This window comes from Sphingopyxis sp. H115, from assembly GCF_001468465.1.
In the GTDB taxonomy this organism is placed as follows: Bacteria; Pseudomonadota; Alphaproteobacteria; order Sphingomonadales; family Sphingomonadaceae; genus Sphingopyxis.
Genome location: NZ_LNSA01000006.1, coordinates 113,375 through 162,451, shown reverse-complemented (window position 1 = coordinate 162,451; position 49,077 = coordinate 113,375). Strand labels below are relative to the sequence as shown.

Genomic DNA, 49,077 nt, shown 5'->3' with positions numbered 1-49,077 from the left:
GCCCGCCACCGCCTATTTCGATCGGCCCGATCCCGCGCCCGCACCGCGAAGCTTTGCTACCGAACCCGCGCCGCGCGTCGTTCCGGCGGACGACGAAGCGCCGCTGCCGTTCCGCCGCCCGCGCCGCAATCCGGCGAAGCGCTGGACGGCGATCGCCGCGGCGGCCGCGGTGTTGATGCTCGGCGCGACCGCGGGCCTCGTCTATTTCGGGCTTCCCGGTTGGGCGCAGGGGCTGGGCCTGCCCGGCACGACCGCCGAACCCGACCTTGTCATTGAACTGCCGCCCAATCAGGATCATCGCGAGCTGGCCGACGGCACCATCTATTTCGCCGCGTCGGGGGTGATCATCAACCCGACCGACCGCGAACAGCGCGTTCCGCCGATCCTTGCCGAATTGCGCGATGCGCAGGGCACGATCGTCTATAGCTGGACGATCAAGCCGCCGGTGCGGATGCTGCCGCCCAATGAAAAGGTCAATTTCAGCGAGGCGAAGCTCGACATCCCCCGCCGGGCGACGCAGCTGACCGTTAGCTGGGCACTCCCTAAAGGGTGATATTCCAGATCTTTAGCTTGGCGTCACGGCGTCACAGGCTGAGTGCGGCGGCGAAGGAAAGCAGAAAGCTGGTCAGCGTCGCGACGATAATCGGCGCGAAACTCCGCCATCCCTGATCGAGCAGCAGGTGCAGCCGTGCCTTCATCGCCGTCGCGACGATCGCGAGCAGCAGCAGCGCCTGCGCGCCGCCGGCGGCGGCGTCCTGCGCTTGCCGGGGGATCGCGACCAGCGAATTCGCCGCGGCAACGGCGAGAAAGCCGAGGATGAACCAGGGCAGGCGCAGCGGGATGCGCGTCTTGCCGTCACGCTCGCCGCTCCGTCCGAGCCAGAGCGCGACGAGCATCAGCATCGGCGCGAGCAGCGCGACGCGCGTCAGCTTGACGATCGTCGCGACCTCGCCCGCTTGCGGCGAGAAGGAAAAGCCGCCGCCGATCGCTTGTGCGACATCGTGGATCGACGCGCCGATCAGGAAGCCCGCCTGTGCATCGGTCAGCCCGAACTGCGCCGCGAGGACCGGATAGAGCGTCATCGCGAGCGCGCTGGCAACGGTGATGCCGACGAGCGTCAGCGTGAAGCGCGCCTGGTCGACACGCTTGTCGCCGATCAGCGAATAGAGCGCGAGCGCCGCAGACGCGCCGCAGATCGCGGTCGCGCCGCCGGCGAGCAGCGCGGCGTGGCGGTCCTGCGCGAACAGGCGCGCGCTGGCGACGGTCACGACGATCACCACGAGCATGATGAGGACGAGCAGCGCAAAGGGCAGCGGTCCCAATTCGGCCAACTGTTCGGCGGTGATCCGCGCGCCTACGAGCACGATGCCGATGCGCAGCGCGGTTTGCGACATCAGATCGAGCCCGGCATGGGTGCGCCGGTCCTGCGACAGGAACGACAGGGCGAGGCCGATCAGCAAGCCCATCAGGACGATCGGCGCCGCATAATGATCGGCGAGCCACGCCGCAGCGAGCGCGGCGATGGCGGTGACGAGCGCGCCGGGCAGATAGTCGCGCGCGCGCCGCCGCGCGGGCGGATGCACTTCGAGCTGCATCTCGCCGTACAGGTCGGCGGCCATCGGCCAGCTTTGTTCGGTCGGCTTCACATCATTCCCTCGGCCCGCGCGTCGGCACCGCTTCGCATATCCGCGCGCGACGGTCGATAGCCCATTGCTGGCGGGGCAAGGGCTTGCTAGAGGCCCCCCTCTATCAGCACCCGTAGCTCAGCTGGATAGAGCGCTGCCCTCCGAAGGCAGAGGCCAGGGGTTCGAATCCCTTCGGGTGCGCCAATCCCCCATGAAAGTACGAACTTTGTCGTCGGCTGGCATTTCGCCTGCCGCGGCGAGCTCGAGTGCGCGATTGGGGCCGCGGATGATGATCTGTTCGCGGCTCATCACCACCTCGCCGACGAACGCCCGGACATAACGGCGGCGGACCTGCGGCTCACCGCCATCGCGGAGCTTGGCCCGCATGGCGGCGGCGAACCGCTCAACCTTTTCCGGTGTGATCCGGCTGCTCTTGGCGCCGATCTGACGTTCGAGCGCGACAATCTCCTCGGCGACCGAGGTGAGCCGCAGTTTGAGCGTTGCCAGCCGTTCCTTGAGGAACGGGTCGTCGGGTGCGGTCGCGCCACTCTCCACCATCATAAACAGTGCGCGGATTGAATTGGTCACCTCGGTTTCCTCGGTGCGGAGCACGGCGACCTGCTTTCGGCGGCCAGCGTCCGCTGCGGAGGACGCGTCGAGCATGTCGCCCAGCAGAGCCGTCAGCCGCTCGGGCTGGAACAGGCGCGTCTCCAACGCGGAAACGACGGCTTCATCGACTTTGTCCATCGGCACATTATTACCGCCGCAGGAGAGATCCCCTTTCTTGCGGCGGTTGGAACACGCATAATAGCGGTAGCGCCCACCCTTGCCAGTCATCAGCATCATCGTTGATGTACAACCATTGCACCCACAGCGACCAATGCCAGATAGCAGCACCGGTGACGTATGCGACCGCGGTGCCGAGATGCGCGGGTTCCGTGCCTTCAGGCGCGTCTGAACTGCCTGGAACCGCTCCTCGTTCAGGATCGCCGGCACTTTGACCTCTATCCACTCCTCACGCGGTCGCATTTCTCCAGTGCGGCTGTTGCGGCATCCGTAATAGTGGCGACCTGCATAGGTTTCGCGGGTCAGAATCGCATAGATCAGACCCGTATGAAAATGCTGATTGCGGTGCATGTAGCCCCGCTCGCGCAGCCAATTCACGATCGCGTTGATGCCAAGTGGCTCGGTCTTGCCATCACCTTCGAGATAGAGCCGAAAGATTAACTCGACTAGGGGGCGTTCAGCCGAGTCGATCTCAAGCTTCTTCTTGTCCTTCTTGTCGCGCCGTTCCGCGACATATGTGCGGTAGCCAAGTGGCGGTGCCGAGCCGTTATGAAATCCAGCTTCTGCATTGGCGGACATCACCACCTTGACCTGTTCGGCGTTGATCTCGCTCGAAGCAGCATCGAGCGAGGTAAAGATGGATCGCATGAGCCGCGCATGCGGGCCATCGCCAACGTCCTGCGTCGCCGAGATCAGTTTGACGCCGGCCTTCTCGAGCTTCCGGCGGTATCCCTCGCATTCATACTCGTCGCGAAAGAATCTACTGAAATTGTAGACGAATACGGCGTCATAGCGTTTCGGCCGCGCGCAGGCGTCGGCGATCATCCGCTGGAGTGCCGGACGGCGGTCGGTCATGCCGGACTTGCCCGCCTCGACATAGGTTTCGACGATCTCGTAGCCACGCTCCACGGCGGCGCGGGCGATACCCCTCTCCTGCTCGTTGAGCGAGGTCTCGTGCTCGGCCTGACGTTTGGTGCTGACCCGCACATAGGCGCAGGCGCGCAAGGTCATCGGATCAGTCGTCATCGGCAAGTATCCTCGCAAGGTCGTCGGCCAACAGGGCCATCAGCCACTGTGACTCGCCAGGCAGAAGAGGGAAAGAGTCCGCGAGCCGATCGACCACCTCCAAGGAGAGTTTAGCCGTCCCAGCGCGGGACGACCGATGCCGACGATTTTCGCCGCCATCGGCCGTCCCACGCCGGCTGTCAGAGGTGGGCGCTCCCACGGTTAATGCCTCCGCCGACCCTCGTTCAGTCCTGCTGATCCAGACCGAAATGGTGGCGGATCACAGCGATGCAGGCTTCGGCTGCGGCTTGGCGTTCCTCGATCGACATATCCGAGACGTCAGGCAGGCTGATGCGGTCGATGTCGTCGGAGAAGCGTTGATAGGCTGCCACCGGCTGGTCGTCGTGGCCGAAGATATCTTCGCTCTTCAGCGGAACGACTGGCTTCGGTTTGACCGTCTTGTTGTCACTCGACGCCTGTGCATCGCCGTCCGGATAAAGCGCAGCGAGCGCCTGGCTGGGCTTGAACCTCTCGCCGTTGGCGGCGAAACCCTCGGCGAGTTCTAACATCGCTTGGAACGCCTCGGGAGGCAATTCCTTCTGCCGCGTCAGGATAGTGGTCCCATAAGAGATCGGAGCCATGTCCGGCTCTTCCAGGATATCGAACAGCATCGGATAGGCCTGCCGCATTCGAGCGGCGATCAGCATGTTGCTGACCTTGTCCTTGGTCAGCCGCGGATAGCGTTCGGCGATCGCGCGCTGACTGATCCCGTTGACCTGCTGGAGGTTGAGCAGCGCCTGAGCCTTCTCCATGGGGCTGGCTTCAATCGTTCCGAGCGCGGTGTCGCACACTACTGCCACCGCATCCGCTTCGGTACCGACAAAGCGCACGCAGCGAACCTCGACGTCCTCGTTACCGGCATGCGTTTCTTTCAGCGCGTGCCAGAGAAAGCGGCCATCAACGATCGGATAGACACCATCGATCTCATCGAGAACGACAAGCGGGCGAAGGTCATCCGGTTCGGCGGCGGTTAGCGCGAGCGCGTGGAAATGTTCTCCCTTCTCGCGCGATCCGGCGCGCGGGTGGTAGACCCACTCGGCCAGCTTTGAGAGTGGGAGGCGGAATTCTCCGGGGATCAGCGGCGCGCCGGCGAATGTGCTCGTGAAGTCCTCATCGCCATTCCCGTCGGCCATGCTTTCGCTTGCGACAACCGTCTCTGCCTGGCGCAGCGCAAAAGCGTGCTGGCGCGGGGCAAGCTGGTTTGCAGCAGTCTCAGTGGCGGGCGGCGGCGTGCCGATGCTTGCTGCCGTCGGTTCGATGGCCGGCTCAAGCAGGGCGGGGTCGGCATCGAAGGCTTTTTCGGTATTCTCGTTGATCCTGTTCATGACTGGTCTCCTGCAAGACGCGGCGCACCATGCGCCGCGTCATCGCAGGCAAACCGATCAACCGATTCGCGGCTTGAACCCTCCCGGACAGGATCGGCATTCCGACTGCTCGCTCAGGTGTTCCACGCTCCTTCGCTTGCAATAGCGACCAATTTGTCATCACGATCGCGCCACCAGCGTTCGGCATGTTGTGGATCGAGAGTGATAGGGCTGACTGCGGGTAGCAGCGCGGCGACCTGAGTGAGGACGGACTCGCGCCAGGCGCGTTTCTCGGACGCTGACGGGGAGCCGTCGCTGGACCCGTCTTCAACCTGCAGACGATCGAACATATCGCGGAACAGGTCTTGGATGCGTTCGAGTGGATGTTGGCGTGGCAGCCCCCTCGCAATGTCGGTCACTGCGACCGGTCGGCCGTCGACGGGTGTCTCCTGCGCTAATGTTGCGTTCCAAGCATCGCGTTTATTGGCCTTAGCGGGGTCATAGCGGACATACCGACAACAGTTGCGCAGAAACGCGACCTCGGCTTTGGGGCGCAGCCACGCTTCGAAGAGGAATCCCTGAGTCCAACCAGGCTGATGGCGCGCTTTCAGTGCACGCGCACGCTGCATGGCACGGTCATAGGGACTGGATCGCCGAGGTCGATCGCAGTCGGCATTTCCGGGGATGGGCCATGCTATGCCAGCCTCGTGGGCCGATACCTCAACTTGATCCGCCAATGAGGGATTGCGGATCAGGGTCGGCACCACCGCATCGCGCCAATCAGAATCGCTGCGGCGTATGCCGATTGCGGTGAGTCCGTCGCCCAGCTTGTCGCACGGCAGCATTGATCTAGCAGTGGCAGGACAGATGTTGCTGGTGATTACCACCGCCAGTTCGACTACCAGCGCGCGTCGCTCATCACTAAGATCGCGAGCGCCACCGCGCTTGTTCCGGAGCCAGAAGCCATTCTCCCACCACTCCATGTTCGAGATCATCTGGATCAGGGCGACCTGAGCGAGCAGCGCGGGTTCGACCCCAAGGAACCACTGTCCCGGCATCTCCCCTTCAATCCATTCGATACGCCCTGTTTTCTCCCAAAATCCGCGCGCGTTGAAGAACGCGGTGCGTGCGCCTTCAAGGATCAGGTCTGCTGTCTTGGGCTTCACGTGCTTCGAGTTCATCGTCGGGTGAAGGCTGCGAAGATGTGCAACCGAACCGTAGATGAACGTCCCAGTTGGGTCCTTGTGCGTGTGCATCGCCGCCATCGACGTGGACGACTTCAACGTTGTCTGGATTGAGTTGCGAGTGACGCCGCCCGCGAACTTTAGCGTATCGATGATCTCGAACAGCCGTTCGAACTCGTTCATCAGCGCCGCGCCGTTAAGCAGATGAATCGCAAATTTGCGAACGCTCTTGGGATGGGCAGGCGGCAGCGACCCACGACGGCGGGCGTTGTGCACTTGCTCCTTGGCCGACCTCATGTCCCGGCGCCAGATTGCGACGTAGAGTGCCGTATGATCGCGCTGGAGCGCGACCAGGTTGTCGCGGTGGATCGCGGCACTGTACGAAAGTAGCGCTTCCTGCATCTCATCCGTCACGTTGGCCGCGTCATATGCGAGCAAATGAATGAGGGCGGGGGCGACACCATCGGGGACGCCCAGCGCCCTGCGATCGGCATCGATGATGTTCTCGGGATCGCGGCGATAGATGAGATGCGGCAGCACTCGCGAAGAATAGAGCGGGCGATAGCGCTGGACGATGAACCAATCGGTCTGCGCTTTGCCAGCCGGCAGTGGCACGCCGTCGATTGTGACGACCAACCCATCGAATTTAAAGCCGTTCAGCTTACTGAGCGCGGCCACGATCGCTTTGTCAGGTGCAGGGATTTGTGCGTGCTCAATCACCAGCTTCTCGCGGAGGGCAATGACCACGGGGTGGTCAAAACACAAGATGTCGCGCACACCGACCATGCGCCGACCCGCTCTGGCCGCGAGCGTCATTGCTGTCTGTGATACCAACCCGGCGTCGGGATCCTCTTCAAGCCATTCGTCCGACTGTTTTTTGAGTCGATCGGCAATCGACCATATGCCCGGGAACGCCAGAACTTGAGCGCGGGCATGGCGCTTATCGAGGCGGTCGCCATGCATGGCTCCAAAATGCGCGGTCACAAATTACTCCTCTTTGATCGCCAGTCGGCGGCATATGCGGCCCAAGCGGCTTCTTCGCGAACCTCCGCCTCGCGATCGAACCTCTCGAGGTCTCCTTGTAGGAGCGAGAGTCGCTCCCAAGAAGCGATCGCTGAACTGACCGCCTCGTAGAGCCTGCCAGCGGCGGTTGTGCTTGCCAGTGCGGGACGCAGTCGGATGAGTTCCTCCGCGATGCAAACCACCTCCCTTTCGATGGCCAGCGGATCGACCAAGCGGTGGGCGTGTCCATTGCGATCGACCCAAGCGAACCAGCCATCCCCGGTTTGCACACCGCGAGCAAAGCGCGGCTGGGCGTCAAGCCATGCCTTTGCCTCCCCTCGCGTTGCCGCATCGATAGGCGCGGCGCGCGATGCGCACGCCGCGATCGCACGCCGCTGGATCGCGGTCATTGGCTCGGCGAACATCCGTGCTGGCGTGTCGGAAGTATCGTCCACGGTGTTCATGAGTTGAGCTTGGTCGCTGTGCAGTTCAACCACGAGCAGCACGTCGGCAATCATTGTCGGCAACCGGTCGATCCGTTCGGCCAGCGTCGCGGCCTCAGCCCGCGTGGCGGCGATCGCGTGCTCGTTCCAACTGCGTACGTCGGCGCGCAGCTGCTCCAGTCTTGGCTGGAGTTTGCCGATAGCGGCGCGCGCCGCAGTGCGCAGCGGACGATCGCCAGATTCTAGGAAATCGAAGTATTGTTCCATCTCTAGCGCGACGTCCGCCGCTTCGGCCTCTATGGGAGCCGGGCTTTCGAGTTCGTGCCGCCGTCCGTCGCGATCGACCCAAACGAACGCGCTCACGCAGTAAACTCCCGATAATTCAAGTTGGCGCCGTGAGTTTCCAGCCAGTCGGCGGCGTCGCCGCGCGAAATATGTCCCGGCAAGTCGATTCCGCGCAACCGACAGGTCACGCGCATGAGCCAGCGTTGGCCGCGCGTCATGCCCTCCGTGCGCCACGCGCCATCAAGTTGAAACTCCTCGTCCCGTGCGAGCCATTCGTTGCGATCCTCATCGTAGGCGGCAAGACGGCGCATCCAGGTCTCATATTGACCTCGCGCAGACATATCCCGATGATTGCCATCAATCATCGTCACGATCGCTTGTCCGAATGACAACGACGGATCGGCATCGATCAGTTCGTCAATGACACCACAGACCTGATCAGCCCGAAAGGCCAGCATCCCTGCCAACGCATCGGCGTCGATCGCCGATAGGCCATGGTTCGCCAATACGCCGCCCAGAGCGATCTTGTGGTGCACCTCGCTGGGCTCGGCAACCACGGTCTTGTAGCGAGGCGCAATGAGTGCTCGGCGGCGCTCTGTGATTGCCTTGCGGTCCTCGCCTAACCGCGCGATATCGGCATCGGCCTGGGCCAAAATTCTGCCGATGTCCGGCTGGCCATCGGCGTTATCGTCAATATTCATCGTCGCTTCTCCTTCTTGGTGGAAGCGACACCATCGCTCGAGTCGAGCGTTGAACCTTCCCGGAGACGTGTCCGGGAGGGTTCGCCGATTCGAAGAGGATAGAGTGGGGGGGCATAAGATTGGCGCAAGAAATGTTTCACCGATGGCGAAACCCTCGACACCCTCCCGGGCACTTCGGAATGCCCCCCAACGCAAGGAGCATCGCTATATCGATGCTCTCATCAGCGACGATTTCGGTCGCCCTTCGAAGCTGACTATCCAAAGCGCCAACAGCTTCGCGAAGAAAAAGTTGGATGCCGCTTCACAGTCGCTACAACTCAGGAACGAACAACAGCAAAAGAAGGCCCGCCGGATCGAGGTCCGAGACTGGCGCAATGCGGAGCGCTACATCGCCGCTGAGCTTCGGGACAGCGATCGTCGCTCCCGTGCGCTATGGCGTTCGCTGAATACCAAGGTACGGCCAGACCAAAAAGTCCGTCATACGCCGCCGAGAGAGCGGAAACGCGCGTGGCCGTTCGCATCTGTCGCTTTGCCGAGATATGATGGCCCAGTGATCGACCGGAACCGCCAAAGAGGCGTGTTCATGCGTATGCGCTATTATTCGCGCAAAACCGCCAAGGCGGGCGTGTCGCAGCGGGTCGCCCTATACTGCTACCATGGAGCCGAACTCGACGAGGACGGCGATCCATATGTTGCGACAAATGTCGGCTATAGCATTGAGGAGGCGCTGTGCGGCTTTGACCATCTCGAGCAGATCAACTGGTCGGCGCAGAAGAATGCGAAGCTGCTGATGCACGGCATCCTTGCCGTGGACCATCGACAGTCACCGGACGAGATGATGGCCTGTGGAGTTCGCTGGGCCGAGGGCGCGCTCGGTCGGTTTGATCTGCCGTACCTGGTCACGCTGCATGCGCCGCCGCCAGACGGCGACCAGCGCAACTGGCACCTGCATATCCTCTGGTCATATCGGCCAATGGTTCGCACTGGAGACCATGAATGGGACGTCGGCGCAATGCTGCGCACTGACCTCGACAACCCCAAGGCAATGAAGGCCTTCCGTGAAATGTTCGCCGCCGTTATGACCGAGATGTCTTATGAGGCCGGACAAAACCAGGTCTGGACCGCCAAGAGCAATGCCGACCGCGGACTGCCGCACGAGCCGCAGGTTCATCTCGGCGGTGCAAAGACCAATATGGCGCGTGATGGCGAATATGTTGCCGAGAACGAAGATAACCACGAACGCGTCTTGCGCTCGAAGGCGGCAGCCATCGACGACGCGCTGCGCCATGCAGATGCGGTACTGACCAACGCCCAGATAGTAGCGCGCGCCCTAACCAGGCGTTTCGCTCGGTTACCGATGCTATCGATGCCAGTTCCGCAGCGGGCAGCCTCGGCATTGACGTCGGTGAATACAGAAATCTACAGCGTCGCGCCGCCTCTCTCGATGAAGACGATCGATGTGCCGGCAGTCCCACCGATCAGGCCTGAGGCGACCCGCCTCGTCGGTTCTATGCCGGTGCGTGAGCGAAATATTGCCCGCCGTTCAACGGCGGCGGTCTCGCTATCAGGATGCCCGGCGGCAACTCCGCGTCCGGCGCGGATCGAAATCGCAAATTTGCGAAATTGGCGGCTTCCACCGCTGGCATCGAACCGCGAGCCGAACGTAAAGCTGCCAGCGATCGCGAAGTCGGCAACGATGTCAAAGGTACCGTTTCCGACGCAAGCGCTCCTGCTCCGATCGGTCTACAAGCGTGATCAGAGCATTGAACCGCCGCGCCCTGTCCGGCCGATTGTCCCGCAACTGTCGGAATTCGCAAAATCTTGGACCCGGCCAGATTTTGCCGACCCGGATATTCTTGAACGCGTCCTCGCTCGTAACGAAGCTGAGCGGAAGCGTGACGAGAAACGCCGCAATCGCGAGGAAGAGACATCCGTGCGCGCGGCCCAGTCTGCCGAAGCAGCCGCCAGCCAACAAGCCACTACACAGCCTCAACCAACGAAGCCGCGCGCGGGAACATCAAGTTCCCGTAAGAATGCTTGGCACCTTGCACGTGCAAAGCGGCTCAAGGCGATGATTGAATCGGATGAAGCTGAGCGGCCTGTCGATGGTGCACTGCGCCAACCGGGACGCGCGATCGAACGGCCAGGCGAGAAGCGAGAGGACAAAAATCCGTCCAGTCAATCCCCATTCCCGCGTTGGCCGGGGCAGGGCGTCTCCGAATGACCGCAGCTACTCCGGATCGCCGCTTTCCGACTTGAGCGCATCAATTCGCGCATCGCACGCCGTCACCACACGTCGCCCGTCATACATTACACCGCGATATGCAGTGCAAAAACATTCCAGCGTCGCCTGACGTGGCTCTTCGCTTGGTTTGGAGGGCGGGTGCTCCAATTTATACCACTGCGCCATCGGACAGGCGACGCAAACCGGCACGCGCGCCATACCAGTCACGAGTTCATAGTTTTCGTCGAGCGTGGGGCTCAATTCATCACCCCATCCTTGCAGGAACCGACGGTCATTTTCGTTCATGTCCGGTTGAGTGGACGAAGTTGGATTAAGATCGGGCTAAATTGTGGTCTGTTTCTACATATTTGTCCGGGTCTGACGTGCCAGGCACGCGATAAGCGGACGGGTCGAGTCCATACTACTGCGGGCGGCGGATCGAGATGCGACTGCGGCACTGAAAAGCGTTGGTTCCGCCAGGCCGCGCTGTCCGAGACGGTGCTGAGGGTTTCCATCTGACGGCCTACGCATGTGACCGGTATGGAAAAGCTGCCGCGACCGCGTCTGCTGCAGCCGGGTGAAGAGGGGAGGAAAAGCCTCGCCTCCGCTGGGCGGTAAGCAAACAGGAGCAAACCCATGACCATTCATAACGACGCCGCCTCATTCGAGGCGGCGCTGCGGCTCTGCGCGTCACGCGAGGATGTCCGCATCCTCCGCCGTGTGCGGCCGATTTCCGAACTTGTGACCGAGGGACCGCCAATCGGGCCGACACGGCGCATCGCGATCGTCGATACGGAAACAACTTCGGTCGATGTCCAAACTGCCGAGATCATCGAAATCGCCGCCGCGGTCGTGCTGGTCGACGACGCTGGAGAAATCCGTGCTGTCGAAGAAACCCGGCGCGGCTTGCGCGATCCCGGCATTCCGATCCCGGCCGAGGTGCAGCTGCTGACCGGAATATCGGACGACGACGTGGCGGGGAGGGGCCTGAACGTGCCGCGCTGGGAAGCGCTGCTCGGCGGCTCTGACCTGATTGTCGCGCACAACGCGGGCTATGACGCCCCAATTGTCGAACGCCTGTTGCCCGCGATCAAGGGGCAAGCCTGGGCCTGTTCGATGCGCGAGATTGATTGGGCGGCGCATGGGTTCGATGGCGCCAAACTCGGTCACCTCCTGATGCAGATAGGCTACTTCACCACGGGGCATCGGGCGGACGCCGATGTGATCAGTCTCGCGCATCTGCTGACCCATCGTCCGGACGGCGTGCGGCCGCTGATGGCGGAGCTGGTTGCGCGGGCCGCGCAGCCGTCGCTGCGGATCGAGGCGACGGGCGCGCTGTTCGACAAACGCCATCTCCTCAAGGCGCGCGGCTATCGCTGGGATGCGCGCGAGAAGGTGTGGTGGCGCGAGATCGCCGAAGCGGCGCATGAGACGGAAATCCTGTGGCTCGCGCGCGATGCCGAGCTTCGCGCCACACCGCGCGTGATCCAGTTCAGCTGGCACACCCGTTATCGATAATGGGGGAGGGCCTCGCTGCTCAGGTCCCCCAGCAGCGAGGCCAGCGAGCGTGCCTTACCCCCACAACGCTTCGCATTAAGGGGAGGTCGCAATCTCGTCCTTCAGGGAGCCAGCTTAGCCGCAAATTTTGAACATCCGGTAAATCGACGGCCTGCGGCCATTGCATGGCGCCTTCAGGCGTAAGCCACCGCCAATGCGGGGGAATTGAGCACCGTGAGAGAGCGGAAAAAGGCTCCGGCCAAAGCGGCCGTCACCCAAGAGTAAGGAAGATAGCATGAACGACACCACGATACAGGCGCTGCGGCAACAGAAACACGCCTGGGCTCTGCGCCACGAAATGGGCTTTCCGGCAGACCACAAGCTTACCCCGTCAATCGAATTCGGCACCGGTGGCGCGATCGACGGCGGCATCGTGCGCGAACTGGTTCTCCGCGCGATGGAGCGGGACCAGGACATCATTTATGCAGGTCAGGCCCACACCGGCAAGTCCGGGCCGCGTGAGTATCTGGCAGTTATGCGCAATCAACATTTGATCCACGTCTTTCGCTGCCGACCCTGGGCGGACGACAGCAACGCGCCGGTCATATTGGTGTCGGAATGTGGAAAAGTTACGATCCGGCTCGGCAGCGATGGCGCGTTCGAGTGTCTGGCGGGAGCGTCCTCCGACATCGCGAGCGGACATTGTCGAGCCTTGGCTCGCATCGAACGCGTCGCCGCCGAGACGCGCACGCGTATCAAGACGCACACGTCCCAGCCGCGCTCCGGCGACGATTAGTCTCGGTCGGTTCCGGCACCCATCATTATCAAAACCACTGCACACCGCGGCAGGCCGGGCCTGCCACGCATTCCAAGGAAATATCTATGAAATACGAACCCCGTATCGGCGTTGAACGCCGACCGCGCTCCTATATTGTGCTCGACGTCGAGTCCGCCGTCATCGATGAAAGCGGCCATCGCCGTTACCAGGCCACGGAGCGGTATAGCCCCGGTAACGATAACAACCAGCCCGCGCGTCGCGGTTATACGCGAAGCGAAGATCCGCTGACCTGTCCGCGCTGGGTGTTTCAGACCATCGTCACCGCGTCTATCATGGTGCTGACCGAGCATGCCGACGGCAATCTTGATATCGCGCAGTTCGTGACGTTGAGCCAGCCTGACCATGACGAGCGGGCAATCGTGGCGGGTCTGTTCCAGCTGCTGCAGACCTGGCCAGATGCCGAACTCGTGACGTGGGCAGGGATGGTGCACGACATTCCGCTGATCATGATGGCCGCCTACAAGCACGGCCTGACCCTTCCCCGCGGCTGGCGCTGGCTGTCGTTCGGCGGCAACGATCCGGCTCGCCACCTCGACTTTGCTCGCATCGTTACCGGGGGGTTCAAGATGAAGCCGATCCATCTCGCCGAGGTGTTGGCTGCGCTCGATATCCCGGCGAAGATGACGGCGCCTGCGTTCGCGGTCACGGGGTTCATTTACGCGGGCGAGTGGGACTCCGTGCAGGAAGCGTGTGAATGCGACACCATTGGCGTCGCATGGCTGCTTGCACGCTGGCGGCGGTGCCATGACGGGCGCGCCGATATCGACGTCGCGACGGATCGTCTCCTTCGCCGGATCATCGAGCTACGCGAGGGGCGCGGCTACGTCGCCGAACTGCAAGCGCGGCGACGACGATTTCTTGTGGAGGCAGGTCGCCGGGCGATGGCGGCCTGAAAAGTAACTTGCTTCCGGAGCGAACACGACTTGTGAACGAGTGGTCAAATTTCGCTCGAGCAACGAGCCTTTGACCCACTAATGCAATGGGCTGGGCCGTGCAGTTGATCAGCACGGCCGGAGCCTTCATGCGTTAAGCTTCAGCGCGGTACCACTGCGCTATAGACGACGATGCCCAAATAAACGAAGCGGGGCGCGCAATAGACTGTCCGCCCCCTCCTCCATCGCTATCGGCTTAGAAAGGTCGGAAAGGCTATACCGCATTTCCCTCAACCATTCTTCGAAACCTTCTTCGCCCGCAATATCAATGCCTTCCAGAAACTCTCCCGTTGACTGCCGGACGACCTCTTCATCACGTATATCGGCTTCTACGAAATGAAGGTTGAGCCTAACTGTTCTGGAGGTAGTTTCTACCAGCGGAATAGGCAGGCTTTCAGTCAGCTTGCGCAAGCCATGGAGCTCGCGGCGCAGGCTGGTCTGCGCTTGCCGTAACTCGCGTGATCCCCAAAGTTTGTCTTGAATCCAAGCTCGCCAGCGCTCGCCAGAATTTGCGCTTGCGAGTAGTCCGAGCAGCGCAATCGCTTTTTTGCTCGTGACGTCGAGCCGATGGCCGTTCGGAGCGATCAAATGAAAGGCACCCAGAAATTGCATTTTATAGCGGACGCCTTCCGTCACCTGCTTTTCTTTACCGTCTCGCACGTTCCGCCCACCCCCACGTCGTTGCGCCTTCCCCAAATTGTTGCAGTGACGTCGGAATTAGGGCGCACGTGGGGGGGCGAGCAACGCTGAAAATGGTGCCGGACGAATTAATCACGCTCAGAAAACGATCTGCTGACGCGTCGATCACGACGCGCGAACGTATCAATCGGCATCTGCACAACTGATCAGCCGCGCAAGCCGGTTTGAATCAGGGGGAAAGTTCAACGTCAGAAAATTTCGGTGTCAGCGATCACGCGCACGGATCCGCGCGCCACTATCCGTATCACTTAATTTTTGCATGCAGAGGAATAACTATGTCGATTAACTCCGCTTCTCGTTTCCGTCGCCTTGCTAAGGGCGCTCTACTCGTATCTGCCGCTTTTCCGGTTTCGGCGCTGATCGTTGCGGATAGCGCGAATGCAGAGCAAACTGTGGAGGTTAGCGGACCGGAATCCGCCGCGAGCGTTCAAGCAAAAGTCGACGCTGCTAAAGCAACGCCCGATCGCGACATTGCAATTACGGTGACGTCGAAAGGTGCAATTTCGGGACCTGGAACCATCGGCATTGCACCTCTGGGGGGGCAAGGCGACGGCGTCATTAACTTCGGCAATGTCGGTAGTATCGGAGCGGTCGACAAGGCCGGTGCGGTGACCGATTCGGTCGGCGTTGCGCTAAACGGGTCGTCGGCAAAGGCGGATAATACGCTGACCGCCACCAATAGCGGGCTAATTACAGGCGGTTTTTCGGCGACCGGCTTTGGCGGCACCGTGTCGCTCGACAACAGCGGGACGATCTACAACGGCGTTACGCTGATGGGTGCCGGCGATGTGTCGCTGACCTCTGCGGGCGCCGTTCGCTCGGGCAACGTAAACGTCCAGTCGACGGTTGCGCAGGCGACCACCAAAGCTGGCGATACGACGACCGACGTTTACACCAGTGGTGATGTCAAAGGCGTGATCGGCGATGTCGCCAGCGCCGACGGCAAGACCAAGGGCAGCGCCGTGTTCGTCGGTCCGGTCGGCAATGTCGATGTGACGGCAAAGGGCGTTGCGGGGACTGTCACCGGCTATACGGTCGGCTCGTCGGTCACTGTCGTAAACACGGCAGCAATTCCGCTTGCTGACAAATCGGTCGTAACCAGCGAGACCAGTGCGACTTATGAGGCGGGCACGGTCAAGATCGCCACGGCGGCAACCAGCAAGCTCGACGCCGTCAACGGTGTTGCCAATGGCAATGTCGATATCACCGTGGCGGGGACGGTCGAAAATGGCGTGAACGCGGTTCCGGTCTTCAATGTCAATTCGACGAGCAAGACCGTTCAGACGCGCGACAGTAAGAATGCCGTGGATCTCGAGCGGATCGACAGTTTTACCCGTGAAGCGGTGGCAGGCGATTCGACGATTAGGGTTGCCGAAACGGGCGTGGTCGGCGGGGCATTCGCTCAAGCGACGCGGGATGCATCGATCAGTCATGCTGGTGAAGTCAAGGGTGCGCTGAATGCAATTGGCGGTGCTGGCGCAACGACCGATAGCGGCAGCACGACGACGACGCGGAACGACACGGGCAATTTGCTCAAGATCGTGACCGCGAACAACTCGGCGAGCGCAGTGGGCAAAGCGACGATCGAAATCGCCGAAGGCGCTTCCGTAGGGGGCGGCGTGTCGGCTACGGCGACCAGCGACGCATCGGTGATCAACGCCGGTGCAGTCGATGGCGCCGTTACCGCACGCGCCGGCAACGGCGGGGCGAGCAGTTTCGATCAGACGCTGATTTATGACGGAAAAGGTGGCCTCCTCGGCAACACGACGAAGACGACGAGCGGCCCCGCGGCCGGCAACGCTTCGGTCGTCGTCGCCGAAACCGGATCGATCGGCGGCAATGCCCTGGCGACCGCTACCAATAATGCCTCGGCGGACAATGCGGGTGCGATCGACGGAAATTTGACGGCGACCGCGGGCAACGGCAACGCTAACGCGACCAGTCAGGCTCTGGTGTTCGACAGCACTGGCGCTCTCCTCCTCAGCGACGTGTATGAAACGAGCGATACCCGTTCGAAGGGCAATGCTTCGGCCGTCAATGCGGCGACCGGTAAAGTCGGTGGATCGGTCAACGCCAATGCCACCCAGGATATTTCGATTGCCAATGCCGGCACGGTCGGTGGCGGCGTAAACGGCAATTCGTCGGGCAGCGATTCGACATACAGCCGCACCATTCTGACCCCGGCGCCGGTCGTCGATGCCACAGCCGGGACGACCACGACAAAATACAGCTTTGCCGACGAATCGGCGAACACGTCGACGACGGGTAAGGTGGGTTTCACTAACGCGGCGGGCGGCGTCATCGGCTTCAACGGGGTCGGCAACGTCAACCTGACGGCGGGCGGCGATATCACCATCCTGAATCAGGGTGAGGTTCGCGGCACGACCTATGCGGCGAGCAGCAGCAGCAAGTCTGCGAACGCCAGCAGCTATAATTCGACCGAGGTGCTCGACGGCAAAGGGGGCCGTTCCTTCACCGAGGATCGGACGAGCAAAGGCAGCAGCACAGCAACGGGCGGCAATGTCGCCGGTACCTACGCGGGCGCCAATGGGACCAAGAATTTCGTGCCGGGTGCCAACGGCACCATCACCCAGATTGCTGATCTAGCCAGCACCGCGACTGTCACAGGCGCTGTCTTCGGTAACGTAAACTCCTATGCGGGCAATTCGGGGGTGGCGGGTTCGTCCTTCGCGAATAGCAGCAGCGAGACGACCGTGCTCGACGTCGATGGCACCGGAACCTTCTCGGGAAAATATGCCGAATCGTCCGAAACGACGGCGATCAGTGGCGGTGACAGCAAGGTGACGATCGCCGGGCGCGTCGCAACCGGAAATGCCGGCGGGGGAGGCTTTGTCTATTCGCAGGGCACCAACAGCTCGTCAGTGGTGGTCAGCGGCTCGGTCGAACAGGGCGTCACCAGCAACGCTTTTGGAGCGTCGGCAGGAAAGGCCGAGGAAGCGGGCAGCATCGCGCAGACCGTCACCAAGGGTACCTATGTGACCGACGAACTGATTGTGAAGAGCAGCAGCGCATCGGTGGTCAGCGATGGCGCCAGTTCGGCATCGATCACCGGCAAGGCGACCGCCAGCCAGGATACCGTCGGCGGCTCGGTCACGATCAACGGTGTGAAGTCCGCGTCGGCTGATGTCGCTGCCAAGGCAATCGTTGGCGGCGACCTGACCGTCAGCGCGAACAATGGAACCGACTTTGCGAGCACTACCGAGCAATCCTATGTCCGCGACGCCAAGACTGGCGTGGCGACCGCATCGGAAATCATCAGCTCAACCAGCGGTGCTGCGGCCGCGCAGGGCAACGCTCAGGCGACGATCGCCGGGACCGTCGAAGGCGGCACCTATGTGGCCGCGGGTCGCGGCGACGCGAAGGTCACCTTGACCGGCGTCTCGGAAGACTATGTCTCTGCGGTTGCGAGCGGCAGCGTCACCAAGACGACGGTCGAGCGCGAATGGACCGGCAAGACCAAGTCGGGGTCCGCTGACTTCAGCACGCTGGTCAGCAGCCTGACCGGACGGACGCTCGGCGAAAGCGTGATCACCGAGACGACTGTTGTCGGGGGTAAGGCCTCGATCGTGATCGACTCGGCTCAGGCGCTGAAGGACAAGGCGATCGCCGCGACCGAAGGCAACGCTTTCGCCTATGGCGTCGGCGGAGCATCTATCTCGGTGACCAAGGGGTCGATCGTCGGCGGTGATGCCAGCGCGATCAGCTATGCCACGAACAATGTTACGACTGCGACGACGACGAATGATGGCAAGGGCACCGTTACCCAAACCGCCTCGTCGACGAACACGATCGTCGGAGGTCCGGCTTCGGTCGTCAACGACGGTCAGGTGAAGGGCAATGTCCTTGCGGACAGTGCAACGTCGGCGACCGTCAGCAACAGTGGCAAGATCGCCGGTAGCGCGACGGCGCGTTCGATCGTCACCGCGACGGACAGCAGCAGCGTTACGACGGACGTCGGCAAGGCGTCGCTCCAGACGATTACCGAGACTTTCACCCCGGTCGTGGCGCTCGGCAAGGCCAGCGTGACTAACGCGGCGGGGGCGGTCATCGGGGGCGACATCAATGTTGCCGCCGGCGAAGGCGCTGTGACGAACAACGGTATTGTGGGCGGCACCACCGTCCTCGGCCAGAACATCGACACCGCGTCGCGCACCGAGGTTCGCACGGACACATCGACCGAAACCACCTACACGCCCGCGGCTGCACTGCTGGCGCAGACCTACACGGCCAATCAGAACGGCGTGTCGGGCGGCTTCTATGTCGGCGGCGGTCTCGACAATGATCCGACCGGCGAAGGTGCGGTCAAGTCCAGCGACGTGAAGGCGACGATCAATCTCAATTCGGGGTCGGCGACGCTCGGCAGCATCTTTGGTGAGCGTGACGAGGATGGTAACCGGACGACCGACACCACGGTCAATCTGGTAGGATCGGGCTTCCTTGGTGCCGATGAGATCGTATATCCGGGTGCGCCCACGTCGGTGCTTGCCGACAAGCGGAATCCGGTCCTGTCGCTTGGTAAGGACGCGCAGGCTGTCTTTGGCGGTTCGAACTATCAGGTTCGCGTCGTCGGCGTCGAAACGCTGAACAAAGAAGGCGCGGGGACGTTCGTGATCAACGGCGCGGCCTATGATCCCGGCCTGCCCGGCGGCGAGCCCGCCTACACTCTCGATGTCGGTAATTTCAACATCAAGGCAGGTGAGGTTCAACTCACGACCAGCCAAGCTGTTGATGCCGAATTTGGTATTCGCGGCGCCATCAACAACGCTGCGACGCTGGTCATCGGTCGCCGGATCACCCCGGGCCAGAACCAGTTCGGTAACAGCCTGGTTGGCCAGACCGAACTGATCGACGGCATCACCATCCGTCAGGTTGGCGATTATAACCAGACCGCGGCTGGCACGACGGTCGTCGGGCTGACGCCGACGCTGATCCGCGTTTATCCGAGCTCAGTGTCGTCCGGTGCGACCCTGCCCGAGCCGCTGGGTCCGGTCACCGGCGGAGTCAGCGTGGGCTACTTCACCACGCCGGCGCTGGCGGGGGTTGATGTCGATCCGTCGCGGGTCAACATCACGGGTAACTTGAACCTGGCTGGCAAGGTCGCGGTGAATGTCTATCGTGACAGCCTCTACGCCAATGGCGACGGCTACACGCTGTTCACCTATACCGGCACGGGAGCTGTTTCGGCCGCCGCCGCACCGACCCTGACTTCGCCCTTCGTCGGATTCACCCTGGTGCATGATACGGCGAAGAAGGAAGTTCGTCTGGAAGTGAAGCGCAGCAGCTATGCCGGCGGGGCGAACAACCCCAACGCCGTTGCCGCTGCGACCGGTCTCGACTCGGCGCTAGCCTCGGCCATCGGTCGTATCCGTACCGACGCGGCGGGCGGCGCGGGCTTCGCGTCGGTGACCGAACTCGGCTATGCGCAGGACATCGCCAACGTCGCCACGGCGCTCGACTTCCGTCTCTCGTCGGAACAGGCCGCGGAGCTATTCAACGAGTTGTCGTCGGGTGAGATTTATGGCTCGCTTGCTGCGGTCGATCAGAATGGCGTCTTTGGCCAAACGCTCGACATGCTGACCAACCGCCGCTCGTTCGGGGGCGATTTCGCGACGCAGCTCTGGCTCAATCCCGTCGGCAACTGGGGCAAGTTCGGTGACGGCGATGCCTTCGGTGCTTCGGACATCCGTGCGAACAGCTACGGTCTCGCCGGTGGTCTCGACTTCGCCTATGCTGCGGACGGTGCCTTCGGCTTCGGCGGGGCCTATGCCGAGCACGACATCGCCGCGCGCGGCACACCGGAGGCAGTTGATGGCCGCACCTGGACGGTGGGCGCTTATGTCACGCAGGGCTTCGGACCGATCTATGCCAATGCGAAGCTGGCCTTCGGCTGGACCAACTATGATGCGACCCGCACGATGAGCCTGCTGGCGCGGACCGCGGAAGCATCGATCAACGCCAAGCAACTAGATGTCAGCCTTGAAGCCGGTTATGACTATCGTACCGGCAGCATGACCATCACGCCTTATGGTAAGCTTGTCTTGCGCAGGACCTCGCTGGAAGGTTTCACCGAAACCGGAGCGGGTGCGTTCAGCCTCGATGTGGAAGGTCGCAAGAAGACGGTCTTCTCGCCGGTTCTGGGCGTGAAACTCGGTACCGAAACCGAGCTTTCCGACAGCGTCACGATTCGTCCCTTTGCTAAGGCGTCTTACACCTTCCAAGGCAATCTGCCGAACGACGTGACGGTTAGCTATGTCGGCGGTGGCGATGCGTTCGTTCTGCGCGGCGCGGAACCCGACAGCTTCGGGATGGTCGAGGCTGGGTTCGAAGCGAAGGTGGCCGACCGGTTGAACCTCTTCTTCACGGGCAGCCAGACCTTCGGCGGCGACAATAAGGTGACGGGCCTGCGTGGCGGCGTGACCTTCCAGTTCTGATTTCAGACTAGTCCACTGGGTTACCCCCGTGGGGGGCGTGTCCAAAGCACGCCCCCCTTTTTTTGGAGAATTGATATGTGGAATGCGGGATACGTATCGGAAGTAGACTACATTTACGGCTATTTCTCCGAGCTGGCGCCGGTACGCTTAAAATTCGCCCTACTTTCCCGAGGTGTTTCGCACGATGTTGGCGATAGCCCCAGTTACCTTGAACTGGGTTTCGGCCACGGTCTTTCGCTCAATATCAATGCGGCGACATCGTCCGGGCGATTCTTTGGCACGGACTTCAATCCTTCGCAGGCGGCTTATGCGGCCCAGATCGCTCGGGCCTGCGGTAAACCACTGGGCATCTTCGATGACAGTTTTGAGGAGTTCGCGCGCCGAGACGATCTGCCGCAATTCGATATCATTGCGCTTCACGGTATCTGGTCTTGGGTAAGCAACGAAACGCGCGACGCGATCGTGGAAATCGTGCGATTGAAACTCAAGCCGGGAGGCATTCTCTACATAAGCTATAACTGCAAACCAGGCTGGTCGCCGATTGAACCGCTTCGCCATCTTCTCAATCTGCACGCTGCGAAAGCAGCCGCAGGCGGCTTGCTGGCACGAGTGGATGAATCTCTTCATTTCGCGCAACGTGTGGTGGACGCCAGCGCAGGCTACTTTGATCTATACCCTAGCGTCGGAAATATGGTGGAGTCGATCAGGAAACTTGATCGGAGTTACGTGTCGCATGAATATTTCAATCGCCATTGGCTCCCAGAATCCTTTTCGGAAGTATCGGCCCGTTTGGCTGAAGCTAAAATGGATTTTGCCGCATCGGCCAGCTTGATCGATAATATGCCCGGCTTAGGTGTGCCATCTCATTGCCAAGGTCTTTTGGCCAGCATCTCGGATCTCGCTCTCTATGAAACCACGCGGGACTATATCGTAAACCGGCAGTTTCGACGGGACATCTATGTCAAAGGAAAACGGCAGATGTCTGTCGCCGAAGTAGCTGATCGATTGGAAGCATACAGTTTTCTCACGTTAGCAGAAACAGAGCAACTTCCGCTGACGCTAACAACTGCCGGCGGATCGGCGACACTGCGTTCTGAGATATATCAGCCCGTATGGGAGGCCCTCATGGCTTCCAATGGGGCAGCCGTGCCGTTCGGCGTGCTGGTCGACAGGATCGCGAGCGTCGGAATTACACGCTCGCAGCTTGCCGAGACCCTCTTCGTGCTGACGGGCCGCGGCGACGTCGCTCCGACATCGCAATCTGCAACTCCCGAGGATGACCGCATAGCATCGGTCGCACTGAATATGGAACTCTGTCGCCGATCCAAATATTCTTCGGGTGCGAACAACTTGGCGGCTTCGAACATTGGTTCCGCAGTCCCGGTCACCCGCGTTCAGCAGCTTGTGCTGCTCGCGTTATGGGAGGGCGTTGAGGAAGTAGACACAACGGTCTGGAGATGGCTCTCGGAGCAAGGAGAACGTCTTATCAGTGAGGGAGTAACGTTGGAAACCGTTGAAGAGAACCTCGAGGAGATCAGAAAGATCCATGGGGAGGTGACGTCGAAGCTATTGCCGCTCCTGCGACGTTTGGGAGCCGCTCCTGTCTAAGTGTTCAGCCCTGACAACCGGCGGATCAGATTGAAGATGGATCGATCCGGCTCTGAAGTCCAGATTTGCCGAGGTATTCATAGGGGTCAAACACGGAGTGTCTTGAGTCTGCAAACGGAGTCGTAGGCGGCCAGTCGACCAAGTGCGTGCGCAACTGATCGTGGCTGTCATAATGGAAGCGCTTGACGGTGGTGTCGTTGATGGTGGGTTCATCGGCTCGACTTGCCGGTTGGTCCAGGGATGGTTCGGCAAGGTGAGCCAATGGTCGAATTCGTTGGCCTCGCCTATCATGTCGAAGCACATCGGGCGCGTCCATGTGGTATTGCGGTTGCGCGGCTGGTCGGCAAACTAGATGCTATTATCAGTGAGAATCGATCCGGTAGGGCACGTCCTCGAGCAGTAGTTCCAGAAACGCCCAGGCTGTTTGCCTATTTGCCCTTGCTACGAATTGGGTGAGTGCGAACTTGCTGGTGCGATCCATGGCGACGAATAGATAGGGCTTGCCTTTGGCAGTCAGGGCCTCGGCGACATCCATGTCGAAGAAGCCGATGGATAGTGTTGGAAGCGTTGCCGCGAGGGCTTGTCGCCCTCGACGCCGGGCAGGCGTGAGATGGCGTGGCGTTGCAGGCAACGGTGTAGCGCCGACCGCGTCAGATGCGGGATCGTCGGCTGCCGGGCATAGAGACAGTCGCCCAACGGCAATAGAGTGTTCGCCGAAATTCGACGACCATCGCTTCCTTAGCCTCTGTGAGGGTTGGGGAATGAGGGCCTGTCGGCCCGGTCTTCAGAGCCTCGACCGTCGTCCGCTTACGCCACTTCGCCTCCCTCTTCGGATTGATCCCCAGCTCCCGGCTCAGCGTCGCGAGCGAAGCTTGCGATCGCTGTACTGCTGCTCCGGCGGCGTACGCGATCGTGGCGCACCCGTGATGTATTCGGCCCCGAATGCCTCCTTCCATTGCAACGAAAGGGTCGCACCATAAATCCATAGGATCAAGCACATAGAAGCCAAATTTGAGCCAAAGGAAGTTTTTTTATAGACTTACCATACGTATTCTATAACCTACAAAAAATACGACGAGGGGGTGAAAGCGGCCTCGCGGTGGGAAGCAATATAGTTACGGTTGGCCAAGCGCGATAATGCCGTTTCGGCATGATATTTAGCGTTTGCCGTTAAATTGGATTGCCCACATGTCCTTCTATGCAGTCTCGTCTACCTCAAATTGCATCGCATCGTCGCAGCATCATATCGCCTCCGATATTGCAAATGCTTCTGAATTGCACACCCGATTTTCCAAAAGAGATCTTTCAACTTATAGCTATAACCTGCGTTTTTTAGGCTCTTTTGGACTGGTCGGGCCCGACGGGCGTTGGATTGAAGTGACGCGTAAAAAAAGTATCGCGCTTCTGGCGTTGTTAGCAACCGGGATTAATGGAGAACGGTGGCGCTCTTGGCTTCAAGAAAAGTTGTGGGGTTCATTGGAGCCTCAATGTTCCCAAGCCGCACTGCGACGCGAAATATATTATTTGCGGCGACTAGGGAATGTCTACCAGATCCCATTGTTGATAGCCAACTATCGTGTGGTTAAGCTAAATATTTCAGTCGTAAATATAGACTTTCTTTCTAGAGAAGTTGACGAATACGACGAATTTCTCGAAGGTTTTTCTCTTCTTGGGGAACCAGAGTTCGGCTATTGGTTGAAAAAAACTCGCCAAAATATTAGTAAGTCTATGACAATAAATAGTAATATTTCGGCCCGTGCAGCAGCCCTTCGGGGGCATCTATAACACATTGATCTAGGCGCTGGATTTCCGTTAGCAGGAATTAGAGTTTAGAAGTTTCTGCAGTATCATCCAGCCTTGGACCACGGGGGTCTAGGTCTTTCCGCCTTGCTCACACCGGTGGGCTGGTTGCACCGGCTGAGTTTGCCGGCCGTACACGATCAATCACCAGATAGGTTAATTGCGTCCAGGCCTGCTGCCTTGGCTTCTGAAAAGGCGCGAAGGGCTATCTCGTTAGCGAGACTGGCGATGCTTTGAATGATCGCGCAGAGCGAACGCGCCTACATCCCGCTCTAGGGCGTCGCGCATCACCCGTCTAAGAACTTGAAGTCAGATTGAGCAACGGCTTGTGAGAATCTGCTACGCCCATTTTTCTGCTCACTCACGCATATAATCGTCCAAATCCGCAAAACGTATCGCTACCGCCACAGCAAACTCTGCAAGCATGCCCTCGCGCGGATTAGAGCGAATAAATGGGTACCCTGCCATAAAGTAGACCCTAGCAATCTAGTGAGAAGGATATTTTCCAGTGATTTGAGTGCCCTTCATTGTTATGCTGGGCGCGCCATTTCTCCTTCCAAGGCCGGAAAGCGTTGATGGCGGACACCGACATGTCGGTCGTCTGCAGGGCGCGCCGAGCCGGGTCCGCCATCCTTGTCGTTAGCCGGCAGTTTCGACGGGAGTGTTCAGAAGCTGCTGTTCCCACAGATAGGCGATGCCACTGCCGCCGATGTGCTGGATCATGATGTCGGTCAGTTCCGCGACATGCTCGGTGCGCGCCCAGTCCCGCTGCCATTCGCCGCACAGGGCCATCAGCGTCATCATGTTCGCGCCCGCCGAAATCATCCGCTGGACGGCAATCTGGTGCGATTCGGTCGAAGCGCCGCCGCATGCGTCGGTGATCACGGAGACGTCCCAGCCTTCGCCAAGGGCCTGGATGACCGGCATCGCGACGCAGACCTCGGTCCACAGACCGGCGATGATCAGCTGCTTGCGGCCGGTCGCCTTGACCGCATCGACCACATTCTTGTCCTGCCAAGTGTTCACCCAGGTGCGGTCGATTACCTCCTGACCAGGGAACACGTCGGTGATCTGCTTGAAAAGAAGACCGCCGCGAGCTGCGATCACGCTGGTGAGGATCGTCGGGACTTCGAATGCCTTGGCCAGCTTCGCCAGCGCGGTCGTGTTATTGACCACGGCTTGCGGGTCGTGGCTGTTCAAATTCGCCAGCTGGTAAGGCTGATGGTCGATCAGGACGAGGACCGAATCTTCGGGACGAAGAAGCGAGTCGAGGCCGTTGCGGAATGTCATATCGTTCCTTTCTGCTGACGTGGATGGACGGGTCGCCCGCGACGCAGGTCGAGGCGACATCAGCCGCCCGCGTGTTGCCATTCCTCATTCCGTCGCGGTAGCATCGCGCGGCGGGGTGCTGTGTCGCGAAATGAGGAACACCGGATGGATGTGGAGGATTTGCGGACGTTCGTCGAAGTCGCCGATGCGGGGGGCGTGACGCCTGCCGCCCGCCGGCTCGGCATATCCAAATCGATGGTCAGCCGGCGGCTGGCGCGAGTCGAGGCCGAACTGAGCGCGCAGCTTCTCGTTCGCACGACCCGCGGGGCTGCGCTCACCGAAGCCGGGGCAACTTTCAGAGACTATGCGGCGCGTATCGTTACCGAATTCGAGGCGGCCAGGGAGACCATCCTTCCGGCGGGCGAACTGCGTGGGCGCTTCCGCGTGGCGGCGCCGCTATCGTTCGGACCCACGCATTTCGCGCCCATTCTCGCCGAGATGGCGCTGCGTCACCCGCAGCTCCACATCCACACCAGCTATACCGACCGGTTTGTCGACCTGATCGCGGAGGGTTTCGATTGCGCTATTCGCGTCGGCAAGCTCCCCGATTCCAACCTGGTCGCAAGAAAGATCGGCCCGCTCCATGCGAAATATGTCGCGTCGCCATCCTATATCGAAAGGCACGGGTCGCCGGAAACGCCCGAAGACCTTCAGACCCACCAGGCGTTGATGCAGGGAACGGAAACATGGCCTGCGCTGGACGGCGACAAGGTCATCGCGATACGGCCTCACGGGCGGTTCAAGGCCGACAATGGCGTCGCCCTCGTTGCCGCCGCGCTGGCGGGGGTCGGTATCGCCGTTCTGCCCCTCGACCTGATCGGGGAGCATCTTGCCTCGGGCGCGCTCGTCCCCGTCATGCCGCGCTATCCCGTCCCCGAGCACGGCATCTACGTCGTCCGTCCGCCGGGGCTGCATCCGGCGCGCAAGATCCGGATCCTCACAGAGATGCTGGTCGCGTGTTTCGAGGATGCGTCCCACATCGCGGGCGAGGCCTCGCGACGAAGCGCGAACGGTCATCCCTAAAGCCGGTCGATCATCAGGTCGAGCTGGAGTGGGAGATCGACGTTGGCGTCGACTTCCCTAAACCGGCGTTTCAACTCGGCGCACAAATCTGCCAACAGAATTCTATTTGCGCGACTTTCCGGCGTCAGGCGTTCGCGATCGCGGCGATGTCAGCGGGGGTGGCGACGGGTTCTTTGCGGTCCTTCCGCTCCGAATAGCGATCGACGAGCTGGTCCGAGTGGCCGCGTGTCAGCACGGTGAAGCGCACCAGTTCTTCGGCGACATCGACGATCCGATCATAATAGCTCGACGGCAGCATCCGGCCTGCCTCGTCAAATTGCTGATAGGCCTTCGCGACGCTCGACTGGTTGGGGATGGTGATCATCCGCATCCAGCGGCCGAGGATACGCAGCGTGTTGACGCTGTTGAACGATTGCGATCCCGCCGACACCTGCATCACCGCGAGCGTGCGCCCCTGCGTCGGGCGGAGGCCCTTATAGGCGAGCGGCAGGTGATCGATCTGCGCCTTCATGATCCCGGTGATCTGGCCGTGGCGTTCGGGGCTGCACCAGACCTGGCCTTCGGACCAGAGCGAATGCTGCCTCAGTTCTTCGACGGCGGGATGATCGTCGCCGGCGACCTGATCGGGCAGCGGCAGGTCGGAAGGGTCGAAGATGCGCGTCTCGCACCCGAAGAGCCGGAGCAGCCGCGCCGTCTCCTCGACGACGAGGCGCGAGTAGGAGCGTTCGCGCAAGCTGCCGTACAGCAGCAGCATGCGCGGGGCCGGATCGAACGGGCCAAGGCCGAGCGCCGGCTCGGCGCGCAAATATTCGGGGCTGAGCGCCGGGAGATGGTCGGCATCGGCGAGCGGGCGCAGGCGCGCGAAGATTTGGTCTGTCATGATCATGCCACCGTGGGCGTGCTTGCGGGGAACCAGCGGCGCCCGAGGCGGAACGCGACGCCGACGAGAAGGATGAGGACGGGCACCTCGACGAGCGGGCCGATCACCGCAGCGAAGGCGACGGGCGAGGCGAGGCCGAAGGCCGCGATCGCGACGGCGATCGCGAGTTCGAAATTATTGCCCGCGGCGGTGAAGGCGACCGCGGTCGTGCGCGGATAATCGGCTTCGATCAGCTTGCCCATCCAGAAACTGATCAGGAACTGGACGACGAAGTAAATGGTGAGCGGGATTGCGATGCGGATCACGTCGCCGGGGATGGTCACGATCTCGCTGCCCTTGAGGCTGAACATCGCGACGATGGTGAAGAGCAGCGCGACGAGCGTGATCGGAGCAATCCCCGGCAGAAAGCGCGTCTCGTACCAGTCATGGCCTTTGGCGCCGGCGAGCCATTTTCGGGTCAGGAAGCCCGCGAGAAACGGAATGCCGAGATAGATCAGTACCGCCTCCGCAATCGTTCGGAAGCTCACGTCGATGACGCTTCCTTCGAGTCCGAACAGCGGCGGCAGGATGGTCAGGAAGAACCAGGCATAGACGCTGAAGAACAGGATCTGGAAGATCGAGTTGAAGGCGACGAGCGCCGCGACATATTGATTGTCGCCTTTTGCGAGCTGGTTCCAGACGATGACCATCGCGATGCAGCGCGCAAGGCCGATCAGGATCAGGCCGGTCATATATTCGGGCCTGTCGGCAAGGAAGATAACCGCAAGCGCGAACATCAGGACGGGCCCGATGATCCAGTTCTGCGCGAGCGAAATCGCGAGTACGCGCCGGTCGTCGAACACGCGCGGGAGTTCGCTATAGCGCACCCGAGCGAGCGGCGGGTACATCATCAATATCAGGCCGATCGCGATGGGGATATTGGTGCTTCCGATCGAGAGGGCGTCGATCGCGCGCGGCAGCCCCTCGAAGATGGTTCCCAGCAATACCCCGAGCGCCATCGCGAGGAAAATCCACAGCGTCAGATAGCGGTCGAGGAACGACAGGCGTTCGCGCTTTGTCTTGACCACCGGTCAAGCGCCGACGCGGTTGCCGGCGGCATCGACGACCTGCTCGCCGTCTTCCTTGGTGAAAGCGCCAAGCTGCCTCGCGGGAAGGATGTCGAGCACCGCCTCGGACGGGCGGCAAAGCCGGACGCCGAGCGGCGAGGCGACGAGCGGGCGGTTGATGAGGATCGGATGCGCCATCATGGCGTCGATCAGTTCTGCGTCGCTAAGCGCCGGATTGTCGAGGCCGAGTTCGGAATAGGGCGTGCCCTTCTTGCGGAGCAGGTCGCGCGGGGGCAACGCGGCGCGGGCGATCAACTGTTCGAGCATCGCGCGCGCCGGGGGCGTCTTCAGATATTCGACGACATGCGGTTCGATCCCGGCGTTGCGGATCAGGGCCAGCGTGTTGCGCGACGTGCCGCAATCGGGATTGTGGTAGATGATGATGTCGGTCATGGCCTTGCTCCGGTCAGCAGCAGGTGAGTTCGGCGAGCAAGGGCCCGCAAAGTTCGGCCCGGCCCTGGCAGCAGTCCTTGGCGAGGAACAGCATCAGGTCGCGGAGCGCGCCGATGTCGGCGCGCTGGATGACGTGGCGCCCCTGCTTATGCGACCGGACGAGCCCGGCCCTCGCGAGCACGGCAAGGTGCGTCGAAAAGGTGCTCTGTGTCAGACCCGAATGTTCGACGAGCTGCCCCGTCGAGAGGCCTTCCGGCTCATGCTCGACAAGGTGCCGAAAAGCATCGAGCCGCGTCGGATGGGCGAGCGCAGCGAGGGCGAGCAGGGCGGCGTCACTGTTCATGCATCGGGATTAACCGATGAATGAGGGTCGGTCAATATATATCGGAAATTTCCGATGTATTCTCCACGCTGCCCGACCGGCGCGGGCGTCGTCCTCAGCCCGCGAAGTCGGGTGCGCGCTCCGGCGCTGGGGTCGGGGAAGCAAGCAGCGCTTCGCTGGCATATTGTTCGGCCATTTCGGCCAAGATCGAGATTGCGAGGGTCGAAGGATCGCGCGTCGAGGGAATGAGGCCGACTGGCGATCGCAGCGACCCAATCGCCTCGGCTGCGACGCCGGCAGCCTCGAGTATCGCGCGTCGTTCGGCGTGGGTGCGGCGGCTGCCGAGCGCGCCGACGTAAAAGCCGGGCTGTTCCAGCGCCCATGGAATCAGGACTTCCTCCCAGTCGCGGTCGTGGAAGAGGAAAACCGACGCGGTCCAGGGATCGAAGCCGATATCGGGTCGCGCGCCGCGATGGGCGAGCAGCGCCGCATCGATCCCACTCGCCCGGAGAGCCTCGACGTCGCGACGATAGGGCGAGAAGGCGGCGAGGGCGGCACCCGCCGCCGCGGCCAGCTCCGCCAGCGCAGTCAGCTCCTCGCCCTGGCCGAAAGCGAGTATCCGCAGTTGCGGCACATAAGTAGCGACAAAGCTGTCGCCCCGCCATTGCGGGGGTGCGATGGGTTCGCAGAAACGAACGCCGTTGGCCGCGAGCGAAAGCCCGGCGGGTCGTCGCACCGCGAGCCGCGCGACCGCGGTGCGGATCGCCGCAGGATCGGGCCGCGGTGTGAACAACAGGTCGATGCCGCCGCCGCACGGCAGCCGGATGTCGACATAGGGCGATCCCTTGCCGAATCGGACCAGCCGCGCCGCGCCGGTGGCGAGCGCGTCGAGCGCTTCGGCGGCGACCGCGGCTTCGATGCAGCCGCCCGACAGCGAGCCGATATAGTCGCCGCTTTCGGCAACCGCCATCTGGGCGCCGAGCGCGCGCGGGGACGCGTCCTCGATTCGGGTCAGGGTGACGAGGGCGCAATCCTCGCCCGCTGCGTCGCGCGCTTCGAGAAAGCGTAAAATGTCGAGCGGCGAGGTTGCCAGGCTGGTCATTTTGGCCGACCTCTCGGGATGCGCCAATATGCTTGCGCCGGGGGAAATGCCTTGATCGAGCCAGACAGGATCGCCGCCGTCCTCCTCGCTGCGGGGCGATCGGAACGCTTCGGGAGCGACAAGCTGCTCGCCCTCGCGGACGGCGAGCCGGTCGCCGTTCGCGCGGCAAGGCAGCTCGGTTCGGCCGGGTCGCGGCTGCGGATCGCCGTCTGCCGCGGCGGAAGTCCGGTCGCCGATCTGCTGGCGGCGTCGGGATATGAGATTGTCGTCAATCCGGATCCGGCGCGCGGGCTATCCTCGTCGCTCGCGCTCGGGATCGGGCGGGCCGACCTGGCAGGCGCGGACGCCGCGCTGGTCGCGCTCGGCGATATGCCCTTCGTGCCGGCGTCGCATTTCGGCGCGTTACTGGCGGCCTTCGATCCCGCCGACGCGCCCATCGTTGCGTCTACGCGCGATGGCGCGGCGATGCCGCCGGCGCTGTTCGCGCGCGCGCATTTCGCCACGCTTTGCGAAGCCCGGGGCGATCGCGGCGGCCGGGCGCTGCTCGCGGGGGCAAAGCTGGTCGCAGCGACTCTCCGCGAGCTGGCGGATATCGACCACCCCGGCGATTTGCGCTGATCGACCGGTCGCGTCACGCGATCTCGGGCAGCTTGTCGATAAATTTGTCGAGCGTGATCGGATAGCTCCGCACGCGCGCGCCGGTCGCGTTGTACACCGCGTTGGCCACCGCCGCCGCGACCCCGCAAATGCCGAGTTCGCCGACGCCCTTGGCCTTCATCGGCGAGGTATTGGGATCGACCTCGTCGAGGAAAATCACTTCCTGATAGGGAATGTCGGCGTGGACCGGCACCTCATAGCCCGCGAGGTCGTGGTTGACGAAGAAGCCGAAGCGCTTGTCGACCGCCAATTCCTCCATCAACGCCGCGCCCGCGCCCATCGTCATCCCGCCGATGACCTGGCTGCGCGCCGCCTTGGGGTTGAGGATGCGTCCCGCTGCGCACACCGCGAGCATCCGCCGGATGCGGATTTCGCCAGTCATCGAATCGACGCCGACCTCGACGAAATGCGCGCCGAAGGTCGACTGCTGTTCCTTTTCGGCCAGTTTGCCGAATTCGATCATGTCCTCGGCGACGAGTTCGCCGTCCTTCGCGGCGTCGCCGAGCGCGAAGCTGCGCCGTCCGGCCTTGACCTTGCCGTCCGCAAAAACGGCATCGATGGGATCGAGCCCGAGCTTTTGCGCGGCGGCTTCGCGGAGCTTGACGCAGGCGGCATAGACACCCGCGGTCGAGCTGTTCGCGCCCCATTGCCCCCCCGAGCCCGCGGAGACGGGAAAGGAAGAATCGCCGAGCTTCACGACAATCCGGTCGAGCGGAACGCCCATCATTTCGGCCGCGGTCTGGCCGATGATTGTGTAGCTGCCTGTGCCGATGTCGGTCATGTCGGTTTCGACCGTCACGACGCCTGAACCACTGAGCCGGACGCGCGCCGCCGAATTGGCGTTGAGATTGTTGCGGAACGCCGCCGCGACACCCATGCCGACGAGCCATTTGCCATCGCGCGTTGCGCCCGGTTTGCCGCGTTTGGCCCAGCCGAACTTCTCGGCGCCGGTCTCGAGGCATTTGTTGAGCTGGCGCTGGGTGAAGGGGCGGCTTGGCGCTTCGGGATCGACCTGCGTATCGTTGAGGATACGGAACTGCACCGGGTCGAGCCCGAGCTTTTCGGCCATCTCGTCCATCGCGACCTCGAGCGCCATCAAACCCGGCGCTTCTCCTGGCGCGCGCATCGCATTGCCCTCGGGCAGATCGAGGACTGCAAGCCGCATCATCGTCATGCGATCGGCGCCAGCATAGAGGAGCCGCGTTTGAGCGACCGCGGTTTCGGGGCCGCCTCCGGGCAGGTCGCCCGACCAGCTTTCATGGCTGATCGCGGTGATTTTGCCCTCCTTCGTCGCACCCAGCCGGACACGCTGGACGGTGGCGGGGCGGTGCGGCGTGTTATTGAACATGAAGGGACGGGCCAGCGCGACCTTGACCGGGCGCCTGGCAGCCTTCGCTCCGAGTGCGGCAAGGATCGCATCGGCACGGACGAACAATTTGCCGCCGAAGCCGCCGCCGATATAGGGTGACACAAGCCGGACCTTGTCCTTCCCGATGCCGAGTGTTTTTGCGACGTCGCCGACGCTCCACGCGATCATCTGGTTGGAGGTCCAGAGCGTCAGCTCATCACCGTCCCAATTGGCGATCGATGCGTGCGGCTCCATCATCGCATGCGCATGGTCCGGCGTCGTATAGCGCTGATCCAACTGCACCGGCGCTGCGGCAAAAGCGGCAGCGAAATCGCCGACGCTGGTGTCCGGTTCGGTCCCGAACATCGCTGGCGGCTTTACCGCTGTGTCGAGCGCCACCGCAAGGTCGAAGGCGCCCTTCTCGCGCGTATACTCGACACGAACGAGCGCTGCGGCCGAGCGGGCCTGTTCGAATGTCTCGGCGATGACAAGCGCGATGGCTTGATGATAATGCTGTATTTCAGGGCCGCCGAGCAACTTTGCCGTGTTGAAATCGCCCTTGCCGAGCTTGCCGGCATTGGCGGCGGTGACGATCGCGAGCACGCCCGGCGCCGCGTGCGCGGCGTCGAGGTCCATCGACGCGATCTTGCCCTTGGCAATCGCCGACCCGACAACATGGCCGTAGGCCTGCGTCGCGGCAAAATCCCGATGTTCATAGGCATAGGGCGCGGTGCCGGTCGTCTTGAGTGGCCCCTCGACGCGGTCGGTGGGTTTACCGACAACTTTCAGCCGATCGATTGGGTTGGTGGTGGCGGGCGTGTCGAATTTCATGGATTCAGCCTCTCGCTTGCATCAGCACCCCGGCGAGCGTCCGCTCGACCAGGGGGAGCTTGTAGGCATTTTCATGGCTGGTTTTCGCGCCGGCGAGGAGCGCGGTGGCCACTGCTTTCGCACCGCGCGGCATTTCGGCCTCGGCGGCCTTAACCCTCCAGGGCTTGTAGGCAACGCCGCCCAGCGCGACGCGCCCGCTGCCGTCCGGCTGGACGATCGCTCCGACCGATATCAGCGCGAACGCGTAGGACGCTCGGTCGCGGACCTTGTGATAAATATGGATGCCGCCGACCGGCTTCGGCAGCGTTACGCCGGTGATCAGTTCGCCGGGCGCCAACATGTTTTCGAGGTGCGGCGTCGTGCCGGGCGGTCGATAGAAGTCGGCTAACGCGATGCTGCGGGTTTTGCCGGCGGCATCGACAGTTTCGACGGCGGCATCGAGCGCCTGCATCGCCACCGCCATGTCGCTGGGATGTGTCGCGATACAGGCTTCGCTCGCGCCGACGACGGCATGCAGTCGGCTGAAACCACCTATCGCCGCGCATCCGCTGCCGGGGTTGCGCTTGTTGCACGGCTGGTTGGGGTCGTAAAAATAAGGACAGCGCGTGCGCTGAAGAAGATTGCCGGCGGTCGTCGCCTTGTTGCGAAGTTGCCCCGAAGCGCCCGCAACGAGGGCGCGCGAGACGAGACCATAATCTCGGCGCACGCGTGCATCGGCCGCAAGGTCGGTGTTACGGACCATCGCACCGATCCTGAGACCGCCTTCCGGTGTCGGCTCGATCTTGTCGAGCGCGAGGCGGCTGATGTCGATCAGATGGCCGGGTGTCTCGATCTCGAGCTTCATCAGGTCGAGAAGGTTGGTTCCGCCGGCGATGTAGCGCGAACCCTTGGTGCGCGCGAAGGCGGCAGTGGCGGCGGCGGGCGTATCGACCCGCTCATAGGTGAAGCTTTTCATGCTTTCACTCCCGCGACGTCGCCGATTGCCGCGACGATGTTGGGGTAAGCGCCGCAGCGGCAGATGTTGCCGCTCATCCGCTCGCGTATCTCCATGTTGGTGACCGTCGGCGCGGCGGTCAGATCGGCGGTGACATGGCTCGGGATGCCCGCCTTGATCTCATCGAGTACGGCGACTGCCGAGCAAATCTGGCCGGGCGTGCAATAGCCGCATTGAAAGCCGTCGTGGGCGACGAACGCCTCCTGCATCGCGTGCATCTTGTCGGGCGTGCCGAGACCCTCGATCGTCGTGATCTTCTCCCCGTCGTGCATCACCGCGAGCGTCAGGCAGCTGTTGATGCGCCGGCCGTCGACAATAACGGTACACGCGCCGCATTGGCCGTGATCGCAACCCTTCTTTGTGCCCGAGAGGTGGAGATGCTCGCGTAGCGCGTCGAGCAGCGTCGTGCGCGTATCGAGCTCAAGGTCGTGCGCGGTGCCGTTGACGTCGAAGCGCAGCTTTGCGGTCGGCGGCGGGTCGGCAAGTGGGCGCGATTGCGCTTCGGCCACCGACGATGAGGCCGAAGCCGCCGCGACCGATGCCGCGCCGGCCGCCAGAAGCCCGCGCCGCGAAATGGAAAATTCGTCCGGTAGAGCCATATGGTGTCCCCGATCATCTGGTCGATGCCCGCGGACTGCAGTCCCCGCAGGTCTTTGCACGGATATGCTGAATGGGACGAAGGTTGCCGTCCGCCGAATTTTTTTGATTTGCAGCAGGCTATCATAGAGAGGGGGCAAGCCGCAATCGCTTCGAATCCGGATCTTGTCATTTAATAAGAGGCTCTTGGGGCAAGAAGACAGACTCTGGCGCAGAACAGCCCCGGCTGTTAGGAGCGACTTCGAAGGCGAAAGCTGGGGGACGCGAATCCCGTCCGGCCAGCCAGATCGGGATCGGGCCGGTTCGGCCAGGATTTCAAGGGACGATTTTCGCGGGGGAGATTGGGCCGGATGTACGACCTGCTGGCCGGCCTGTCGGTGATCGAAGCTTCGTCCTTCGTCGCCTCCCCGACCGCCGGGCTCTATTGCGCGCAAATGGGCGCTGAGGTGATCCGCGTCGACCAGATTGGCGGCGGACCCGATTTCCGGCGCTGGCCCGTGACCGACGCCAATGACTCGCTTTACTGGGAAAATCTGAACCGCGCGAAGAAATCGGTCGCACTCGACCTCGGCCGGCCCGAAGGGCGCGAACTGTTGCAGGCTCTGGTGCGCGCGACGGGGCAGTTCATAACCAATTTCCCGGTGGGGGGATTCCTGTCGCACGCGGTTCTCGCCGAAGGACGGCCCGACCTTGTCACGATCCGCGTCATGGGCTGGGCCGACGGGTCGCCCGCGCTCGACTATACGGTCAATAATTCGGTGGGCTATCCGCTGCTGACCGGTGCGGGCCCCGAACCGGTCAACCATGTTCTGCCGGCGTGGGACCTGCTCACCGGTGCTTACGCCGCCTTTGCCCTGCTCGCGGCGATCCAGCGGCGCGGCGCGACCGGCGAAGGCGGCGAGGTGCGCATTCCGTTGTCGGATGTCGCGATCGGCACCGTCGCCAATCTGGGCGGTGTCGCCGAGACGCTTTACGCCGGCGCGAACCGCCCGCGGCTCGGCAACGCCGTTTATGGCCTGTTCGGCCGCGACTTCGTGACGCGCGACGGGCAGCGGACGATGATCGTCGTCGTCACCCCGCGCCAATGGGCCAATCTGGTCGCCGCGCTGGACCTCGGCGACGCCATCCGACGGATGGAGATCGAGCGCGGCGTCTCCTTTGCCAAGGACGACGGACTTCGTTTCGATCATCGCGACGCGCTTTATCCGCTGTTCGAGCGCGCGATCGGTGCGCGCGACCATGCCGATCTCGCCGCGGCCTTCGATGCGGGGGGTATCGTCCATTCGCCCTATCGCACGATGTACGATGCCGTGCGCGACCCCGCGCTCGTCGCCGACAATCCGATCTTCGGACGGGCGGAGAACCCAAGCGGTTTCACCTATCCCGCCGCGGGCGCCTTTGCGACCTTGCCGCAGCAGGAACGCCGCGCACCTGCGCCCGCCCCGCGCAACGGCCAGCACAGCGAGCAGATATTGAGCGAACGGCTTTCGCTTCCCTCGGGCGAAATCGCCCGCCTGATCGACGCGGGTATCGTCGGCGTCGCGAGCGGGGGAGGGGGAAGCCAATGACCCTTCGCTCCGCGCTCGAAGTGGCCGAAGCCTATCGCGCAGCGGCCCAGGCCGCGCTGGCCGATCGGCTGACGCACGCTCCGATCGATCGCGAGCAGCGCGCGGCGCACGGCTTTGCCTGGGTCGCGACGATGGTCGCGGCGCTCGAAGCGACGCTCGGCTGGTGCGAGTCCGGCGATGACTCGAACCCGCTCGATGCGAAGATCGCGACGCTCGCCTTTGCGGAAGCGATCGGCCAGCTCACCGGCGGGTTGCCGATGGGGCAGAATGAAATCTTCCGCCCCGCCGATCTTGGTCTCTCGGCGGCCGCGCGCACGCTTGCGGGCGCCTGCGGCGATCTGCTCGACACCGACCATGCCGCGACCCGGACCGAAGTCGCCGCCGCACTTGCCGATGGCCAATGGCCAAGCGAGACGCTGCACGACGCCGACCTCGACGCGATCCGCGATCAATATCGCCGCTTCACCGACGCCGCGATTGTGCCCCACGCTCATGGCTGGCACCTCGCCAACGCGCTGATTCCCGACGCCACGGTGCAGGCGATGGCCGACCTCGGCACCTTCGGCGCCTGCATTCCCGAGCAATATGGCGGGCTCGGACTCGGCAAGCTGGTGATGTGCATCGTTACCGAGGAACTGTCGCGCGGCTGGATCGGCGCGGGCTCGCTCGGCACGCGATCGGAGATCGCGGGCGAGCTGATCGCGATGGGCGGCACCGACAAGCAGAAGGCCGAATGGCTGCCCCGGATCGCCAGCGGCGAAATCCTGCCGACCGCCGTGTTCACCGAGCCCGATACCGGCTCCGATCTTGGTTCGCTGCAAACAAGGGCGCGGCGCGAGGGCGATCATTGGATCATCGACGGCGCGAAAAACTGGATTACCCATGCCGCGCGCTCGGACCTGATGACCTTGCTTGCGCGCACATCGGCCGAAACCAAAGGCTATGCCGGCCTGTCGATGCTGCTCGTCCCCAAACCGCGCGGGACGTCGGCCGACCCCTTCCCTGCCGCGGGCATGACCGGCAGCGAGATCGAGGTGCTCGGCTATCGCGGGATGCGCGAATATGCGTTGCAGTTCGATGCGATGCACGCGCCCGCCGATGCGCTGCTCGGCGTTGTCGAGGGGCAGGGGTTCAAGCAACTCATGCGCACCTTCGAAGGCGCGCGCATCCAGACTGCCGCGCGCGCGGTCGGGGTGGCGCGGCGCGCGCTCGAACTCGGGCTCGACTATGCGCAGAGCCGCAAGCAGTTCGGCCAGGCGATCATCGCTTTCCCGCGCGTGTCGGACAAGCTCGCGATGAGCCTCGTCGATTTCGTGATGGCGCGCGAGCTGAGCTATGCGGCCGCGCGCGCAAAGGACAGCGGCAAGCGCTGCGACATCGAGGCGGGAATGGCAAAGCTGCTCGGTGCGCGCGCCGCCTGGTCGAATGCCGATGCCAGCCTGCAGATCCATGGCGGCAACGGCTATGCCATGGAATATGAAATCAGCCGCGTCCTTTGCGACGCGCGCATCCTCAATATCTTCGAAGGCGCCGCCGAGATTCAGGCCCAGGTGATTGCGCGCGGGCTGGTCGAAGGGCGCAACTAAATCCAGAGCAGGGGCTGGCGGACGGGGAAGTTGCGCACGACCTCGCCGATAACCGGATCGGGGTCCAGCCGCCGCCAGATCGCGAGCCAGTCGCCGCGTTCCTGAGCAAGGCCGCCGAAGAGCAGGCTTGGCTGGCGCACGGGGAAGCCGTCCCAATATTCGATGTCGGGCGGCAGCGGCCATGCCGCCTTGTCAGCGATATAGGGCGCCATCCATGCGATCGCGCCGGCTATCGAGCGCCCGTCGGCGGTCTGCCAGCCGATCAGTTCGCGGCCGCCAAGCAGCCACGCCGACGCGGCGAGCACGTCGAGATTGAAGAGCGAATAGGCAAAGGGCTTGGTGCGCGCGAGTTCGAGCGGCTGGCGCCCGTCGGCGGCGATCTGCGTCGGGACGATGATCGTCTGGAGCCGGGCGCGGGCATCGGCGAGGATGTCGTCGCGGCCGATCAGCGCAGCAAAAGACGCGGCCTGCAAGAGCCAGCAGGTGCCATGATTATTCGTCTCGTCGCGCTCTTCGGTGCCGAAGGGCGAGGTGGTGAGCCAGCTGAGATACTCGGCGAACCAGCTATCGACGCCCGCGCGGATCGCGGCATAGCCGGGGGCATTTTTTTTCCCGAAGAGCGTCGCGGCGCGTGCGACCTCGACGATCTGCAACGTGTCGATCACCCCGATCGCGCGCCCCGTATTAGCGCCGATGATCGCCTGCGCGTGGTCGAGGTTCGGGTTCATTCGCGTCTTCGAATCGACGAACCACGCGTGGAGGTGGCGCATCGCGGCATCGGCGAAGCGCGCCTCGCTGGTCAGATCCCACAGCGCCGCGAGCGCGGGCACAGTGCGGCCGAACGCGATCAGCGCGTCGCGATGGCCGTCGAACTTGTCGGGGTTCGAACGGCCGTCGCGGCGCACATAGGGACCGCCCGGGTTTGCCGCGTCGGGCCACCAATAATCGCCTTCCGAATAATAATCCCGCGGACCCGCCGGGCTGCGCGGGGCGGGGATGGCGGCGATGGTGCGGGGTTCGGCGGTGATTAGGGCTTCGGCCTGCGGCATCAGGCGGCGGCGCTCGATCGCGCGAATGTCGAGTCCGATCGGCTGCGGCCGCGCCCATGCCGCGGGCGCGGCGATCAGCGCGGCGAGCAGCAGGGTCCGACGGGGGATCATTGGGGGGGCTTCGGTGCGATACGATGGCGAAGCAACAGCTGGCCTTCGATGCTGCGCGGATAGACGCCGGGCCCCCAGGCATCATCGGCGCGGACGAGCAGCCGGTCGAGCATCGCGGCGGGCCAGACCTGTTCCCTGTGCGGCCAGTCGGCACTGCGGCCGCGATATGCGGCGACATAATCGGTCGCCTTGCGGAGCGACCGGCTCCGCTCTTCGGCGCGATAAAGGTCGATGCCGAGGCACGTCGCGCTGTCGGCGACCGTATAGGCGGCATCGAGCGCATAGAGCGAATAGTGGAAGCTCCGAGTTCGTGTCAGTTCCTTGGGCAAGGCACCCGAGGGATCGACTTGCCGCGCAAGGCGCTGCCCCGGAAAGGCGGCGACGATCCGGCGCGCGACATCGGGGCGCCGCGCGAACAGCGCGAAGCGTGCGACCTGCGCGTCATACCAGAGGCCATGGTTGTTCGACGCCTTGCCCTCCGCCCTTCCGTTCGGGCTTTTCAGCATCCAGTCGATATAGCGCGAAAACCAGCCTTCGAGTGCGGTCATTTCGGTCGGCGTCAGCGCGCCCGACGGCGCGATCAGCCCGGCGGCGTCGATCGCCGCGATGAAGCCCGCACCGTCGAGCACGCCCTCGGCGCGGCCATTCGAGACGCCGGGCACCGCCTGCGCGAAATTCATGTTCGGGTTCATTCGCGTCGCGGGATCGAGGAACCAGGTCCGGATGACGCGCGCCGCGCCCGCGGCATATTTGCGGTCGTCACTGTAATAATAAGCAAGCGCGAGCGTGTCGGCGTCGCGCACCATGCGGGCAAGTGCGGCGCGGTCGAAGCGATCGCTTTCGATATCGGGATTGGTGTTGCCGTCGCGGCGCACATAGGCGCCGTTCGGATTGGCGGGGTCCGGCCACCAATAGCGCGCGAGGCTGACATAGTCGTGGCGGTCGCCCGACACGGGGATGCTGCGCTTGTCGACCACCGAGGCGGGCTCGGCCGCGAGCGCCTTGTCGGCCTCTGCAATCAGCTTGCGGTAGGCGCCGCCGATCGCCGGATCGTTCGGAAGCGCCGCCTTGATCGCGTCGAGATCGGCGGGGCGCAGCGTAAAGGTGCGGCGGCCGGCGAAGGAGGCCGAATAGCCTTCGCTCGTGTCACAGGCCGGCATTGAGGAAAAAGCCGCCGCCGCGGTCGGAAAGAATGCGGCGGCGGCCAGGATAGTCCAACGGAGCCGGACTAAACGCGCTGGCTTCACAGGCGGACCCGAAAACCGAAGAAATATTGCGGACCGCTGCGCGATACTTCGGCGATGCTGTCGTATCCGCCCTTGTACATGATGTCCTGGGTGTTCGTTACGTTGAGCGCCTGCAGCTTGAGCTGGACATTGTCGGTGACATTATATTGCGCCGACAGGTTGAGATAGGTCCCGCCGCGGATTTCGCGGTTGGTTCCGCCGTTCGGCTTGTAATAGCCCGAGCGGTAACGGAGGTTGGCGCGGAGCGAGAGGCCCCATTTTTCGAACCACACCGATCCGCTCGCGGTCCATTTCGACAACCCGATCAGGTTTGCGGGATCGACATAGTCGGCGATTGGCGAGGTGTCGGGATATTCGAAATTGGCGAAGGCGCGGTTGACCGAACCCTGGATGCCAAGCCCGTCGAGCGGGTTGGGAAGCCAGGTGAAGGCGTGGCTTGCCGTCGCCTCGACCCCATAGAGATGCCGCGTTTCGCTGTCGTTCGTCGGGGCGACCGGCGAAATGGTGACGGTCTCGGTCACCGGCGCGCCGCCGTCGCGAATCGTCGTGATCGTGATGTCGGTCGGGATCGGCTCCTCGGCGCTGATCACCGTGCCCTTCGCCCATTTATAATAGCCAGCGATCGAGAGCAGAGTGTCCTGCGACGCGTAAAGCTCGAGGCTTGCGTCGACGTTCCACGCGCGCAGCGGCTTGAGGTTCGGATTGCCGGTCGTCGCGTCGAAGACGATATTCTCGAGCCCGGTCCCCGCGGTCGGGTTGAGCCGGATGCCCGCGCCGAAGCTTTCGATTCCCGACCGGGCGATCGCGCGATAGGCGGCAAGGCGCAGCTTGACCTCCTGCGACAGGTCGAAGGCAATGTTCGCGCTCGGCAGGAAATAGTTATAGCTGCCCTTGGCGCGGTTCGTCAGCAACTCGCCGTCCGGATCGGGATCGACGCTATAGCTGTCGCCGGCGGTGTCGATTGTGATCACATAGGGCTGGCGATAGCCGATCGAGGTGATGTCGGTCTTGACCCAGCGCACCCCGATATTGCCGCTGAACGGCACGCTGCCCGCCTGCGATTCGAAATTGGCGAGGCCGTAGAGCGCATAGATGCGTTCGGTGACGTCGATGTCGCTCGGGTCGCGGCCATCGGCGGGATAGGGCAGTGTATCGTCGCCGCCGGTGAAGGTCCGGAACAGGCAGTCGTTGTCGAACGTCGCCCAGCGCGTGACGTTGGTGCCCATGCCCTGCATGTAGCTGCTGGTGGTGAACGGCCCACGGCAATTCTGGTTCGCCTGCGCGATCAGTTCGGCCGGCGTGACGCCGTCGATGGCCGCGAGAGTGTTGAGATCGTTGTTGCGCGCATTGTCGTTGGTGCGGTGGTGGTCCGAATAGCGGCCGCCGACCTTGACCGAGGTGATGAAGCCGTCGAGCTCGCGTTCGATGTCGAGCCGTCCGGCCCAGATTCGGTCGCGGCGATCGGTCACGAAACGGTTGCGCGCGTAGACCGAATTGGCCGCGGTGGTCAGGAACAGGTCGTGGTCCGTGATGTCGAAATCCTCGAACTCAACATTCGGCACCACATCGTCGTCCAGATAGGTGAGCGTATAGCCGACGCGGCGGTTCGACCGCATGCGCGTCGCCTTTTGCATTTCGGTGCGGTGGCTGTCCGAATAGGATCCGTCGAAGCTGACCGTCCAGCGATCGGGGGTCCAGATCAGGCCCAGACCCCCGCCCTTGTAAGTTTCGTTGCGCTGGCGCGTTTCGAGCTGGTTCTCGATATTCGAATTGCCGCGATAGCTGATCAGCGCGCCGGGCGAATAGCCGTTGCTGCCGTTGCCGATGATCAGCGGCTCGATCCCGCGCAGCCCTTCGGGGATGCCCAGCACATTGCGTTCCTCGCGGCTACGGCGCTTCGAATATTGGCCATCGATCGCGATCTCCAACTCGGGTGACGGGCGCCACTGGACCGCGCCGATCAGCCCGTCGCGGATTTCCGACGTCTTTTGCGTGCGGAAGCTGCGCGACGAGGTTGGGAAGTAATAATCGCCGATCGTTTCGCCCACGGTCACGCCATTGGCGGTACGTGGTCCCTCGGCGAAGGTGCAGTTGATATTCGCGCCGGCGGCGGCCTGCGTCGCGGCGTTGCCGGTCAGCTGCCAGGGGTTGTCGGCCGAAGTGTTGCAGAGCTGGAAGGTCGAATTGCCGTTATAATAATCTTCGGGCGCGCTTGTGTCCTGCCGCTGGTAACCGATCGACACGCCGATGTCGCCCAGCCCGGTCTCATATTGATCGGTGTAAGAAAAATTGGCGCGATAGCCGAGTCCGTCATGCTGGTAGACGTCGTTGTCCTGCGGCTGGAAATCGCCGCGCACCTCGAACTGGATGCGGCGCTTGCCGTAATCGAGCGGCTTCATCGAGCGAAGCTCGATCACCCCGCCGACGCCGCCTTCGAGAAAGTCGGCGCGCTGCGTCTTGTAGACGAGGACGCCGTTGACCAGTTCCGACGGGAATTGCTGGAAGGCGACCGAGCGGTCGGGGCCCGCGGTCGACACTTCGCGGCCGTTGAAGGTCGAAAAGCTCAAGGTTGGGCCGAGTCCGCGCACCGACAGTTCGTTGGCGTTGCCCTTGAAGCGGTCGGCCGAGACTCCGACGATGCGTTCGAGCGTATCGCCGACCGAATTGTCGGGAGTGGCGCCGATTTCTTCGCTGACGAGCCCGTCTACGACCACGTCCGCCGCGCGCTTGAACTCGATCGAACTACGCTGCGTCGCGCGCGTGCCGGTGACGAGAATCTCGTCGCCGTCATCGACCGCAGCCGCCGGCCCGCCTCCGGTTTCGACGGGTGCTTCCTGCGCCCATGCGGGCATGGCGGCGAACAGCGCCGCGGACGCCAGCAAGGCGGTGCGGGTCCGCCGGACCGATGATGACTTCATTTTCCTCTCCCTCTTTTTGCCCTTGGACTGGCGGCGCGGACCCGATTGATACCGGTGTCAATTCAAATTATCATACAACTTATAAGATGTATTACAACTTAAGAAATGGAAGTCAATCGCTCGCTTGGCGGAGCGGCCGGGTCCGATGGAAGCCACAAATGATCAAGGATTTCTGCGCTTCATTGCCAGATCGTACATCGCGGTGCCGGCGAGCAGATAGGCGCCCGATCCATAGAATTGCGTCTCCGTGGCCGAGACGCTGTCGGGGCGGTCGCCGACCTGTTGCACCCAGCCGAGCATGCCGTCGGGCTGCACCGCCTGGCCGAGTGCGGTCCAGCCGCGCACCGCGGCTGGCTCATAGGTCGCGCGGTCGAGCAGGCCGTTGTCGACGCCCCACGCAAAGGCATAGGTGAAGAAGGCGGTGCCGCTCGATTCGGGCGGCGTGCCCGGGTCCTGGTCGAGCAGCGACGCGGGCCAATAGCCGTCAGCCTTTTGCAGCGTCACGAGCTTCGCCGACATGTCCTTGAACAATCTCTCATAATAGGGGCGCTGCGGGTCGCCTTTGCCCAGCACTTGCAATACGCGCACGAGCCCCCCCATCACCCAGCCGTTGCCGCGGCTCCAGAACAGCTTGCGTCCCTTGGCGTCGCGCATGTTGAAAAAGCGGCTGTCGCGAAAATAGAGCTGCTCGGACGGGTCGAACAGATAGTCGGTCGTCGCTTTCCACTCCTCGTGGACGAAGTCGGCATAGCGCTTGTCGCCCGTCGCCTTGGCGAGACGGAACATCGTCGGCGGTGCCATGAACAGCGCGTCGCACCAGCACCAGCGGTCGGTGCATGCCGACGTGCCCTTGCCGGGCGCGACGGGGATGAATTCGAGCCCGATCATCGGTCGGTTGGCGAGGACATGGTCGAAATAGGCGCGCATCGGCGCGATCGCTTTCTTGCCCTCGCCATTCTGCGCCGCCCATAGCCACGCCTGCCCAATCAGCTGGTCGTCGGCGTGAAAGGGCAGGTCGCCCATCTGCCACTTCTCGGTGCGGCCGAGGTCGAGCAGCGATTTCGAATAGGTCCTGTCGCGGTTCGCGAGCTCGGTCAGCGCGACCCAGAAAGTAGCCTGCTGCCAGTCCCGCACCTCCTGCACGCTCTTGCGTGCCGCGGGCATCGTCGCCCAGTTGGTCCGGTTCGCGAGCTGCCAGTCGGCGACGCGGCGCGTGTCGGCGAGGATCGCGGCGGGCTGCGGCATCGTGGCCTGGGCGGGCGCCGCCATCGCCGCGGGAGCGGCCATCACAAACGAAAACAGGCTCAGCGACATGGCATATCCTCTCCCTCTCAAGCAGGCTTGGCTTTTCGCCCTGACACCGGTGACATACCTCTTTCTTTTTGGCGCAAGTGTCAATAATGTTGTCACACAACTAGTCCGAATGGCGATGAGGGGACGGAATGCCGAAGATCGTGTCAGCCCGGGTGATATTGACCTCGCCGGGCCGCAATTTCACGACGCTGAAGATCGAGTGCGACGACGGGACGACCGGCGTCGGCGACGCGACCCTCAACGGTCGCGAGCTCGCGGTCGCGGCCTATTTGTCCGAACATGTCATCCCCTGCCTGATCGGGCGCGACGCGCATCGGATCGAGGATGTCTGGCAATATCTCTACAAGGGCGCCTATTGGCGGCGCGGCCCGGTGACGATGGCGGCGATCGCGGCGGTCGACATGGCGCTGTGGGATATCAAGGGCAAAATCGCGGGCCTGCCGGTGTACCAGCTGCTTGGCGGCGCGGCGCGCGAAGGTTGCATGGCTTATGGTCATGCGAATGGCGCGACGATCGAGAATACGATCGAGGCAGCGCTCGATTACCAGGCGCAGGGATATAAGGCGATCCGCTTGCAATGCGGCGTGCCTGGAATGGCGTCCACCTATGGCGTCAGCAAGGATCGCTATTTCTATGAGCCTGCCGACAATGACTTGCCGACCGAGAATGTTTGGTCGACGTCGAAATATATGCGCGTCGTGCCCGAACTCTTCGCCGCGGCGCGCGATGCGCTCGGCTGGGACGTCCATCTGCTTCACGACATCCACCACCGGCTGACCCCGATCGAGGCGGCTCGGCTCGGCAAGGACCTTGAGCCCTATCGTCCCTTCTGGATTGAGGATGCGACCCCGGCCGAGGACCAGGACGCCTTTCGCCTGATCCGCCAGCATACGACGACACCACTCGCGGTCGGCGAGATTTTCTCGTCGGTGTGGGATTGCAAGGCGCTGATCGAAGACCGCCTGATCGACTATATCCGCGCCACGGTGCTCCATGCCGGGGGAATTACCCATATGCGTCAGATCGCTTCGTTCGCCGACCTTTATCAGGTGCGGACGGGTTGCCACGGCGCAACCGATCTATCGCCGGTGACGATGGCGGCGGCGCTGCACCTCGGGCTGTCGATCCCCAATTTCGGGGTCCAGGAATATATGCGCCACACGACCGAGACCGATGCAGTTTTCCCGCACGCCTGGCGCTTCGCCGACGGCATGCTCCATCCCGGAGACGCGCCCGGCCTCGGCGTCGATATCGACGAGGCGCTCGCCGAAACCTTTCCCTATACCCGTGCCTATCTGCCGGTGAACCGGCTCGAGGACGGGACGATGTGGAGCTGGTGATGCGTTCGGCCTTCCTCGCGCTCGTCCTGCTATCCGCGCCGATGGCGGCCGGGCGGGAACATGCGCCGCTCCGTCCGGCGACGCCCGAAGAACGGAAAGCGCGCACCGCGGTCGCGATCGCCGACTATCGCTTCGACGATCTTCTGTGGGAGAATGACCGGATCGCGCACCGCATCTATGGCCGCGCGCTCGAGGAGGCCGAGCCGCCCTCGTCGTCGGGGATCGACGCGTGGGGCAAACGCGTGCGCTGGCCCTTCATGGACCGCCAGCTGCGCACCGGCGATCAGCATGCCGACCATGGCGAGGGGGTCGATTTCTATAATGTCGGCACCGGACGCGGCACGGGTGGGCTCGGCGTCTGGTACGACAACAAGCTCTGGACCTCGCGCAACTATGTCCGCCCCCGCATCCTGCAATCGGGGCCCGACGTCGCCGACTTCACTGTCGATTACGATCCCTGGCCCGTCGACACGCTGCGCACGGTGCGCGAGACGCGGCGCTTCACCCTGCCTGCGGGAACGAATTTCACGCGGATGAGCTCGACCATCGCGTCGAGCAGCGATGCCGAACTGATCGTCGGGATCGGCATCTCGAAACGCCCGATCGGCGGCGGTAAGCTGGGCGAGGTGCGTAAGGATCGCGCGACCGCGCGTTTGAGCTGGTGGGGCCCTGCTGACGGCGAAAAGGGCCGGATGGCGGCGGCGGTGATCGTCGATCCCGCCGCTTTTGCGGGGTTTGTCGAGGATGCCGACAATTATCTGATCCTCGTCCGCGTGCAGCCCGGGCGCCCCTTCGTCTATTATAGCGGCGCAGCCTGGGCGCTTGGCGGCAATTTCGCGACGCAGGACGCCTGGAATAGCTATGTCGATGCGCAGCGCCCCGATTTCCGACCCTAGCCAGTGTCGCAGCGCGATGATAACGCACAGTCCATGGCGGTAACCAAGGCGGCATCGCTGGCCGACGATCTGGTCCAGCGCTTCGAGGAGCAGATCGAAACGGGCGAAATGCCCGTCGGATCGCGCTTCCCGACGGAAAAAGAAATCACCGAGGCCTTCGGCGTCAGCCGGACCGTCGTGCGCGAGGCCTATTCGCGGCTCGCGGCGCGCGGCCTGCTGGTGTCGCGGCGCGGGTCGGGCGCCTATGTTCCCGACGGCGCGCAATATCGCGCCTTTCAGGTGACCGCCGAGGAAGTCGGCGAAATCGACGACGTGCTGAAGCTGCTCGAAATGCGCATGGGGTTCGAGGCCGAGATGGCCGACCTCGCGGCACGGCGGCGGACCGAGGCCGACCTCGCCCAATTGCGGCGCACGCTCGCCGCGATGGAGGAAAGCCGCGATGTCGATGCGTCGGTGGCTGCCGATGCGGCTTTCCATGCCGCGATCGCCAGCGCGACGGGCAATCCCTATTTCCTGCGCTTCACTCAATTTCTCGGCGTCCGGCTCGTGCCGTCGCGGCGGCTCTACCTCCAGGGCGACGATCCGGTGCGACACCAGCGCTACGCGCATACGATCAACCGCGACCATGAGGCGATCGTCATTGCGATCGAGGCCGGCGACCCTGGCGCTGCGCGGCGGGCGGCGCGCCGCCATATCGAAAAGTCGATCCGGCGCTATCGCACGCTCAAGGAAAGCGGCGGCGGCGTGCCTACGGGCTAGAGCCTTAGCGAGCTAAGTGTCCCGCGAATCGACGCGTCTCGAGAAAAATTTTTGCTCACCGGCATGCTCCAACGCAAAATGATTTATAGATTTGTTTTTTAAGGATTTTCTCAAAGCCCGAAGTTCGTAACCGCTCGCGAATCACCCGGCCGGCTGCTTGATTTCGACTCGTGATGCTCTATTCCAACGGCGTGCAAGGCGACCCCGACAATTACATGAGCCTGCTGTCGGCGGCGCAGATCGAAACGCTGCGGCATGTTTACGAACACAAAAATTCCAAGCAAATCGCGCGCCTGATGAATGTTTCGCCGCATACGGTGGATGAGCGCGTGCGACGCGTGCTAAAAAAACTCAATGTTTCCAACAGGATAGAGGCGGCCCGAATCTTGGCGATTAACGGTGTCTTCGATCATGTTACCCCTTATCAGCCTTTGACATATCAATTGATCGACCTAGGCGACCTGTCCCCCGCCGACGATGCCGAGCCGGGGCGCAGTTCGTTTCGGCGGCTTTTCGATATCGGTTCGCCATTTCCTACCGCGTCCCAGCCGGCCAACCGGCATGGGTTGATGGAAAGGATAATCTGGCCGATCCTGATCGCGTTTGCGACGATTTTGGCTTTTTCCGCCCTCTATTCGATCCTTGTCGGACTCGGTCGTGTCATGACCTGAATGTTCGAACCGAATGCTGCGGGGGGGAAACCGGTAGCATTCTTTTTCAAGGAAAAAGAAGATGCTGAATCAACGAGTTTCTGCGGCGAAGAAGATCGCCTCCGACCTTCATCTGGCCGAAGATGCCATCGACGAGGCTATGATCCGTATCGCCCAGCTTGCCGCCACGCTGCCGACTGCGCGCCGCGAGACGAACATGTCCGCCATCGTCGGCCAGGACGCTATGGCCAAGGTCGCGCATGCGCTGGCGGCTGCCGGGGAAGTACGCCAGTTGCTGACCGATGCGCATCTTGCGCTGACGGTTACCCAGAAGGAAGTCGGGCTCGGCACGCGGATGTTCGGCGCGGGCGTCAAGCCGGCGGCAAAGCTCGACGAAGGCAGCAATGACCAGTCGGACGCCGCCGTCGCCGCCCTGCCATTGGCGCAGGCCTCTTGATCGTCGGGAAAGGTTGACAGCCACATGTGGTCCGTGGCGATCTATTATTTCGTACTGCTCATCACGGTGGCCGTCGCGATCAAGCGCGGCGGCCCCTTGGAGCGGTGGGCGGCCTACACCGCCCTGATCGCCTCGATCCTAACCAGCGCCGTAAA

The 49,077-nt window shown here is 62.8% G+C and carries 38 protein-coding genes, 1 tRNA gene and 2 pseudogenes (1 of these 41 running past the window's edge); 19 read left to right on the top strand and 22 right to left on the bottom strand.

Annotation, left to right across the window (positions count from 1 at the left end; genetic code table 11):
- Window positions 1-553, top strand: a 553-nt coding sequence (locus ATE71_RS06845) for a thioredoxin (protein WP_058802679.1), incomplete at its 5' end; no start/stop codon positions are given.
- Window positions 554-584: 31 nt separating this feature from the next.
- Here the strand turns inward: ATE71_RS06845 and ATE71_RS06840 are convergent.
- Window positions 585-1,619: a YeiH family protein gene (locus tag ATE71_RS06840; protein WP_058802700.1), complete on the bottom strand. Its 1,035-nt coding sequence runs from the start codon at window positions 1,617-1,619 to the stop codon at window positions 585-587.
- Between the two features lie 133 nt (window positions 1,620-1,752).
- Between ATE71_RS06840 and ATE71_RS06835 the strand changes: the two genes are divergently transcribed.
- Window positions 1,753-1,829: transfer RNA gene (locus tag ATE71_RS06835), tRNA-Arg, on the top strand.
- Window positions 1,830-2,348: 519 nt separating this feature from the next.
- Here ATE71_RS06835 and ATE71_RS23150 read toward each other — a convergent pair.
- From ATE71_RS23150 to ATE71_RS06815, 5 genes and pseudogenes are all read right to left on the bottom strand, one after another.
- Window positions 2,349-3,422 (bottom strand): annotated as a pseudogene (locus ATE71_RS23150) (recombinase family protein); the annotation flags it as partial.
- A 239-nt stretch (window positions 3,423-3,661) separates the two neighbouring features.
- Window positions 3,662-4,801 (bottom strand): hypothetical protein, encoded by a 1,140-nt coding sequence (locus ATE71_RS06830; protein WP_058802678.1) that lies wholly within the window; start codon window positions 4,799-4,801, stop codon window positions 3,662-3,664.
- A 113-nt stretch (window positions 4,802-4,914) separates the two neighbouring features.
- Window positions 4,915-6,948 carry a hypothetical protein gene (locus tag ATE71_RS06825; RefSeq protein ID WP_152998664.1) on the bottom strand — a complete coding sequence of 678 codons (2,034 nt, stop codon included), beginning with the start codon at window positions 6,946-6,948 and terminating at the stop codon, window positions 4,915-4,917.
- Window positions 6,945-7,772 (bottom strand): hypothetical protein, encoded by an 828-nt coding sequence (locus ATE71_RS06820; protein WP_058802676.1) that lies wholly within the window; start codon window positions 7,770-7,772, stop codon window positions 6,945-6,947. Before ATE71_RS06820 ends, ATE71_RS06825 begins: the two co-directional genes overlap by 4 nt.
- Window positions 7,769-8,395 carry a hypothetical protein gene (locus tag ATE71_RS06815; protein ID WP_058802675.1) on the bottom strand — a complete coding sequence of 209 codons (627 nt, stop codon included), beginning with the start codon at window positions 8,393-8,395 and terminating at the stop codon, window positions 7,769-7,771. Before ATE71_RS06815 ends, ATE71_RS06820 begins: the two co-directional genes overlap by 4 nt.
- A 142-nt stretch (window positions 8,396-8,537) precedes the next feature.
- Here ATE71_RS06815 and ATE71_RS06810 point away from each other — a divergent pair, with 142 nt between their 5' ends.
- The gene (locus ATE71_RS06810) at window positions 8,538-10,619 is read left to right on the top strand and encodes a MobA/MobL family protein (protein WP_152998663.1); all 2,082 of its coding nucleotides are present in this window, start codon (window positions 8,538-8,540) and stop codon (window positions 10,617-10,619) included.
- A 6-nt stretch (window positions 10,620-10,625) separates the two neighbouring features.
- On the opposite strand, the gene ATE71_RS22050 is transcribed toward ATE71_RS06810, so the two are convergent.
- A complete protein-coding gene (locus ATE71_RS22050) occupies window positions 10,626-10,925 on the bottom strand; it encodes a hypothetical protein (RefSeq protein ID WP_152998662.1) in 300 nt (99 codons plus the stop codon).
- 330 nt (window positions 10,926-11,255) lie between these two features.
- Here ATE71_RS22050 and ATE71_RS06805 point away from each other — a divergent pair, with 330 nt between their 5' ends.
- From ATE71_RS06805 to ATE71_RS06795, 3 genes are all read left to right on the top strand, one after another.
- Window positions 11,256-12,137, top strand: a complete 882-nt coding sequence (locus tag ATE71_RS06805) for a 3'-5' exonuclease (RefSeq protein ID WP_058802673.1) — start codon at window positions 11,256-11,258, stop codon at window positions 12,135-12,137.
- Between the two features lie 274 nt (window positions 12,138-12,411).
- Window positions 12,412-12,912: a hypothetical protein gene (locus ATE71_RS06800; protein WP_058802672.1), complete on the top strand. Its 501-nt coding sequence runs from the start codon at window positions 12,412-12,414 to the stop codon at window positions 12,910-12,912.
- A gap of 86 nt (window positions 12,913-12,998) precedes the next feature.
- The gene (locus ATE71_RS06795; protein WP_058802671.1) at window positions 12,999-13,847 is read left to right on the top strand and encodes a hypothetical protein; all 849 of its coding nucleotides are present in this window, start codon (window positions 12,999-13,001) and stop codon (window positions 13,845-13,847) included.
- Window positions 13,848-14,006: 159 nt separating this feature from the next.
- Here the strand turns inward: ATE71_RS06795 and ATE71_RS06790 are convergent, their stop codons facing one another.
- Window positions 14,007-14,546, bottom strand: a complete 540-nt coding sequence (locus ATE71_RS06790) for a hypothetical protein (protein WP_058802670.1) — start codon at window positions 14,544-14,546, stop codon at window positions 14,007-14,009.
- Window positions 14,547-15,067: 521 nt separating this feature from the next.
- Between ATE71_RS06790 and ATE71_RS06785 the strand changes: the two genes are divergently transcribed.
- Together ATE71_RS06785 and ATE71_RS06780 are read left to right on the top strand one after the other, a co-directional pair.
- Window positions 15,068-21,037, top strand: a complete 5,970-nt coding sequence (locus ATE71_RS06785) for an autotransporter domain-containing protein (RefSeq protein ID WP_058802669.1) — start codon at window positions 15,068-15,070, stop codon at window positions 21,035-21,037.
- Between the two features lie 75 nt (window positions 21,038-21,112).
- Window positions 21,113-22,645 carry a class I SAM-dependent methyltransferase gene (locus ATE71_RS06780; protein WP_058802668.1) on the top strand — a complete coding sequence of 511 codons (1,533 nt, stop codon included), beginning with the start codon at window positions 21,113-21,115 and terminating at the stop codon, window positions 22,643-22,645.
- Here the strand turns inward: ATE71_RS06780 and ATE71_RS21625 are convergent.
- Window positions 22,642-23,601 (bottom strand): annotated as a pseudogene (locus tag ATE71_RS21625) (IS481 family transposase). The gene ATE71_RS06780 and the pseudogene ATE71_RS21625 overlap by 4 nt on opposite strands.
- A 232-nt stretch (window positions 23,602-23,833) precedes the next feature.
- On the opposite strand from ATE71_RS21625, the gene ATE71_RS22045 reads away from it, so the two are divergent.
- The gene (locus ATE71_RS22045; RefSeq protein WP_152998661.1) at window positions 23,834-24,430 is read left to right on the top strand and encodes a hypothetical protein; all 597 of its coding nucleotides are present in this window, start codon (window positions 23,834-23,836) and stop codon (window positions 24,428-24,430) included.
- A gap of 654 nt (window positions 24,431-25,084) precedes the next feature.
- Here ATE71_RS22045 and ATE71_RS06770 read toward each other — a convergent pair.
- Window positions 25,085-25,735: a hydrolase gene (locus ATE71_RS06770; RefSeq protein WP_058802667.1), complete on the bottom strand. Its 651-nt coding sequence runs from the start codon at window positions 25,733-25,735 to the stop codon at window positions 25,085-25,087.
- 144 nt (window positions 25,736-25,879) lie between these two features.
- On the opposite strand from ATE71_RS06770, the gene ATE71_RS06765 reads away from it, so the two are divergent.
- Window positions 25,880-26,797, top strand: a complete 918-nt coding sequence (locus tag ATE71_RS06765) for a LysR family transcriptional regulator (RefSeq protein ID WP_058802666.1) — start codon at window positions 25,880-25,882, stop codon at window positions 26,795-26,797.
- A 124-nt stretch (window positions 26,798-26,921) separates the two neighbouring features.
- Here ATE71_RS06765 and arsH read toward each other — a convergent pair whose 3' ends face one another.
- The 5 genes from arsH to ATE71_RS06740 all read right to left on the bottom strand — a co-directional run bounded on the left by arsH (window position 26,922) and on the right by ATE71_RS06740 (window position 30,600).
- A complete protein-coding gene (arsH, locus tag ATE71_RS06760) occupies window positions 26,922-27,677 on the bottom strand; it encodes an arsenical resistance protein ArsH (protein WP_058802665.1) in 756 nt (251 codons plus the stop codon).
- Window positions 27,678-27,679: 2 nt separating this feature from the next.
- Window positions 27,680-28,744: an ACR3 family arsenite efflux transporter gene (gene arsB, locus ATE71_RS06755; protein ID WP_058802664.1), complete on the bottom strand. Its 1,065-nt coding sequence runs from the start codon at window positions 28,742-28,744 to the stop codon at window positions 27,680-27,682.
- A 3-nt stretch (window positions 28,745-28,747) separates the two neighbouring features.
- Entirely contained in the window at window positions 28,748-29,176 is a 429-nt protein-coding gene (arsC, locus tag ATE71_RS06750) for an arsenate reductase (glutaredoxin) (protein ID WP_058802663.1), read from the bottom strand.
- A gap of 13 nt (window positions 29,177-29,189) precedes the next feature.
- The gene (locus ATE71_RS06745) at window positions 29,190-29,519 is read right to left on the bottom strand and encodes an ArsR/SmtB family transcription factor (protein ID WP_058802662.1); all 330 of its coding nucleotides are present in this window, start codon (window positions 29,517-29,519) and stop codon (window positions 29,190-29,192) included.
- Between the two features lie 94 nt (window positions 29,520-29,613).
- The gene (locus ATE71_RS06740; protein ID WP_058802661.1) at window positions 29,614-30,600 is read right to left on the bottom strand and encodes an XdhC family protein; all 987 of its coding nucleotides are present in this window, start codon (window positions 30,598-30,600) and stop codon (window positions 29,614-29,616) included.
- A 51-nt stretch (window positions 30,601-30,651) separates the two neighbouring features.
- Between ATE71_RS06740 and ATE71_RS06735 the strand changes: the two genes are divergently transcribed.
- On the top strand, window positions 30,652-31,218 hold the full coding sequence (locus tag ATE71_RS06735) for an NTP transferase domain-containing protein (RefSeq protein WP_160328017.1): 567 nt from the start codon (window positions 30,652-30,654) through the stop codon (window positions 31,216-31,218).
- A gap of 13 nt (window positions 31,219-31,231) precedes the next feature.
- On the opposite strand, the gene paoC is transcribed toward ATE71_RS06735, so the two are convergent.
- From paoC to paoA, 3 genes are read right to left on the bottom strand one after another with little or no spacing between them, the layout of a single operon-like run.
- Window positions 31,232-33,436, bottom strand: a complete 2,205-nt coding sequence (gene paoC, locus ATE71_RS06730) for an aldehyde oxidoreductase molybdenum-binding subunit PaoC (protein WP_058802659.1) — start codon at window positions 33,434-33,436, stop codon at window positions 31,232-31,234.
- 4 nt (window positions 33,437-33,440) lie between these two features.
- A complete protein-coding gene (locus ATE71_RS06725; protein ID WP_058802658.1) occupies window positions 33,441-34,391 on the bottom strand; it encodes an FAD binding domain-containing protein in 951 nt (316 codons plus the stop codon).
- Window positions 34,388-35,029: an aldehyde dehydrogenase iron-sulfur subunit PaoA gene (paoA, locus tag ATE71_RS06720; protein WP_058802657.1), complete on the bottom strand. Its 642-nt coding sequence runs from the start codon at window positions 35,027-35,029 to the stop codon at window positions 34,388-34,390. The genes ATE71_RS06725 and paoA overlap by 4 nt, the downstream gene beginning before the upstream one ends.
- A 348-nt stretch (window positions 35,030-35,377) precedes the next feature.
- Here paoA and ATE71_RS06715 point away from each other — a divergent pair, with 348 nt between their 5' ends.
- Together ATE71_RS06715 and ATE71_RS06710 are read left to right on the top strand one after the other, a co-directional pair.
- Entirely contained in the window at window positions 35,378-36,595 is a 1,218-nt protein-coding gene (locus tag ATE71_RS06715; RefSeq protein WP_058802656.1) for a CoA transferase, read from the top strand.
- Window positions 36,592-38,181 (top strand): acyl-CoA dehydrogenase family protein, encoded by a 1,590-nt coding sequence (locus ATE71_RS06710; protein ID WP_058802655.1) that lies wholly within the window; start codon window positions 36,592-36,594, stop codon window positions 38,179-38,181. The genes ATE71_RS06715 and ATE71_RS06710 overlap by 4 nt, the downstream gene beginning before the upstream one ends.
- Here ATE71_RS06710 and ATE71_RS06705 read toward each other — a convergent pair.
- The 4 genes from ATE71_RS06705 to ATE71_RS06690 all read right to left on the bottom strand — a co-directional run bounded on the left by ATE71_RS06705 (window position 38,178) and on the right by ATE71_RS06690 (window position 44,820).
- Window positions 38,178-39,341 carry an alginate lyase family protein gene (locus tag ATE71_RS06705; protein WP_058802654.1) on the bottom strand — a complete coding sequence of 388 codons (1,164 nt, stop codon included), beginning with the start codon at window positions 39,339-39,341 and terminating at the stop codon, window positions 38,178-38,180. The genes ATE71_RS06710 and ATE71_RS06705 overlap by 4 nt on opposite strands.
- The gene (locus tag ATE71_RS06700) at window positions 39,338-40,501 is read right to left on the bottom strand and encodes an alginate lyase family protein (RefSeq protein ID WP_058802653.1); all 1,164 of its coding nucleotides are present in this window, start codon (window positions 40,499-40,501) and stop codon (window positions 39,338-39,340) included. Before ATE71_RS06700 ends, ATE71_RS06705 begins: the two co-directional genes overlap by 4 nt.
- Before the next feature lie 83 nt (window positions 40,502-40,584).
- Window positions 40,585-43,506 (bottom strand): TonB-dependent receptor, encoded by a 2,922-nt coding sequence (locus ATE71_RS06695; protein ID WP_082665116.1) that lies wholly within the window; start codon window positions 43,504-43,506, stop codon window positions 40,585-40,587.
- 162 nt (window positions 43,507-43,668) lie between these two features.
- Window positions 43,669-44,820, bottom strand: coding sequence for a glycoside hydrolase family 105 protein (locus tag ATE71_RS06690; RefSeq protein ID WP_058802651.1), 1,152 nt, complete (start codon window positions 44,818-44,820; stop codon window positions 43,669-43,671).
- A 128-nt stretch (window positions 44,821-44,948) separates the two neighbouring features.
- On the opposite strand from ATE71_RS06690, the gene manD reads away from it, so the two are divergent.
- The 6 genes from manD to ATE71_RS06660 all read left to right on the top strand — a co-directional run.
- A complete protein-coding gene (gene manD / locus ATE71_RS06685) occupies window positions 44,949-46,160 on the top strand; it encodes a D-mannonate dehydratase ManD (RefSeq protein WP_058802650.1) in 1,212 nt (403 codons plus the stop codon).
- Entirely contained in the window at window positions 46,160-47,056 is an 897-nt protein-coding gene (locus tag ATE71_RS06680) for a DUF4861 family protein (protein WP_058802699.1), read from the top strand. The genes manD and ATE71_RS06680 overlap by 1 nt, the downstream gene beginning before the upstream one ends.
- A 33-nt stretch (window positions 47,057-47,089) precedes the next feature.
- Window positions 47,090-47,815: a FadR/GntR family transcriptional regulator gene (locus ATE71_RS06675; protein ID WP_058802649.1), complete on the top strand. Its 726-nt coding sequence runs from the start codon at window positions 47,090-47,092 to the stop codon at window positions 47,813-47,815.
- 173 nt (window positions 47,816-47,988) lie between these two features.
- Window positions 47,989-48,486 (top strand): response regulator transcription factor, encoded by a 498-nt coding sequence (locus ATE71_RS06670; RefSeq protein ID WP_235587939.1) that lies wholly within the window; start codon window positions 47,989-47,991, stop codon window positions 48,484-48,486.
- 61 nt (window positions 48,487-48,547) lie between these two features.
- The gene (locus ATE71_RS06665; protein ID WP_058802647.1) at window positions 48,548-48,922 is read left to right on the top strand and encodes a hypothetical protein; all 375 of its coding nucleotides are present in this window, start codon (window positions 48,548-48,550) and stop codon (window positions 48,920-48,922) included.
- A 24-nt stretch (window positions 48,923-48,946) separates the two neighbouring features.
- On the top strand, window positions 48,947-49,077 hold the start of the coding sequence (locus ATE71_RS06660; protein WP_058802646.1) for a hypothetical protein. It continues 283 nt past the right edge of the window; only the first 131 of its 414 coding nucleotides appear in the window; its start codon is at window positions 48,947-48,949; its stop codon lies off the right edge, out of view.

What these genes read in the sequence shown, in the direction of transcription:
- manD (WP_058802650.1), top strand. Translation starts at nt 44,949, where the DNA reads ATGCCGAAGATCGTGTCAGCCCGGGTGATATTGACCTCGCCGGGCCGC.
- arsH (WP_058802665.1), bottom strand. Translation starts at nt 27,677, where the DNA reads ATGACAGACCAAATCTTCGCGCGCCTGCGCCCGCTCGCCGATGCCGAC.
- ATE71_RS06810 (WP_152998663.1), top strand. Translation starts at nt 8,538, where the DNA reads ATGGCGAAACCCTCGACACCCTCCCGGGCACTTCGGAATGCCCCCCAA.
- ATE71_RS22045 (WP_152998661.1), top strand. Translation starts at nt 23,834, where the DNA reads ATGTCCTTCTATGCAGTCTCGTCTACCTCAAATTGCATCGCATCGTCG.
- ATE71_RS06695 (WP_082665116.1), bottom strand. Translation starts at nt 43,506, where the DNA reads ATGAAGTCATCATCGGTCCGGCGGACCCGCACCGCCTTGCTGGCGTCC.
- paoA (WP_058802657.1), bottom strand. Translation starts at nt 35,029, where the DNA reads ATGGCTCTACCGGACGAATTTTCCATTTCGCGGCGCGGGCTTCTGGCG.
- ATE71_RS06725 (WP_058802658.1), bottom strand. Translation starts at nt 34,391, where the DNA reads ATGAAAAGCTTCACCTATGAGCGGGTCGATACGCCCGCCGCCGCCACT.
- ATE71_RS22050 (WP_152998662.1), bottom strand. Translation starts at nt 10,925, where the DNA reads ATGAACGAAAATGACCGTCGGTTCCTGCAAGGATGGGGTGATGAATTG.
- ATE71_RS06800 (WP_058802672.1), top strand. Translation starts at nt 12,412, where the DNA reads ATGAACGACACCACGATACAGGCGCTGCGGCAACAGAAACACGCCTGG.
- ATE71_RS06765 (WP_058802666.1), top strand. Translation starts at nt 25,880, where the DNA reads ATGGATGTGGAGGATTTGCGGACGTTCGTCGAAGTCGCCGATGCGGGG.
- ATE71_RS06680 (WP_058802699.1), top strand. Translation starts at nt 46,160, where the DNA reads ATGCGTTCGGCCTTCCTCGCGCTCGTCCTGCTATCCGCGCCGATGGCG.
- ATE71_RS06710 (WP_058802655.1), top strand. Translation starts at nt 36,592, where the DNA reads ATGACCCTTCGCTCCGCGCTCGAAGTGGCCGAAGCCTATCGCGCAGCG.
- ATE71_RS06665 (WP_058802647.1), top strand. Translation starts at nt 48,548, where the DNA reads ATGCTGAATCAACGAGTTTCTGCGGCGAAGAAGATCGCCTCCGACCTT.
- ATE71_RS06805 (WP_058802673.1), top strand. Translation starts at nt 11,256, where the DNA reads ATGACCATTCATAACGACGCCGCCTCATTCGAGGCGGCGCTGCGGCTC.
- ATE71_RS06740 (WP_058802661.1), bottom strand. Translation starts at nt 30,600, where the DNA reads ATGACCAGCCTGGCAACCTCGCCGCTCGACATTTTACGCTTTCTCGAA.
- ATE71_RS06795 (WP_058802671.1), top strand. Translation starts at nt 12,999, where the DNA reads ATGAAATACGAACCCCGTATCGGCGTTGAACGCCGACCGCGCTCCTAT.
- ATE71_RS06715 (WP_058802656.1), top strand. Translation starts at nt 35,378, where the DNA reads ATGTACGACCTGCTGGCCGGCCTGTCGGTGATCGAAGCTTCGTCCTTC.
- arsC (WP_058802663.1), bottom strand. Translation starts at nt 29,176, where the DNA reads ATGACCGACATCATCATCTACCACAATCCCGATTGCGGCACGTCGCGC.
- ATE71_RS06690 (WP_058802651.1), bottom strand. Translation starts at nt 44,820, where the DNA reads ATGTCGCTGAGCCTGTTTTCGTTTGTGATGGCCGCTCCCGCGGCGATG.
- ATE71_RS06830 (WP_058802678.1), bottom strand. Translation starts at nt 4,801, where the DNA reads ATGAACAGGATCAACGAGAATACCGAAAAAGCCTTCGATGCCGACCCC.
- ATE71_RS06745 (WP_058802662.1), bottom strand. Translation starts at nt 29,519, where the DNA reads ATGAACAGTGACGCCGCCCTGCTCGCCCTCGCTGCGCTCGCCCATCCG.
- ATE71_RS06670 (WP_235587939.1), top strand. Translation starts at nt 47,989, where the DNA reads ATGCTCTATTCCAACGGCGTGCAAGGCGACCCCGACAATTACATGAGC.
- ATE71_RS06840 (WP_058802700.1), bottom strand. Translation starts at nt 1,619, where the DNA reads ATGGCCGCCGACCTGTACGGCGAGATGCAGCTCGAAGTGCATCCGCCC.
- ATE71_RS06700 (WP_058802653.1), bottom strand. Translation starts at nt 40,501, where the DNA reads ATGCCGGCCTGTGACACGAGCGAAGGCTATTCGGCCTCCTTCGCCGGC.
- paoC (WP_058802659.1), bottom strand. Translation starts at nt 33,436, where the DNA reads ATGAAATTCGACACGCCCGCCACCACCAACCCAATCGATCGGCTGAAA.
- ATE71_RS06705 (WP_058802654.1), bottom strand. Translation starts at nt 39,341, where the DNA reads ATGATCCCCCGTCGGACCCTGCTGCTCGCCGCGCTGATCGCCGCGCCC.
- ATE71_RS06815 (WP_058802675.1), bottom strand. Translation starts at nt 8,395, where the DNA reads ATGAATATTGACGATAACGCCGATGGCCAGCCGGACATCGGCAGAATT.
- ATE71_RS06780 (WP_058802668.1), top strand. Translation starts at nt 21,113, where the DNA reads ATGTGGAATGCGGGATACGTATCGGAAGTAGACTACATTTACGGCTAT.
- ATE71_RS06675 (WP_058802649.1), top strand. Translation starts at nt 47,090, where the DNA reads ATGGCGGTAACCAAGGCGGCATCGCTGGCCGACGATCTGGTCCAGCGC.
- ATE71_RS06770 (WP_058802667.1), bottom strand. Translation starts at nt 25,735, where the DNA reads ATGACATTCCGCAACGGCCTCGACTCGCTTCTTCGTCCCGAAGATTCG.